The 56050-nt window shown below is 71.1% G+C and carries 59 protein-coding genes and 1 pseudogene (2 of these 60 cut by a window edge); 34 read left to right on the top strand and 26 right to left on the bottom strand.

The features are described from left to right. Positions 1-375: the end of a sirohydrochlorin chelatase gene (locus D0T12_RS37030; RefSeq protein WP_117400480.1), read on the top strand. 468 nt of this gene lie to the left of the window's left edge; 375 of the gene's 843 nt are visible here — the last part of the coding sequence; its start codon lies off the left edge, out of view; its stop codon occupies positions 373-375. Between the two features lie 48 nt (positions 376-423). Here the strand turns inward: D0T12_RS37030 and D0T12_RS16165 are convergent, their stop codons facing one another. After that, the gene (locus tag D0T12_RS16165) at positions 424-1326 is read right to left on the bottom strand and encodes an SDR family oxidoreductase (protein WP_117400359.1); all 903 of its coding nucleotides are present in this window, start codon (positions 1324-1326) and stop codon (positions 424-426) included. Positions 1327-1564: 238 nt separating this feature from the next. Between D0T12_RS16165 and D0T12_RS16160 the strand changes: the two genes are divergently transcribed. The 7 genes from D0T12_RS16160 (at position 1565) to D0T12_RS16130 (ending at position 10292) form a co-directional block, all read left to right on the top strand. After that, a complete protein-coding gene (locus tag D0T12_RS16160) occupies positions 1565-2632 on the top strand; it encodes an NAD(P)H-dependent amine dehydrogenase family protein (RefSeq protein WP_117400358.1) in 1068 nt (355 codons plus the stop codon). Positions 2633-2655: 23 nt separating this feature from the next. Then, a complete protein-coding gene (locus D0T12_RS16155; protein WP_117400357.1) occupies positions 2656-3564 on the top strand; it encodes a glutathione S-transferase family protein in 909 nt (302 codons plus the stop codon). A gap of 62 nt (positions 3565-3626) precedes the next feature. After that, the gene (locus D0T12_RS16150; RefSeq protein WP_117400356.1) at positions 3627-4298 is read left to right on the top strand and encodes an AIM24 family protein; all 672 of its coding nucleotides are present in this window, start codon (positions 3627-3629) and stop codon (positions 4296-4298) included. 415 nt (positions 4299-4713) lie between these two features. After that, the gene (locus D0T12_RS16145; RefSeq protein ID WP_407642085.1) at positions 4714-8370 is read left to right on the top strand and encodes a multifunctional oxoglutarate decarboxylase/oxoglutarate dehydrogenase thiamine pyrophosphate-binding subunit/dihydrolipoyllysine-residue succinyltransferase subunit; all 3657 of its coding nucleotides are present in this window, start codon (positions 4714-4716) and stop codon (positions 8368-8370) included. A gap of 97 nt (positions 8371-8467) precedes the next feature. Continuing rightward, positions 8468-8647, top strand: a complete 180-nt coding sequence (locus D0T12_RS16140; protein WP_117400354.1) for a DUF6104 family protein — start codon at positions 8468-8470, stop codon at positions 8645-8647. 84 nt (positions 8648-8731) lie between these two features. Beyond that, a complete protein-coding gene (locus tag D0T12_RS16135; RefSeq protein ID WP_117400479.1) occupies positions 8732-9556 on the top strand; it encodes a DUF4097 family beta strand repeat-containing protein in 825 nt (274 codons plus the stop codon). A gap of 7 nt (positions 9557-9563) precedes the next feature. Then, positions 9564-10292 carry a PadR family transcriptional regulator gene (locus D0T12_RS16130; protein ID WP_117400353.1) on the top strand — a complete coding sequence of 243 codons (729 nt, stop codon included), beginning with the start codon at positions 9564-9566 and terminating at the stop codon, positions 10290-10292. A gap of 9 nt (positions 10293-10301) precedes the next feature. Here the strand turns inward: D0T12_RS16130 and D0T12_RS16125 are convergent, their stop codons facing one another. Genes D0T12_RS16125 through D0T12_RS16110 form a run of 4 tightly spaced genes read right to left on the bottom strand, consistent with a single transcriptional unit; the run spans position 10302 to position 13955 of the window. After that, the gene (locus D0T12_RS16125) at positions 10302-11270 is read right to left on the bottom strand and encodes a zinc-binding dehydrogenase (protein ID WP_117400352.1); all 969 of its coding nucleotides are present in this window, start codon (positions 11268-11270) and stop codon (positions 10302-10304) included. 49 nt (positions 11271-11319) lie between these two features. Next, positions 11320-12102 (bottom strand): amino acid ABC transporter ATP-binding protein, encoded by a 783-nt coding sequence (locus D0T12_RS16120; protein WP_117400351.1) that lies wholly within the window; start codon positions 12100-12102, stop codon positions 11320-11322. Beyond that, positions 12099-13088, bottom strand: a complete 990-nt coding sequence (locus tag D0T12_RS16115) for an amino acid ABC transporter permease (RefSeq protein ID WP_117400350.1) — start codon at positions 13086-13088, stop codon at positions 12099-12101. The genes D0T12_RS16120 and D0T12_RS16115 overlap by 4 nt, the downstream gene beginning before the upstream one ends. A gap of 3 nt (positions 13089-13091) precedes the next feature. Further along, on the bottom strand, positions 13092-13955 hold the full coding sequence (locus D0T12_RS16110; RefSeq protein WP_233526093.1) for an ABC transporter substrate-binding protein: 864 nt from the start codon (positions 13953-13955) through the stop codon (positions 13092-13094). Between the two features lie 388 nt (positions 13956-14343). Here D0T12_RS16110 and D0T12_RS16105 point away from each other — a divergent pair, with 388 nt between their 5' ends. After that, positions 14344-15549 (top strand): NAD(P)-dependent malic enzyme, encoded by a 1206-nt coding sequence (locus D0T12_RS16105; protein WP_117400348.1) that lies wholly within the window; start codon positions 14344-14346, stop codon positions 15547-15549. Here the strand turns inward: D0T12_RS16105 and D0T12_RS16100 are convergent. Continuing rightward, on the bottom strand, positions 15497-15898 hold the full coding sequence (locus tag D0T12_RS16100) for a S24 family peptidase (protein ID WP_267900405.1): 402 nt from the start codon (positions 15896-15898) through the stop codon (positions 15497-15499). The two genes, D0T12_RS16105 and D0T12_RS16100, sit on opposite strands and share 53 nt — an antisense overlap. Before the next feature lie 172 nt (positions 15899-16070). Between D0T12_RS16100 and sodN the strand changes: the two genes are divergently transcribed. Next, positions 16071-16472: a superoxide dismutase, Ni gene (sodN, locus tag D0T12_RS16095; RefSeq protein WP_199487475.1), complete on the top strand. Its 402-nt coding sequence runs from the start codon at positions 16071-16073 to the stop codon at positions 16470-16472. A 155-nt stretch (positions 16473-16627) separates the two neighbouring features. Beyond that, entirely contained in the window at positions 16628-16906 is a 279-nt protein-coding gene (locus tag D0T12_RS34880; protein ID WP_147339525.1) for a hypothetical protein, read from the top strand. Here D0T12_RS34880 and D0T12_RS16090 read toward each other — a convergent pair. After that, positions 16861-17373: a GNAT family N-acetyltransferase gene (locus D0T12_RS16090; protein ID WP_117400346.1), complete on the bottom strand. Its 513-nt coding sequence runs from the start codon at positions 17371-17373 to the stop codon at positions 16861-16863. The genes D0T12_RS34880 and D0T12_RS16090 overlap by 46 nt on opposite strands. Before the next feature lie 430 nt (positions 17374-17803). On the opposite strand from D0T12_RS16090, the gene D0T12_RS16085 reads away from it, so the two are divergent. Next, the gene (locus tag D0T12_RS16085) at positions 17804-18232 is read left to right on the top strand and encodes an ATP-binding protein (protein WP_117400345.1); all 429 of its coding nucleotides are present in this window, start codon (positions 17804-17806) and stop codon (positions 18230-18232) included. A gap of 50 nt (positions 18233-18282) precedes the next feature. Then, entirely contained in the window at positions 18283-19041 is a 759-nt protein-coding gene (locus D0T12_RS16080; RefSeq protein ID WP_117400477.1) for an RNA polymerase sigma factor SigF, read from the top strand. Between the two features lie 14 nt (positions 19042-19055). Here D0T12_RS16080 and D0T12_RS16075 read toward each other — a convergent pair whose 3' ends face one another. Then, entirely contained in the window at positions 19056-19595 is a 540-nt protein-coding gene (locus D0T12_RS16075; RefSeq protein WP_199487474.1) for a hypothetical protein, read from the bottom strand. Between the two features lie 97 nt (positions 19596-19692). Here D0T12_RS16075 and D0T12_RS16070 point away from each other — a divergent pair, with 97 nt between their 5' ends. Both D0T12_RS16070 and D0T12_RS16065 read left to right on the top strand, forming a co-directional pair. Further along, positions 19693-20625 carry a diacylglycerol/lipid kinase family protein gene (locus D0T12_RS16070; protein ID WP_325050813.1) on the top strand — a complete coding sequence of 311 codons (933 nt, stop codon included), beginning with the start codon at positions 19693-19695 and terminating at the stop codon, positions 20623-20625. Positions 20626-20916: 291 nt separating this feature from the next. Further along, entirely contained in the window at positions 20917-21165 is a 249-nt protein-coding gene (locus D0T12_RS16065) for a WhiB family transcriptional regulator (protein ID WP_117400343.1), read from the top strand. Positions 21166-21189: 24 nt separating this feature from the next. Here D0T12_RS16065 and D0T12_RS16060 read toward each other — a convergent pair whose 3' ends face one another. Then, on the bottom strand, positions 21190-22863 hold the full coding sequence (locus tag D0T12_RS16060) for a sensor histidine kinase (protein ID WP_117400342.1): 1674 nt from the start codon (positions 22861-22863) through the stop codon (positions 21190-21192). Between the two features lie 74 nt (positions 22864-22937). Here D0T12_RS16060 and D0T12_RS16055 point away from each other — a divergent pair, with 74 nt between their 5' ends. The 4 genes from D0T12_RS16055 (at position 22938) to D0T12_RS16040 (ending at position 26025) form a co-directional block, all read left to right on the top strand. Then, entirely contained in the window at positions 22938-24110 is a 1173-nt protein-coding gene (locus D0T12_RS16055) for an 8-amino-7-oxononanoate synthase (RefSeq protein ID WP_117400341.1), read from the top strand. A 97-nt stretch (positions 24111-24207) separates the two neighbouring features. Continuing rightward, positions 24208-24951 carry a GntR family transcriptional regulator gene (locus D0T12_RS16050; protein ID WP_117400476.1) on the top strand — a complete coding sequence of 248 codons (744 nt, stop codon included), beginning with the start codon at positions 24208-24210 and terminating at the stop codon, positions 24949-24951. Positions 24952-25048: 97 nt separating this feature from the next. Further along, a complete protein-coding gene (locus tag D0T12_RS16045) occupies positions 25049-25738 on the top strand; it encodes a Uma2 family endonuclease (protein WP_147339524.1) in 690 nt (229 codons plus the stop codon). Between the two features lie 29 nt (positions 25739-25767). Further along, entirely contained in the window at positions 25768-26025 is a 258-nt protein-coding gene (locus tag D0T12_RS16040) for a hypothetical protein (protein ID WP_117400339.1), read from the top strand. 36 nt (positions 26026-26061) lie between these two features. Here D0T12_RS16040 and bioB read toward each other — a convergent pair whose 3' ends face one another. Both bioB and bioD read right to left on the bottom strand, forming a co-directional pair. Further along, positions 26062-27057 carry a biotin synthase BioB gene (gene bioB, locus D0T12_RS16035; protein ID WP_117400338.1) on the bottom strand — a complete coding sequence of 332 codons (996 nt, stop codon included), beginning with the start codon at positions 27055-27057 and terminating at the stop codon, positions 26062-26064. A gap of 3 nt (positions 27058-27060) precedes the next feature. Beyond that, entirely contained in the window at positions 27061-27786 is a 726-nt protein-coding gene (gene bioD / locus D0T12_RS16030; protein ID WP_199487473.1) for a dethiobiotin synthase, read from the bottom strand. A gap of 103 nt (positions 27787-27889) precedes the next feature. Here bioD and D0T12_RS16025 point away from each other — a divergent pair, with 103 nt between their 5' ends. Both D0T12_RS16025 and D0T12_RS16020 read left to right on the top strand, forming a co-directional pair. Then, positions 27890-28702 carry a hypothetical protein gene (locus D0T12_RS16025; protein WP_117400336.1) on the top strand — a complete coding sequence of 271 codons (813 nt, stop codon included), beginning with the start codon at positions 27890-27892 and terminating at the stop codon, positions 28700-28702. A 90-nt stretch (positions 28703-28792) separates the two neighbouring features. Beyond that, the gene (locus D0T12_RS16020) at positions 28793-29296 is read left to right on the top strand and encodes a GNAT family N-acetyltransferase (RefSeq protein WP_117400335.1); all 504 of its coding nucleotides are present in this window, start codon (positions 28793-28795) and stop codon (positions 29294-29296) included. Positions 29297-29406: 110 nt separating this feature from the next. Here the strand turns inward: D0T12_RS16020 and bsaP are convergent, their stop codons facing one another. The 6 genes from bsaP to D0T12_RS15990 all read right to left on the bottom strand — a co-directional run bounded on the left by bsaP (position 29407) and on the right by D0T12_RS15990 (position 35871). Continuing rightward, the gene (gene bsaP / locus D0T12_RS16015; protein ID WP_117400334.1) at positions 29407-29646 is read right to left on the bottom strand and encodes a biotin synthase auxiliary protein BsaP; all 240 of its coding nucleotides are present in this window, start codon (positions 29644-29646) and stop codon (positions 29407-29409) included. Continuing rightward, a complete protein-coding gene (locus tag D0T12_RS16010; RefSeq protein ID WP_117400333.1) occupies positions 29643-30977 on the bottom strand; it encodes an acetyl-CoA carboxylase biotin carboxylase subunit in 1335 nt (444 codons plus the stop codon). The genes bsaP and D0T12_RS16010 overlap by 4 nt, the downstream gene beginning before the upstream one ends. 142 nt (positions 30978-31119) lie before the next feature. Then, positions 31120-33147, bottom strand: a complete 2028-nt coding sequence (gene fusA / locus D0T12_RS16005; RefSeq protein ID WP_117400332.1) for an elongation factor G — start codon at positions 33145-33147, stop codon at positions 31120-31122. A gap of 131 nt (positions 33148-33278) precedes the next feature. Next, entirely contained in the window at positions 33279-33848 is a 570-nt protein-coding gene (locus tag D0T12_RS16000) for a hypothetical protein (protein WP_199487472.1), read from the bottom strand. A gap of 19 nt (positions 33849-33867) precedes the next feature. Continuing rightward, positions 33868-34848 (bottom strand): DUF5954 family protein, encoded by a 981-nt coding sequence (locus D0T12_RS15995; RefSeq protein WP_117400331.1) that lies wholly within the window; start codon positions 34846-34848, stop codon positions 33868-33870. A gap of 54 nt (positions 34849-34902) precedes the next feature. Next, on the bottom strand, positions 34903-35871 hold the full coding sequence (locus D0T12_RS15990) for a TIGR03557 family F420-dependent LLM class oxidoreductase (protein ID WP_117400330.1): 969 nt from the start codon (positions 35869-35871) through the stop codon (positions 34903-34905). Positions 35872-36056: 185 nt separating this feature from the next. On the opposite strand from D0T12_RS15990, the gene D0T12_RS15985 reads away from it, so the two are divergent. From D0T12_RS15985 to D0T12_RS15975, 3 genes are all read left to right on the top strand, one after another. After that, the gene (locus D0T12_RS15985; protein WP_117400329.1) at positions 36057-36299 is read left to right on the top strand and encodes a hypothetical protein; all 243 of its coding nucleotides are present in this window, start codon (positions 36057-36059) and stop codon (positions 36297-36299) included. A 97-nt stretch (positions 36300-36396) separates the two neighbouring features. Beyond that, a complete protein-coding gene (locus D0T12_RS15980; RefSeq protein ID WP_117400328.1) occupies positions 36397-36642 on the top strand; it encodes a hypothetical protein in 246 nt (81 codons plus the stop codon). Further along, complete coding sequence (locus tag D0T12_RS15975) at positions 36642-37988, top strand: hypothetical protein (protein ID WP_117400327.1); 1347 nt, start codon at positions 36642-36644, stop codon at positions 37986-37988. Before D0T12_RS15980 ends, D0T12_RS15975 begins: the two co-directional genes overlap by 1 nt. A 58-nt stretch (positions 37989-38046) precedes the next feature. Here D0T12_RS15975 and D0T12_RS15970 read toward each other — a convergent pair whose 3' ends face one another. The 6 genes from D0T12_RS15970 to D0T12_RS15945 form a co-directional block, all read right to left on the bottom strand. Further along, positions 38047-39267, bottom strand: coding sequence for a PP2C family protein-serine/threonine phosphatase (locus D0T12_RS15970; protein WP_117400326.1), 1221 nt, complete (start codon positions 39265-39267; stop codon positions 38047-38049). Between the two features lie 135 nt (positions 39268-39402). Continuing rightward, positions 39403-39978, bottom strand: a complete 576-nt coding sequence (locus D0T12_RS15965) for an antibiotic biosynthesis monooxygenase (protein WP_117400325.1) — start codon at positions 39976-39978, stop codon at positions 39403-39405. Between the two features lie 37 nt (positions 39979-40015). After that, positions 40016-41221, bottom strand: a complete 1206-nt coding sequence (locus tag D0T12_RS15960; RefSeq protein ID WP_233526092.1) for an ABC transporter permease — start codon at positions 41219-41221, stop codon at positions 40016-40018. Then, complete coding sequence (locus D0T12_RS15955; protein ID WP_117400324.1) at positions 41218-41916, bottom strand: ABC transporter ATP-binding protein; 699 nt, start codon at positions 41914-41916, stop codon at positions 41218-41220. The genes D0T12_RS15960 and D0T12_RS15955 overlap by 4 nt, the downstream gene beginning before the upstream one ends. After that, positions 41913-43001 (bottom strand): peptidoglycan-binding protein, encoded by a 1089-nt coding sequence (locus D0T12_RS15950; RefSeq protein WP_233526091.1) that lies wholly within the window; start codon positions 42999-43001, stop codon positions 41913-41915. Before D0T12_RS15950 ends, D0T12_RS15955 begins: the two co-directional genes overlap by 4 nt. Continuing rightward, positions 42998-43528 (bottom strand): hypothetical protein, encoded by a 531-nt coding sequence (locus D0T12_RS15945; RefSeq protein WP_117400322.1) that lies wholly within the window; start codon positions 43526-43528, stop codon positions 42998-43000. The genes D0T12_RS15950 and D0T12_RS15945 overlap by 4 nt, the downstream gene beginning before the upstream one ends. A gap of 169 nt (positions 43529-43697) precedes the next feature. Here D0T12_RS15945 and D0T12_RS15940 point away from each other — a divergent pair, with 169 nt between their 5' ends. The 4 genes from D0T12_RS15940 to D0T12_RS15925 all read left to right on the top strand — a co-directional run bounded on the left by D0T12_RS15940 (position 43698) and on the right by D0T12_RS15925 (position 47182). Continuing rightward, entirely contained in the window at positions 43698-44354 is a 657-nt protein-coding gene (locus tag D0T12_RS15940) for a response regulator transcription factor (RefSeq protein WP_117400321.1), read from the top strand. Continuing rightward, complete coding sequence (locus D0T12_RS15935) at positions 44351-45556, top strand: sensor histidine kinase (RefSeq protein WP_117400320.1); 1206 nt, start codon at positions 44351-44353, stop codon at positions 45554-45556. The genes D0T12_RS15940 and D0T12_RS15935 overlap by 4 nt, the downstream gene beginning before the upstream one ends. Before the next feature lie 260 nt (positions 45557-45816). Further along, on the top strand, positions 45817-46383 hold the full coding sequence (locus D0T12_RS15930; protein ID WP_117400319.1) for a papain-like cysteine protease family protein: 567 nt from the start codon (positions 45817-45819) through the stop codon (positions 46381-46383). A 1-nt stretch (position 46384) separates the two neighbouring features. Next, positions 46385-47182, top strand: a complete 798-nt coding sequence (locus D0T12_RS15925) for a hypothetical protein (RefSeq protein ID WP_117400318.1) — start codon at positions 46385-46387, stop codon at positions 47180-47182. Positions 47183-47249: 67 nt separating this feature from the next. On the opposite strand, the gene D0T12_RS15920 is transcribed toward D0T12_RS15925, so the two are convergent. Both D0T12_RS15920 and D0T12_RS15915 read right to left on the bottom strand, forming a co-directional pair. Continuing rightward, complete coding sequence (locus D0T12_RS15920) at positions 47250-48239, bottom strand: LysR family transcriptional regulator (RefSeq protein ID WP_117400317.1); 990 nt, start codon at positions 48237-48239, stop codon at positions 47250-47252. Between the two features lie 105 nt (positions 48240-48344). Beyond that, positions 48345-49286: a helix-turn-helix domain-containing protein gene (locus tag D0T12_RS15915; RefSeq protein ID WP_233526090.1), complete on the bottom strand. Its 942-nt coding sequence runs from the start codon at positions 49284-49286 to the stop codon at positions 48345-48347. A gap of 287 nt (positions 49287-49573) precedes the next feature. Here D0T12_RS15915 and D0T12_RS15910 point away from each other — a divergent pair, with 287 nt between their 5' ends. The 6 genes and pseudogenes from D0T12_RS15910 to D0T12_RS15885 form a co-directional block, all read left to right on the top strand. Beyond that, positions 49574-50923 carry an ATP-binding protein gene (locus D0T12_RS15910; protein ID WP_199487471.1) on the top strand — a complete coding sequence of 450 codons (1350 nt, stop codon included), beginning with the start codon at positions 49574-49576 and terminating at the stop codon, positions 50921-50923. Further along, a complete protein-coding gene (locus D0T12_RS15905; protein ID WP_233526089.1) occupies positions 50920-51408 on the top strand; it encodes a roadblock/LC7 domain-containing protein in 489 nt (162 codons plus the stop codon). Before D0T12_RS15910 ends, D0T12_RS15905 begins: the two co-directional genes overlap by 4 nt. Next, positions 51405-51764, top strand: a complete 360-nt coding sequence (locus tag D0T12_RS15900) for a DUF742 domain-containing protein (protein WP_117400315.1) — start codon at positions 51405-51407, stop codon at positions 51762-51764. Before D0T12_RS15905 ends, D0T12_RS15900 begins: the two co-directional genes overlap by 4 nt. Next, a complete protein-coding gene (locus tag D0T12_RS15895; protein WP_117400314.1) occupies positions 51742-52338 on the top strand; it encodes a GTP-binding protein in 597 nt (198 codons plus the stop codon). The genes D0T12_RS15900 and D0T12_RS15895 overlap by 23 nt, the downstream gene beginning before the upstream one ends. Beyond that, the gene (locus tag D0T12_RS15890; protein ID WP_117400313.1) at positions 52335-53525 is read left to right on the top strand and encodes a cytochrome P450; all 1191 of its coding nucleotides are present in this window, start codon (positions 52335-52337) and stop codon (positions 53523-53525) included. The genes D0T12_RS15895 and D0T12_RS15890 overlap by 4 nt, the downstream gene beginning before the upstream one ends. Positions 53526-53647: 122 nt before the next feature. Further along, positions 53648-55369, top strand: a pseudogene (locus D0T12_RS15885) (cytochrome c oxidase assembly protein); the annotation flags it as partial. A gap of 23 nt (positions 55370-55392) precedes the next feature. Here the strand turns inward: D0T12_RS15885 and D0T12_RS36555 are convergent. Next, positions 55393-56050: the final stretch of an HD-GYP domain-containing protein gene (locus tag D0T12_RS36555; RefSeq protein ID WP_117400472.1), read on the bottom strand. 686 nt of this gene lie beyond the right edge of the window; only the last 658 of its 1344 coding nucleotides appear in the window; the start codon falls outside the window, past its right edge; its stop codon occupies positions 55393-55395.

Genomic DNA, 56050 nt, shown 5'->3' with positions numbered 1-56050 from the left:
CGCATCCGGATGATGACGATGGTGACCGCCGCGTCCGGTGTCATCGTCGCCACCCCCGGCGACGTCACCGCCGTCCGGCAGGCCGAGGTCACCGGCGTGCTGCTGGCCTCCCGGCTCGCCGCCCCGGTGTTCACCGCCTCCCTGAACGACGAGTCGTCCGTCAAGGCCGCGGCGGAGCAGCTCCGCGCGGCGGGCGCCACGTCCATCGCGCTGGCCCCGCACCTGATCGGCCCGGAGCCGGACACGGCGCTCGTCGCGTCCGCCGCGGCCGCCGTGGGCTGCCCGTACTCCGCCCCGCTGGGCGCCCACCCGGCCCTGGCCCGCCTCGCCGCCCTCCGCTACGTCGAGGCGCTCTCCCTGGCGCTGGCCGAGTAGGGGCGGACCGGGCCGGACGTCCTCGCGGACGCCACGGCGTGTCCGCCCTCAGGTGGTGTGCCGCCGGATCAGCGGGCCCATCTGCTCCATCATGTTCCGGTACACCGTCATCGGCTCGGCCGCGTTGATGGCCTCCCAGTGGTCGCGGACGTCCTCCGCCGACAGCGTCTCCCGCCGCGCGTAGCCGGGGCCCTCCGCCACGAAGATCTTCGCGACGCGGCCGCCGCCGACGGTGTAGACCTCGCCGGACTCCCGGTTGGACTCGTGGACGAGGTAGGTCACGAGCGGCGTGACCTGCTCGACGCCGAGCCGGTCGGCGAGGTCGGCGGGCAGCAGGTCCTCGGTCATGCGGGTCCAGGCGATCGGCGCGATGGCGTTGGCCCCGATGCCGTACTTGGCGCCCTCGTGCGCCAGGGTCCGGGTGAGCCCGACCAGGCCCATCTTGGCGGCGGCGTAGTTGGCCTGGCCGAAGTTGCCGAACAGGCCCGCCGGGGACGAGGTGTTGACGACCCGCCCCTGGCCGCTCTCGCGCAGGTGCGGCCAGGCGGCGGCGGAGACGAGGAACGAGCCGCGCAGGTGCACCGCGACGACCGCGTCGAACTCGTCCACGGTCATGTTCTTCACCGACCGGTCGCGCAGGATGCCCGCGTTGTTGATCACGATGTCGAGCCCGCCGAACGCCTCCAGCGCGGACCGGACGATCGACTCCGCGCCGTCCGGGGTCGCGACGTCGCCGGAGTTCGCGACGGCCTCGCCGCCGTTCGCGGTGATCTCGTCCACGACCCGCTGGGCCGGACCGGCCGAGGCGCCGGCACCCGACCGGTCGCCGCCGACGTCGTTGACGACGACCCGGGCGCCACGCGCGGCGAGTTCCAGCGCGTGCCGCCGGCCGAGACCGTGGCCCGCGCCGGTCACGACCGCGACCCGGTCGTCGAATAGCAGTTCCGACATTCCCGTCTCCTCCCGTCCCGCCGGACGTCCCTCCGGCCGCACCCGGGTCACCATCCGGGTCACCCAGTGGTACCACCGGACCGAATCTCGCTCGGCTGCGGCCCCCGGTTCGCCCTCCGCACTGGACGAGAAATCTTGCCCGCGTACGATGGGAGTTGTCAGAAAGTTGCATGGAAAGCCCCATTTCGCCCTCTGACCGGCGCAGTCTCCTCGCGAGGAGCAACGGAGGTCCCGTCCCATGAGCACTTTCGACGCGGTCAACCCGGGCCCCCGCCCGTACCGGGTGGTGCAGTGGGCGACGGGGGCGATGGGACGCTGCGTGATCAGGGGCGTCCTGGACCGGCCCGACATGGAGCTGGTCGGCGCCTGGGCGCACACCCCCGCCAAGGCGGGCGTCGACGCCGGCGTCCTCGCCGGACGAGACCCCGTCGGCGTCGCCGCGACCGGCGACCTCCAGGACATCCTCGACCTCGACGCCGACTGCGTCGTCTACGCCGCGACCCCGGCCCTCGACCGGTACGCCGAACTGGATCTCATCTGCTCGCTGCTGGCGTCCGGCAAGAACCTGATCGCCACGAACGGCTACGTCTACCCGCAGGCGCACGGCCCGCTGTTCGCCGGCGAGCTGGAACAGGCGTGCAAGCGGGGCGGCGTCTCGGTGCACGGCAGCGGGGTCAGCAGCGGGTTCATGGCCGACGTCATGCCGCTGGTGCTGTCGCGGCTCTCCCGCGGCATCACCCATGTCTACGTTCGGGAATGCACCGACTTCTCCCGGCATCCGTCCTGGCAGATGGTCCACCACATGATCGGGTTCGGCAGGGACGAGGACGCCTACCTGCGGGCGCTGCGGCCCGTCCGCACCGCGATGTGGGCGCTGTTCACCGAGAGCCTCCACCTGATCGCGACCGGACTCGGCGTCGACCTCGACGAGATCGACATGGACGTGGAGCACCGGCTCGCCCGCGTCGACCTCGCCATCGCCGCCGGACCGATCCCGCGCGGCACCGTCGCCGCCGCCCGCTGGACCTTCAGCGGCCTGGCCGCCGGACGGCCCGTGATCACCGTCGAGATCGTGCACCGGGCAGACGCGTCCCGGACGTCCGACGAGTGGGGCCGTCCCGGCTACTCCCTGCGCGTGGACGGCCGCCCGTCCGTCACGCTGGCGGCCGGCGAGGACTGGGTGTCCGACCCGATCGCCGCGGCGGCCGCCCACGTCCTGAACTCCGTCCCCGTCGTCTGCGCCGCCCCGCCCGGCATCCGCACCCACCTCGACCTGCCGGTGGTCTGCGGCCGCATGCGAGTCTGAAGGGAGAGCGAAGGGAGCGCGCCATGACCACACGAGAGGTCGAAGAAGGACACTTCGTCCGGCAGCCGAACCGCTTCACCGAGCGGATCACCGCGGACGGAACCGGCGGCCTGCCCGCCGAACCCGGCCGCTACCGGCTCTTCGTCTCCTACGCGTGCCCGTGGGCGCAGCGCAGCATGATCGTCCGGCGGCTGCTGGGCCTGGAGGACGTGATCGGCCTCGCCGTCGTCGACCCGATCCGCGACGAGCGCGGCTGGCGGATCCCCGGCCGCGACCCCGTCACCGGCGTGGAGTTCCTCTCCGAGCTCTACCTGCGCACCGACCCGTCCTTCGTGGGACGCTTCACCGTCCCGTGCGTCTGGGACACCGTGACGGAACGCCTGGTGACCAACGACTTCCCCGCCATCACCACGATGATGGAGACCGAGTTCACCGCCCACCACCGTCCCGGCGCGCCCGACCTGTACCCGGAGGCCCTCCGCCCCGAGATCGACGAGCTGGACCGCCGCGTCTACACGACCGTCAACAACGGCGTCTACAAGGCCGGGTTCGCCACCGCCCAGGACGCCTACGAGGAGGCCTTCGACGCCCTCTTCACCACCCTCGACGACCTCGAGGAACGCCTCGCGCACCGGCGGTACCTGCTCGGCGACGAGATCACCGAGGCCGACGTCCGCCTCTACACCACGCTCGCCCGCTTCGACGCCGTCTACTACTCGCACTTCAAGTGCAACCTGCGCCGCCTCGTCGACTACCCGAACCTCTGGGCCTACGCCCGCGACCTGTACGCGATCCCCGCGTTCGGCGAGACCACCGACTTCGACCACATCAAGCGGCACTACTACGTGACGCACCCCCACATCAACCCGTCGGGCATCGTCCCGAAGGGACCGTTCCTCGACTGGACGGCCCCCCACAACCGGGAACGTTGACTCCATCTCCTCGTTATGCTGACGGATCTCTAGCAACCCGATGAGAAGGAACGAACCCGACCATGCGCAGCCAGTTCTTCGGAAACCTTGATCAGGGACAGCAGCTCCCCGGCCACTTCGCGCTCCAGAACTCCAAGATGCTCAGAGTCCACCTCAACGGGGAGGTCCTGGCGCGGCAGGGCTCCATGGTCGCGTTCCAGGGCCAGATGGAGTTCGACTACGAGGGTTCCGGCGGCATCGGCAAGTTCATGAAGAAGGCCCTGACCGGCGAGGGCGTCCCGCTGATGCGCGTCAAGGGCCAGGGCCTGCTGTTCTGCGCCAACGACGCCGACGACATCCACCTGTTCTACCTGGAGAACGAGGGCATCACCGTCAACGGCAAGAACATCCTCGGTTACGACGCGCACCTCCAGTCGGACATCCAGCGCGTCCAGGGCGCCGGGATCGCGGCGGGCGGCCTCTTCAACACCACCCTGACGGGCACCGGCTGGGTCGCGCTCACCACCCACGGCACGCCCGTGATGCTCGACTGCGGCCGCGCCCCGACCTTCGCCGACGGCCAGTCCGCCGTCGCGTGGAGCACCAGCCTCCAGGTCGGCGTCAACCGCACCTTCAAGGCCGGCGCCCTCATCGGACGCGGCAGCGGCGAGGCCATGCAGCTCGCCTACCAGGGCCAGGGCTTCGTCCTCGTCCAGGCAAGCGAAGGCCCCACCGTCCCCCACCACACCCACTGACGCGTAGGCAGCTCGTCACCCGACGACCCCGACCACCAGGCCTCAGCCACGCACCGACCCCAACGGGCGCGATCGCGTGCGAAGCCAGGTTCGAGCTTGCGAGAACCTGATCGCGCAGCGAGCCGCAAGGCGAGTCGGAGCGATGCTAGCGATCGCACGCAGTGCACGACGATGGAGGCCCGCCAGGGCCGAAGGAGGAGTGGACTGCAATGAACACTGTCGAAGCTGAGGCCCCGGCTTCGGCGGGTTCGGCCGGGGTCGGACACCGCGCGGCGGGGGGTTAACGGCCCTACTGGCCTGGGAGGGGGTCGGAGGCGAGTAGCCTTGATTGGTCTTAGAAATTACCTGCGAGCTGCGGAAGAGGGCGATCTCCGCCGTGTCGACAGAGTCGTCGCAAACAAGTGCCGACCCCAAGATGACAGATTTCGGTGCCAACGAGTGGCTGGTCGACGAGCTGTACCAGAAGTACCTCGAAGACCCGAACTCGGTTGACGAGGCCTGGTGGAACTTCTTCGCGGACTACCAGCCGGACAGCCGGCCCACGTCCGTGACCCCCGCCTCCCCCCAGGCGCCGACCGAGATCGCGGCCGGGAAGGCCGCGAACGGCACCGCGGCCGCTCCGCCGACACCGCAGCAGCCCGTGAAGCCCCCGGCCAGGCCCGAGCCGAAGGGCGAGCGGAAGCCCGCCCCGCCGCCGGTGCCCGCGGGCGCCGAGGAGGTCCGGTTGCGCGGGGTCGCCGCCCGGACGGCGTCCAACATGGAGGCCAGCCTGGGCGTGCCGACGGCGACGAGCGTGCGCGCCGTCCCGGCGAAGTTGCTGATCGACAACCGCATCGTCATCAACAACCATCTGAAGCGCGGGCGCGGCGGCAAGGTCTCGTTCACCCATCTGATCGGTTACGCGATCGTCAAGGCGCTCGCGGTGATGCCGGAGATGAACGCGGCGTTCACCGAGGTGGACGGCAAGCCCGTGCTGATCAGGCCGGAGCACGTGAACTTCGGGTTGGCGATCGACCTCCAGAAGAGCGACGGGTCCCGGCAGCTCGTGGTGCCGAGCATCAAGGCCGCCGAGACGCTCGACTTCCGCCAGTTCTGGGCCGCCTATGAGGAGATCGTCCGCAAGGCCCGCGGCGGCAAGCTCACGTTGGACGACTTCCAGGGCACGACGATCAGCCTGACGAACCCGGGCACGATCGGCACCGTCCACTCGGTGCCGCGGCTGATGCCGGGCCAGGGGACGATCATCGGTGTGGGCGCCATGGAGTACCCGGCGGAGTTCGCCGGCGCTTCCAGCGACACGCTGTCGCGCATGGGGATCAGCAAGGTCATGACGCTGACCTCCACCTACGACCACCGGATCATCCAGGGCGCGCAGTCCGGCGACTTCCTGCGCCGCATCCACGAGCTGCTGCTCGGCGCGGACGGCTTCTACGACGAGATCTTCGAGGCGCTGCGCATCCCGTACGAGCCGGTGCGCTGGGTGAAGGACATCTCCGCCACCCACGAGGACGACGTCGCGAAGGTCGCCCGCGTCCACGAGCTGATCCACGCCTACCGGGTCCGCGGCCATCTGATGGCCGACACCGACCCGCTGGAGTACAAGCAGCGCCGCCACCCCGACCTCGACATCCTCAAGCACGGCCTCACCCTGTGGGACCTGGAGCGCGAGTTCGCGACCGGCGGGTTCGGCGGGAAGCCGACCATGCAGCTGCGCGAGATCCTCGGCGTGCTGCGGATGGCGTACTGCCGGACGGTCGGCATCGAGTACATGCACATGCAGGACCCGGAGGAGCGCGCCTGGATCCAGGAGCGCGTGGAGGTCCCGCACGACAAGCCGTCCCGCGAGGAGCAGCTGCACGTGCTGCGGCGGCTGAACAGCGCGGAGGCGTTCGAGACGTTCCTGCAGACGAAGTTCGTCGGGCAGAAGCGGTTCTCGCTGGAGGGCGGCGAGTCCGTCATCCCGCTGCTGGACGCGGTGATCTCCGCGGCGGCGAAGGAGAGCCTGGACGAGGTCGTCATCGGGATGGCGCACCGGGGACGGCTGAACGTCCTCGCCAACATCGTCGGCAAGTCCTACGGGCAGATCTTCGGCGAGTTCGAGGGCAACCTCGACCCGCGCAGCGCGCAGGGCTCCGGCGACGTGAAGTACCACCTCGGCGCGTCCGGCGACTTCGTCGCCGACGACGGCTCCAAGATCCACTGCGAGCTGGTGGCGAACCCGTCGCACCTGGAGACGGTCGACCCGGTGCTGGAGGGCGTCGTCCGCGCCAAGCAGGACCTCCTCGACGTCGGTGAGGCCGGGTTCAGCGTGCTGCCGATCCTCGTCCACGGCGACGCGGCGTTCGCCGGGCAGGGCGTCGTGGCGGAGACGCTGAACCTGTCGCAGCTGCGCGGCTACCGCACCGGCGGCACCGTGCACGTGATCATCAACAATCAGGTGGGCTTCACGACCGCGCCGGAGTACTCGCGGTCCAGCGTCTACTCCACGGACGTGGCCCGGATGATCCAGGCGCCGATCTTCCATGTGAACGGCGACGACCCGGAGGCGTGCGCGCGGGTCGCGCTGCTGGCGTTCGAGTACCGGCAGACGTTCAAGAAGGACGTCGTCATCGACATGGTGTGCTACCGGCGGCGCGGGCACAACGAGGGCGAGAACCCCTCGTTCACACAGCCGCTGATGTACGACCTGATCGACGCGAAGCGGTCGGTGCGCAAGCTGTACACCGAGGCGCTGATCGGTCGCGGCGACATCACCGTCGAGGAGGCCGAGCAGGCGCTCCGCGACTACCAGGAGCAGCTGGAGCGAGCGTTCACCGAGACGCGCGAGGCGGTGAAGAAGCCGCTGGAGCCGGGTTCGGTGGTGAAGCCGGACGTCGAGGAGAGCATCCCGATCGACCATGGCGGCGCGGGTTCGGCGATCCCGGCGGAGACCGTCAAGCGGATCATCGAGTCGCAGGTCAGCCTGCCGGAGGGCTTCACGCCGCATCCGCGGCTCCAGCCGATCCTGCAGCGCCGCGCGCAGATGATCGAGGACGACGCGATCGACTGGGCGACCGGGGAGCTGCTGGCGTTCGGATCGCTGCTGATCGACGGTCATCCGGTGCGGCTCGTCGGGCAGGACACCCGGCGCGGGACGTTCGGCCAGCGGCACGCGGTGCTCGTCGACCGCAAGACGGGTGAGGAGCACACGCCGCTCAAGCAGTTCGGGCACGGCGTGTCGAAGTTCTACGTCCACGACTCGCTGCTCAGCGAGTACGCGGCGATGGGCTTCGAGTACGGCTACTCCATGACCCGCCCGGACGCGCTGGTCTGTTGGGAGGCGCAGTTCGGCGACTTCGCGAACGGCGCCCAGTCGATCGTGGACGAGTACATCTCGTCCGGCGAGCAGAAGTGGGGCCAGCACTCCAGTGTCGTGCTGCTGCTGCCGCACGGTTACGAGGGGCAGGGTCCCGACCACTCGTCCGCGCGGATCGAGCGTTACCTCCAGCTCTGCGCGCAGGACAACATGACGGTCGTGTACCCGACGACCCCGGCGAACTACTTCCACCTCCTGCGCTGGCAGGTGCTGTCGGGCCGGAAGAAGCCGCTGATCGTGTTCACGCCGAAGTCGCTGCTGCGGTTGAAGGCGGCCACGTCGCCGGTGGCGCAGATCACCGGCGGCGCGTTCCAGCCGGTCATCTCGGAGGCCGACCCGGCGATCGACCCGGCGGGGGTGCGGCGCGTGCTGCTCACCACCGGCAAGATCTACTACGAGGTGGTGAAGGCGCGGCAGGAGGCGGGCGCGACCGACACGGCGGTCGTCCGGATCGAGCGGCTGTACCCGCCGCCGGTGGACGAGATCAGGGCGGAGCTGGCGAAGTACCCGTCGGACGTCGAGGTCGTGTGGGTGCAGGACGAGCCGGCGAACATGGGCGCCTGGCCGTTCATGGCGTTGAAGCTGCCGCACCACATCGAGGGGCTGCGGATGTCGCGGGTGTCGCGCCCGGCGTCCTCGTCCCCGGCCGTGGGGTCGGCGAAGCTGCACCAGGCCGAGCAGGAGGCGCTGATCGCCCGCCTGTTCGGGCAGAAGTAGGTCCCTGGACGGTTCGAGCCGAGGGCTCCGGTGCGCGACACCGGGGCCCTCGGCCGTCTCCGGCAGGGAGTTGTTCGGCAGGAAAGAGAACGAGGCGATGTACTTCACCGACCGGGGCATCGAGGAGCTGGCGGACCGGCGCGGCGCCGAGGAGGTCAGCCTGACGTGGCTGGCCGAGCGGCTGCGCGAGTTCGTCGACCTGAACCCCGAGTTCGAGACGCCCGTCGAGCGGCTCGCCACCTGGCTGGCCAGGCTGGACGACGTCGAGGACGACTGACCCCCTGACGCGATACATCTTGACTTTCCTTGAACGCGACATATCGTGTTCGGGGAGGCCGCTCGGACGGAAGGGCAGATCGCGATGTCGCGCTGGACGATCGACGAACCGACCACCCTGGACTTCGACGGCGTGGTCGCGCTGCGGACCACGTTGATCGCGGGGCACGTCTCGGTGCTCGCCTCCGACGAGCGGCCGGCCGTCATCGTCGGCGACGTGGAGGGCCCTCCCCTGCTGGTCACCCATGACGCGGGCATGTTGACGATCACCCACGAGAGGGTGTGGGAGGGCGTGCTGAGCTGGCTGCGCACCGAGCCGTGCCGCGCGGACGTCACGGTGACCGTCCCGCACGACTGCCCGGTCGGCCTCAACCTCGTGTCGGCGGACGCGGTCGTGACCGGCATGACGTCCCGGACGTCCGTCAAGAGCGTCTCCGGCGACGTGACGCTCGACGGGGTGGCGGGCGCGATCGACGCGGGCACCGTCACCGGCAGGATCGAGGCGCAGGGTCTGGACGGCGCGGTCTCGTTCGTCTCGGTCTCCGGTGACCTGTCCCTGGCGGGCGGGACCGTCGACCGGCTGACGGCGCGGACGGTCAGCGGGCGGATCGCCGCCGACGCGGCCCTGTCCGGCGACGGCGTGGTCGAGGTCACCACCGTGTCCGGCGGGGTGGCGCTGCGGATCCCCGACTCCGCCGACGCGCGGGTCGGCCTGAGCTCGGCGGCCGGCAGGATCGAGACGACGTTCCCGGAACTCGACGAGCAGGAGAGCCTCGTCGCCCGTGGCCGGGCCGGGACGCTCGGGAACGGCTCGGCGCGCCTCACCGTCAACACGGTGTCCGGCTCGATCACCCTCATCGGGCGGAACGACGACGCCCCCGACACCACCACCCCGCGAAGGGACAAGTGAGGATCACGTGAGCCCCGTATTCGGCCACGGTCGCCTGCGGCTGTACCTGCTGAAGCTGCTGGAGGAGAGCCCGCGCCACGGCTACGAGGTGATCCGGCTCCTCCAGGACCGGTTTCTCGGGGTGTACTCGCCGTCCCCCGGCACGATCTACCCGCGGCTCGCGCGGCTGGAGTCGGACGGCCTGGTCACCCATGAGGTGATCAAGGGCAAGAAGGTGTACTCGCTGACCGACAAGGGCCGCGAGGAGCTGGAACGCCGGATGGACGAGCTGGCCGAGTTGGAGGAGGAGATCTCCGCGTCGGCGCAGGAGTTCGCCCGCGGCGTGCAGGAGGACGTCCGGCAGACCGTCCGGTCGCTGCGCGAGGAGCTGACCCAGGCCGCCCGGACGATGCGCACCCAGGGCAAGGCCACGTCCAAGGACGCGTGGAAGGAGACCGGCGAGCGCCAGAAGGAGGAGTGGAAACGCCACAAGGAGTACTGGCGCGAGCAGCGGCAGGCGTGGAAGGAGGAGTGGCGGCGGAACTGGGAGGACGCCTGGAAGACGGCGACCGGCACCCGCGAGGACGTCGCCCGGCTCAAGCTGGAGCGTCTGCTCCGCACGTTCGTCGAGGACGTCCGCGAGGCCGCGGCGGCGTCGGGTCTGGACGACGACGGCCTCGCCGCCGCCCAGACCCTTCTGGACGAGACCCGCGAGCGGCTGAAGGCCGAGGTCCTCCGCCGCGCCGACCGGGCCTGACCCCGGCCCTCAGGGCGTGAAGACGATCTTGCCGAAGAGGTCGCCGTCGGCCATCGCGGCGAACCCCTCCCGCGCCCGGCTCAGCGGCAGCGTCCGGTCGATCAGCGGCCTGGTCCCCGTTTTGACGAGGAACCGCGCCAGCCGCTCCAGCTGGTCACGCGTCCCCATCGTGGATCCGACCACCGAAAGCTGGAGGAAGAACACCCGGTTCAGCTCCGCGGGGGGCACCTGCCCGCTGGTCGCGCCGGACACCACGATCCGGCCGCCGGGCCGCAGCGACTTCAGCGAATGCGACCAGGTCGCCTGCCCGACCGTCTCGATGACGGCGTCCACGCGCTCGGGCAGCCGCGCGCCCGGCTCGAACGCCGCGTCCGCGCCCAGCTCCAGCGCCCGCTCGCGCTTGGCCTCGCTGCGGCTGGTCGCGTAGACGCGGAATCCGGCCGCCGACGCCAGCGCGATCGCCGCGCTCGCGACCCCGCCGCCCGCGCCCTGCACCAGCACCGACGCCCCCGGCTCCAGTTCCGCCCTGGCGAACAGCATCCGGTACGCGGTGAGCCAGGCCGTCGGCAGGCAGGCCGCCTCCTCGAACGACAGCCCGGCGGGCTTCGGGACGAGGTTGCGGCGCGGCACCGCGACCTTCTCCGCCAGCGTCCCGGGGTGGACCTCCGACAGCAGCGAACGCTTCGGGTCGAGGGTCTCGTCGCCGCCGCCCCGGTCCGGGTCGCCGATCACGGCGTGCACGATGACCTCGTTGCCGTCCTCGTCGACCCCGGCCGCGTCGCAGCCGAGGATCATCGGGAGCCGGTCGGCGGACAGCCCGACCCCCTTGAGCGACCACAGGTCGTGATGGTTGAGCGCGGCGGCCCGCACCGTGACGGTCGTCCAGCCGTCCGGCACCTCGGGGTCGGGCCGCTCCCCGGTCGTCAGCCCGTCCAGCGGATTGTCTGCGTCGATCTGCGTAGCCGTGACAGCGAACATGGACGCACGATAGTCCTCCGCCCCATGTCCGAAATGGTCCGGCCCCCGGTCAGAGCACCTTGGACAGGAAATCCCGGGTGCGGGGGTGGCGCGGTTCGGTCAGGACGTCGCCGGGCGTGCCCTGCTCGACGACGACACCGCCGTCCATGAACACCAGCGAGTCGCCGACCTCACGCGCGAAGCCCATCTCGTGCGTCACCACGACCATGGTCATGCCGTCGAGCGCGAGCTGCTTCATGACCTCCAGGACCTCGCCGACCAGCTCGGGGTCCAGCGCCGAGGTCGGCTCGTCGAACAGCATCAGCGCGGGCTCCATCGCGAGCGCCCGCGCGATCGCGACCCGCTGCTGCTGCCCGCCCGACAGCTGCGCCGGGTAGCTGCCCGCCTTGTCGCTCAGCCCCACGCGCTCCAGCAGCGCGAGGGAACGCGACCTGACCTCCGCCTTCGGCTGCCGCTTCACCCGGTACGGCGCCTCCATGATGTTCTCCAGCGCCGTCATGTGCGGGAACAGGTTGAACCGCTGGAAGACCATGCCGATGTCACGGCGCTGCGCGGCCACCTCCCGGTCGCGCAGCTCGTAGAGCCTGCCGCCCGACTCCCGGTAGCCGACCAGGTGACCGTTCACCCACAGCCGTCCCGCGTCGATCTTCTCCAGGTGGTTGATGCAGCGCAGGAACGTGGACTTGCCCGACCCGGACGGCCCGACGACGCACATCACCTCGCCGGACTTGACCTCCAGATCGATTCCGCGGAGCACTTCGAGCCGTCCGAAGCTCTTGTGCACCGCCTCGGCCCTGACCATCAGACCGCCGGTCTCGTCCGCCGTGCTCATGCTCCGCCACCTCCCCCTGCGGCTCCGCCTCCGCTACCGAAACCGAGGGCGCGCAGGGCCGTCCGCTTGTCCCTGGGCTGCTCTCCCGCGCCGCGGGCGAAGTGCCGCTCGATGAAGAACTGGCCCGCGAGCAGGAAACTGGTCAGGATCAGGTACCACATGCAGGCCGCGACGAGCATCGGGAAGACGTTGAACGTCCGGGAGCCCACCGCCTGGAGTTGGAAGAACAGCTCGTTGGTGACCGGCACGAAGGCCACCAGCGAGGTGTCCTTCAGCATCGCGATGGTCTCGTTGCCGGTCGGCGGGATGATGACCCGCATGGCCTGCGGCAGGATGATCCGGCGCAGGGTCAGCGCCCGCGACATCCCGAGGGCGCCCGCGGCCTCCTCCTGGCCCGGGTCGACCGACAGGATCCCGGCCCGCACGATCTCCGCCATGTAGGCGGCCTCCGAGAGCGCGAGCGCCAGCAGACCGGCCATGAAGCCGCTCAGCAGCGTGCGCGCGTCGACGGTGAACAGCGTCCCGTCGATGTCGACGCCCATCAGGTCGCCGAGCGGGCCCGCGAACGGCACGCCGCCGATGTGGTACTTCGCGTACAGGATCCCCATGTTGCCGAAGAGGATGGCGAGCACCAGCCGGGGGACGGCCCGGAAGAACCACGTGTAGAGCCAGGCGACACCGCTGAGGATGGGGTTGTCCGACAGCCGCATCACGGCGAGCACGATCCCGAAGAGCACGCCGATCACCATCGCCAGCACGGTCAGCGCGATGGTGGTCCAGACCCCCTCGACGATGTTGGGCCGGAACGCGTTGTCGACGATGAACGACCATTTGAAGTTCTCGTTCGTCACCAGCATGTTGACGAACATCGCGGCCAGGACGGCGATGACGACCACCGCCACCCAGCGGCCGGGGTGCCGGACCGGCACGGCCTTGATGGCCTCGGGCCGCGCCGGGTCCGGCGTGTCCTTGGAGAGATCGGTCATGGTCTAGGGGTTCACGACCGAATCGTTGAGGGCACCGGCCTGGACGTTCCACTTCTCCAGGATCTTCTTGTAGGTGCCGTCACCCTGGAGCGACTTGGTGGCCCCGGCGATGGCCTTGGCGAACCGTGACTGCTCCTTGGCCACGACGAAGCCGTACGGGGCGGCCTCGTAGATGTCGCCGAGCAGTTCGAGCTGGCCGTTGGTCTTCTGCACCGCGTAGGCGATGATCGGCGAGTCGGCGAGCCCGGCGTCGTCCTTGCCGGACACGATGGCCGCGGTCGCCTGGTCCTGCCCCTGGTACTGGTCGATCGTGATCGCGGGCTTCCCGGCGTCCGTGCAGGCCTTCGACCGCTTCTGGACGTCCTCGACCTGGACGGTGGCCTTCTGCACGGCGACCTTCTTGCCGCACGCGTTGTCGGGCTGGATGCCCGCGGGGTTGCCCTTCTTGGTCGCCCACTGGGTGCCCGCGTTGAAGTAGCTCACCATGGTGACGGCCTTCTTGCGCTCGTCGTTGATGGTGAACGAGGAGACGCCCGCCTCGTACTTGCCGGACTGGACGCCCGGAATGATGTCGTCGAACTTGCTGGTGACCCATTCGGTCTTGAGTCCGAGCTTGGCGGCCACCGCGTCGAACAGCTCCCGGTCCCAGCCGACGACGGTCTTCCCGTCGGCCTCCAGGAACTCGTTCGGAGCGTAGGACGAGTCCACGCCGATCACGATCTTGCCGTCCGACTTGATCGAGTCCGGGACCATGGCGACCAGTCCCTGGTCGACGCCGCCCGAAGCGGTGATCGACGGGCCCGCACCCGTGTCGTCCTTCTTCTCGCCGCAGGCCGACAGCGCGAGCGCGCCCGTCAGCACAAGCACGCCCGTCACGATTCCGTGACGGCGCAGAGAACCGGTGATCACTGGTCCCCCTCCAGATGGTTGCGTCGGATCCGCGTAGATCCAAAGGTCAGGTGCACATCTTTCACCACAACTTCCATGATCCGGATAAAGGGTGCGAAACAATAGCGCAACGAGCGGGCCCCGGACCGGTACAGCAACCCTCCTCTACCCCACGGACGGCAACCGGACGGCTACAGGTCGGCAACGCCCACGTGACTGTCGCCACCACCCCGGCCGACGGGCCCGCGACAGCGGGTATGGCACAATCGGACAACGGGTGACCCCCGTTCGTCGCACGAGATGACCACCGGGTGACCGGCCACCACACCACTCCACCTCGGCGGCATCCAAGAGAGCCAGTTTTCCGATGACAGGGGTCGCCGTGTCCGCTCAGCCCGTTTCCACCGATCCGTCCTCACTGGACGACGATCCGGCCTTTCCACTGCATCGTGGCGGAAAGCTGGAGATGCGCTCGACCATCCCCGTCCGTAACAAGGACGACCTTTCCCTGGCCTACACACCCGGCGTCGCCCGCGTCTGCACGGCGATCGCCGACCGCCCGGAGCTGGCGTACGACTACACGTGGTCGTCCCGGGTCGTCGCCGTCGTCACCGACGGCACCGCCGTGCTCGGCCTCGGTGACATCGGCCCCGCCGCGTCCATGCCGGTGATGGAGGGCAAGTCCCTGCTGTTCAAGGAGTTCGCCGGGGTCGACTCCGTGCCGATCGCGCTGAGCTGCACGGACGTCGACGAGATCGTCGACACGGTGGTCCGGATGGCGCCGAGCTTCGGCGGCATCAACCTGGAGGACATCAGCGCGCCCCGGTGCTTCGAGATCGAGGACCGGCTCCGCGACGCGCTCGACATCCCCGTCTTCCACGACGACCAGCACGGCACCGCGATCGTGGTGCTCGCCGCCCTCACCAACGCGGCCCGCCTGGTCGGACGCCCCCTGTCGGACCTGCGCGCGGTCGTCGCCGGAGCGGGCGCCTCGGGCATCGCGGTCTCCCGGATCCTCATCGAGGCGGGCATCGGCGATATCGCCCTCTCCGACAGCAAGGGCATCATCTACGAGGGACGGGACGGCCTGAACCCGTCGAAGGAGCAGATCGCCGCCATCACCAACCGGTCGAAGTTGAAGGGCTCCACCGAGGAGGCGCTGCGCGGCGCGGACGTGTTCCTCGGCCTGTCCGGCAGCACCGTCCGGGAGTCGTGCATCGCCACGATGTCGGACGACGCGATCGTCTTCGCCCTCTCCAACCCCACCCCGGAGGTCCACCCGGAGGTGGCGCGCCGGCACGCCAGGGTGGTCGCCACGGGCCGCAGCGACTATCCCAACCAGATCAACAACGTCCTGGCGTTCCCCGGCATCTTCCGCGGCGCCCTGGACGTCCGCGCCCACTCGATCACCGAGGGCATGAAGCTCGCGGCGGCGACCGCCCTCGCCGACATCGTCGGCGAGGACCTCTCCCCCGACTACGTGATCCCCGGCCCCTTCGACGAGCGGGTGGCCCCCGCCGTCACCGAGGCCGTGGCCGAGCAGGCCCGCCGCGACGGCGTCGCCCGCGTGTGAACAGCGGCCAGTAGCGTCCGACGACCCGTCCGACGATGAGCGCGTCGGGGACGGCGCCGAAGTCCCAACTGTCACGCCGTCCCGGCGCACTCTGGTTGTCGCTCTCCAGCCACCACCCGTCCCCCGACCGACGGGTCGCCCGCTTGACGATGAGAACGTCCCCCCGCTCAGGGTGCCGCGCCACGACGAGATCACCGACACCGGGCCGAACACCGACACGCACGAGCAACCAGTCCCCCGGCCACAATCCAGGCGCCATCGACTCGCCGGCCACCTCGACGGTCATCAACCGCCGCCGCGCCCGAACCAGCAAGGCCACGCCGATCAACCAGACCGCCGGACGCCACATGCTCCTCCTCAACCGCCCGCATACATCGACGGACGGCGGTCATGAAGTATTTCCGGGGCCAGACCCCGGGTCTTAGGCCGAATTACCGAGCGCCCTGGCCGGACGGCCCCGGTGCCACAAGGGTAATGTCGGTGACCTGAGCATGATCCGCAACGAGGGAAGGGATTCGCAGGTGTTGCTCAAGCTTCTGCGCCCGAAGACCACGGTGTCCGCGCACTGCGACCTGCCGTGCGGCGTCTACGACCCGGCGCAGGCCCGGATCGAGGCCGAGTCGGTCAAGGCGATCGCCGAGAAGTACGCGGCCAACGACGACCCGGAGTTCCGCGCCCGCGCGATCCTGATCAAGGAGCAGCGCTCGCAGCTCGTCAAGGAACACCTGTGGGTCCTGTGGACCGACTACTTCAAGCCGCCGCACTTCGAGAAGTACCCGCAGCTCCACCAGCTGTTCAACGAGGCCACCAAGCTGGCGGGGGCCTCCGGCACCAAGGGCAGCATGGACGTCAAGGTCGCGGACGAGCTGCTCGCCAAGATCGCGGAGATCGACAAGATCTTCTGGGAGACCAAGCAGGCCTGACCCGCGCGACCGTAGAGGCCCGACCCCACCGGGGCCGGGCCTCAGCCGTGCCCGACCACCCCGGTTCCGAAAAGAGCGTTGCCCACCGGGGCATGCGCCGGTCATTCTTCTAGGTGGGTGTCCGGGCAAGGTCGTGCCCGGCGCGGACTGCGAACGTGGCGGTGCGTGTGAGCGACGAGATCGAGTGCCCGGAGTGCGGCGGAACGGGAGAGGAGCGCCTAGGCTCCCTCCGCCTGTTGTGCGCGCTCTGCCAGGGCCGCAAACAGGTCGGCGGCAACACCGAACCGCCCGACGACGAACCACGGGCCGTATGGGAACATCCGGCGGTCCGGAGTTCGGGCCTGTGCCCGCACTGTCTGGGCGCGGGCGTGGTCGTAGCGGGCGGCAACTACGCCGAAGCGCCCTGCCCGGTGTGCTCGGTCCGCGACCGTTGATCACCCGCAGCCGCGGCGATGGCGTCCCCGGTAAGCCGGTACACCGTCCACTCGTCCTGCGGCCGAGCCCCCATCGCCTCGTAGAACGCGATAGCCGGCTCGTTCCACGTGAGAACAGACCACTCAACGCGCCCATACCTACGCTCATCAGCGATCCGCGCCAACTCGCTCAGCAACGCCTTCCCATACCCGAACCCCCGCACCCCCGGCTCCACATAGAGATCCTCCAGATAGATCCCATGCGTCCCGTTCCAGGTCGAGTACGTGAGAAACCACACAGCGAACCCGACAACGCGCCCCTCATGCTCCGCCACATGAGCGAAGACCGCGGGATCGTCCCCAAAGAGACTCTCCCGCACCTGCTCCTCGGTCGCCTTCACCGAGTCCAGGCTCCGCTCGTACTCCGCAAGCTCCCGGATCAACCGCAAGATCTCAGGAATGTCCTCAACCACAGCACCCCGAATCACCAGAGCAGGCTACAAGACTCAACCCCCCCAAACCCCAGCGCAACCACCCCCACGATCACACCCCCGCGTCCCCCCAAACCCCCGCACCCACGGACGTATCCCCCACACCCACAGACGCACCCCCCGCACCCACGGACACACCCACCCGCACCCACAGACGCGCCAACCCCAGCCACCACAGCAACCCCCGACAACCTCAAGGTTTGCGATCGCGTCCGAAGGCAGGTTCGAGCCTGCGAGAACCTGATCGCGCAGCGAGCCGCAAGGCGAGCCGAAGCGATGCAGCGATCGCACGTAGTACGTGACGGCTGAGGCCCTCCAGGGCCTCAGCCGTCACGTACTACAAATAAACACAGCGCGGCGAAGTCTCGCAGTGGTGCTCTCAGGCGGTAGTTTCGGTAGCAGCGGGACCATCCTGCGAGGGAGTGACGTGACCGAGGAAACCGCTGCAATGCCGACCAGTACGAAGTTGTCCGTCCGCGACGTGGTGACGGTGAAGTTGCCTGCCGCGAGCGCCTACCTGTCCGTCCTGCGGACCGCGACCGCGGGTCTCGCGGCGAGGTTGGACTTCACGCTGGATGAGATAGAGGACCTGCGTATCGCCGTCGATGAGGCGTGCGCGATGCTGCTGGCCCAGGCGCTGCCGGGGACGGACCTGGTGTGCGAGTTCGAGTTGACGGGGGACGCGATGCGCATCTCCGTCTCGGTGCTCACGGTGGACGGTGAGGTGCCGAGCCGCGACACGTTCGCGTGGACGGTGCTGTCGTCGCTGGCGGGCGAGGTGGACGCTCAGGCGGGCGCCGACGACCGGGTCACCGTGACGCTGCAGAAGCGCCGCGGTTCGGCGGGGGTCTCGTGACGGAGAAGACGACGATCGCCGGTGCGGGCAACGAGCGGTCCGACAGCGCGGTGCCGGACCGTGCTCGGGCGCGTGCCTTGTTCGAGCGCCTCGCGGTCCTGCCGGAGGGCGATCCGGAGCGTCAGCGCATCCGTGATGAGCTGGTGGAGTTGCATCTTCCGCTGGTGGAGTATCTCGCCCGCCGGTTCCGTAACCGCGGTGAGTGGCTGGACGATCTCATCCAGGTCGCCACGATCGGTTTGATCAAGTCGATCGACCGGTTCGATCTGGAGCGGGGTGTGGAGTTCTCGACGTACGCCACGCCCACGATCGTCGGTGAGATCAAGCGGCATTTCCGCGACAAGGGCTGGGCGGTGCGGGTGCCGCGGCGGCTGCAGGAGTTGAAGCTGTCGCTGACGAAGGCGATCAGTGATCTCGCGCAGCGGGAGGGCCGCGCTCCGACGGTGAGCGAGCTGGCGGCGCATCTCCAGATGAGCGAGGAGGAGGTGTTGGAGGGCCTGGAGTCCGCCAACGCCTATTCCACGGTGTCGTTGGACGCGCCGGATTCGGGGGACGAGGACGCTCCGGCGGTGGCCGATTCGCTCGGGATGGTGGACGAGTCGCTGGAGGGCGTCGAGTACCGCGAGTCGTTGAAGCCGCTGTTGGAGAAGCTTCCGGCGCGGGAGAAGAAGATTCTTCTGTTGCGGTTCTTCGGGAACATGACGCAGTCGCAGATCGCGGCGGAGCTCGGCATCTCGCAGATGCACGTTTCCCGGTTGCTGGCGCGGACGTTGGCGCAGCTCCGGGAGGGTCTCACCGCCGACGAGTAGGGCCGGGGCCCGGGTCAGTCCTTGGTGGGCTGTTCTTTGAGGCGGTCTTTGAGGCGCTGCCCGAGGCTGCGGGGTTCGCTGGGGCGTGGCGCGGGCTCGACGGCCTTCGGTGTGGGTTTCGGGGCCGCTTCGACGGCTTGTCCGTCTTCACGGTCGTCGCCGGGTTCGGTGTCGTCGTCGTCTTCGAGGAGCCAGGCGGTGCTGGGCGGGCTGAGGACGGCGATGAGGGCGAGGACGGCGACGACGCCCATGGGGATGGCGATGGCGGGTCGTTCGGACTGCCACAGGGACCAGGCGATGGGCAGGGCGAACAGTTGGGTGAGGACCGTGGGGGCGCGGCTCCACTGGTCGGCGCGCAGGAGTCCGCGGGCGCAGGCGAGCATGCCGAGTCCGCCGGCGAGGGCGAGGACGGTGACGCCGATGGCGCTGGCCTCGTCGACGGCGGCGCCGGTGGCCGTCTCGACGCCGGTGTAGACGCCGAATCCGATGGCGCCGGCGCCTTCGAGGGCTTCGAGGGCGGCGGCGGCCCGCACGGTGATGGGACGTTTCGACACAACCCGAAACCCTACTCGCCCGGGGTGGGGCGTGGCGCGGAGGCGGAGGCGGGGCGAACGCATCCGGAACGGTCGATACCCTGGCGCCGTGCGCGCGATGCTCATCGCCAACCCCATGGCGACCTCCACCTCCCGGCGGGCCCGTGACATTCTCATCCGGGCGTTCTCCGGTGATCTCGATCTGGTTCTCGCGGAGACGGGCCATCGCGGTCATGCGATGGAGTTGTCCCGGCAGGCGGCGGTGGACGGCTACGACGTCGTGATCACGCTGGGTGGGGACGGGACGGTGAACGAGGCGGTGAACGGGCTTCTGGCGGAGGGACCGTCGCCGGATGTGCCTGCGCTCGCGGTGTTGCCGACGGGGAGCACGAACGTGTTCGCGCGGACGCTCGGCCTGCCGGGGGATCCGATCGGCGCGACGAAGGCGGTGCTGGAGGCGCTGCGGGCGGGGCGGTACCGGACGATCGGGCTGGGCACGGCGTCCCATCCGGACGGTGGGGAACGCTTCTTCACGTTCTGCGCGGGTGTCGGGTTGGACGCGGAGGTCGTCCGGGAGGTGGAGCGGCGCCGCGCGGCGGGGGCGACGGCGTACAACTCGTTGTACGTCCAGACGGCGCTCCGGCATTTCTTCTCCGGGACCGATCGGCGGCGTCCGGCCCTCACTTTGGAACAACCGGGACGTCCGCCAAAAACTGGACTGTTCCTTGCTTTCATCTCGAATACGTCGCCGTGGACTTTCATGGGTCGCCTTCCGGTGAATCCGAGTCCCAAGGCGAACTTCTCCCGGGGGCTGGACGTGTTCGGAATGCGTTCACTGGACGTCGGTCCGACGCTCGGCGCGGTGGCGCAGATGCTGACCGCGCGGCACCGTCCCGTCCTGGGACGACACGTGGTGAACGTGCACGACGCCGCGGAGGTCACATTGCGCGCGGAGCGTCCGATGGCCTTTCAGTTGGACGGCGACTACCTTGGCGAGCAGCGCGATGTGACGTTCCGGTCGGTCCCGAAGGCGATACGCATCGTCATTTGACTCCGTATGGCCTGCCAGGTGAGAGCCAAGTAACAGGTCTGACCTCCGGGTGTGACACATGCGACACCCATACTTTGAGAATCCTTTCTCAAAGGTCTTGCGTCGCCCGGCGCCCCCCTGACACGCTCAAAGTGCGCCCGCCGATGAGAGGCCCCAACGCCGTCGGTCTCCGTCTCGCAGCGCCGCCGAACATTCACCCTGGACCTGGCTACCGCCACCCGGGTGTTCGCGACATGTGAAATCGTTCACAAGAGTGGAGTTCCTCCACTACCCGACGAAGGAGTGGACCGCATGGACTGGCGCCACCGCGCAGCCTGCCGTGACGTGGACCCCGAGTTGTTCTTCCCGATCGGCAACACCGGACCCGCGATTCTCCAGATCGAAGAGGCCAAGCAGGTGTGTCGCCGCTGCGACGTGACCGACGCCTGTCTGCGCTGGGCGCTGGAGTCCGGCCAGGAGTCGGGCGTGTGGGGCGGCATGGGCGAGGACGAGCGCCGTGCCCTGCGCCGCCGTGTCTCCCGGGCCCGCGCACGCGTCTGACCGCCCCCAATCCGAGGCCGCGTCTCAGGCCGTCCCGGGCGGTGGCTGGCGCCGCTGGAACTGCGGGTTGGTGAGGGGCACGTCCACCACCACCTCGGTGCCGCCGCCGGGCCGGGGCCGGAAGTCGAGGCGACCGCCCAACTCCCCGACGATCAGCGTTCGGACGATCTGAAGGCCGAGGCTGGTGGCGCCCTCCACGTCGAAGTCCTCGGGAAGGCCGACGCCGTCATCGGCGACGACCGTGACGAGCCGGCCGCCCTCGTCGTCCGTCCCCCCACTCCCCGACCCCTCACCGCCGGGAATGTTCCGGCCCGGAGCCTCACGCTCGGCTGGGTGGTCGCCGTCGCCGGAGCGGCGCGCGACCACTTCGAGGGTTCCGAAGCGGTTCGCCAGACCGTGTTCCAGTGCGTTCTGGAGCAGCTCGGTGAGCGCCATCGCCAACGGTGTGGCGATCTCGGCGGGCAGCACCCCGAAGCTGCCGGTCCGCTTCGGCGTGACCTTGGTCTCCGGGGTGGAGACCTCCGCCGCCATCGTGATGACCCGGTCCGCGATGTCGTCGAAGTCGATCAGCTCGTCGGGGGTGTGCGACAGCGTCTCGTGCACGATCGCGATGGACCCGACGCGGCGGACCGCCTCGTCCAGCGCCGCCCGCCCCTCCGGGATCTGCAACCGCCGCGCCTGGAGCCGCAGCAGCGCCGCGACCGTCTGCAGGTTGTTCTTCACCCGGTGATGGATCTCCCGGATGGTGGCGTCCTTGGACAGCAGCTCCCGGTCACGCCACCGCAGCTCGGTGACGTCCCGGCACAGCACGATCGCGCCGATCCGCTCCTCGCTGACGACCAGCGGGATCGTCCGGAGCTGCATGATCGACCCGTGCGCCTCCACCTCGACCTCGCGGGGCGCCCGGCCCGACAGCACGACGCTCAGCGCCTCCTCCCGCGGCTCCCCCGTGTCGCACAGGTCGGCGGTGACCTGCCCGAGCGCCTCGCCCACCAGGTCGGCCGGGTAGCCGAGCCGCCGGTACGCCGACTGCGCATTCGGGCTGGCGTAGACGACGCGGCCGGAGCGGTCCAATCGCATCAGGCCGTCGCCGACGCGCGGCGAACGGACCATGTTGGGCCCGTCGTCCGACGCGGGGAACGTCCCCTCGCAGATCATGGTCGCGAGATCGCTGGCGCTCTGTAGGTACGTCAGTTCCAGCCGGCTCGGGGTGCGGGCGGAGCTGAGGTTCGTGCTCCGCTGGATCACGCCGAGGACCTTGTCGGCGCGCCGCACCGGGATCGACTCCTCCCGGACGGGAATGCCGCTGCCCCACTCGGGGTCGCCCTCCCGGACGATCCGTCCCTCGCGCCAGGCCACGTCGATCAGCCCGCGCCGTCCCGTCCGGACGATCTTCCCGACGAGGTCCTCCGGGTAGGCGGTCGGCCCGGTCGTCGGCCGCATCTGCGCGATCGCCACCCAGCCCGGAACGCTCGCCCCCGGGTCCGGCGCGGCACGCCGGGCGCCGCGGGAGTGCCGGTCGGTGTCCGGCGCGGCGGCGTCCAGCGCGTCCGCCGACCGCAACGGCACCCAGAGCAGCAGGTCCGCGAACGACAGGTCGGCGAGGAGCTGCCAGTCGGACACCAGCGCGTGCAGCCACTCCAGGTCGGCGGCCGCGAGATCGCTGTGATCGCGGACAAGATCGGTCAAGGTAGGCACGCCACCATCATCGCCGATGGGTTTTGGTGCCCCGGCCCGCACCCCGAATCCGGGCGACCTGGAAGAATTCCCGCATGTTCGCAGCAGGGGATCCGCTGGCCAGGCTCCGTGACGCGGCGGCGCGGCGCGCCGAGGCCGGGCTGCGCCGGACGCTGCGTCCCCGGCACGGCGGCCCCGGCGGGCTCGTGGACCTGGCGTCCAACGACTATCTCGGGCTCGCCTCCGACCCCCGCGTCGTCGAGGGCGCCGTCGCCGCCGCCCGGGCGTGGGGCACCGGCTCGACCGGTTCCCGCCTCGTCACCGGAACGACGGAACTGCACGCCGAACTGGACCGGCGGCTCGCCGCGTTCACCGGCAGCGCCGCCGGGCTCGTGTTCTCCTCCGGCTTCCTCGCCAACCTCGGCGCCGTCACCGCCCTCGCCGGGCCGGGCACGCTCGTGGTGTCCGACCGGGTCAACCACGCCTCGATCGTGGACGCGTGCCGGCTGTCCCGATCACGGGTCGCGATCGTCCCGCACCGCGACGTCGTCGCCGTCGAAAGGGCCCTCGCGGACAGGGACGAGGAGCACGCGGTCGTCGTCACCGACGCCGTGTTCTCCGTGGACGGCGACCTCGCGCCGCTGCGGGACCTCCACACCGCCGTCCGGGCGCACGGCGCGCTGCTGATCGTCGACGAGGCGCACGCGCTCGGCGTCGTCGGCGACCACGGCCGCGGCGCCGCGCACGCCGCGGGCCTCGCGGGCGAACCCGACGTGATCCTCACCGTCACGCTGTCGAAGTCGCTGGCGGCGCAGGGCGGCGCCGTCCTCGGCGCCCCCGAGGTGATCGACACCCTGGTCGACACCGGCCGGTCGTTCATCTTCGACACCGGCCTCAACCCGCCCGCCGCCGGGGCCGCGCTCGCCGCCCTCGACATCCTCGAAACAGATCCCGGCCTTCCCGTCCGCGCCCGCGACCGGGCCCGCCGGATCGCGGACCTCGCGGCCGGTTCCGGCCTGGAGACCGCCGACCCGGCCGCGGCCGTCGTCCCGGTGTTCCTCGGCGAACCGCACGTCGCCGTCCACGCCGCCGGGATCTGCGCCGAACACGGCCTTCACGTCGGCTGCTTCCGGCCGCCGTCCGTCCCCGTGGGCCGTGCGTGCCTGCGTCTCACCGCACGCGCCACACTGGACGAATCGGACCTCGTCCACCTCCGAGAGGCCCTGGCGAAGATCGCCTGTTCTACCGGCCGTAGTCTTCACACGTAACATCGGGGAAAACCGGTGATGAACGTGAGGAGATGCCGTGACGGAGGTCAGGGGCGGGCCCCGGCACGGGGGCGGATTCGAGCACGGGTACGACCGGGTGCCGCTGGGTGACGTCGGGAAACGCCACCCGAACCAGGCACCCCGCATTCCCAAGTACTACAAACTCAAAGAGCTTCTGGTCGAGCTGATCCAGTCGCTTCCCCCGGGCAGTCCGCTGCCTCCCGAACGGGCTCTCGCCGAGAAGTACGAGACGTCCCGTACGACCGTCCGCCAGGCCCTCACCGAACTCGTCGTCGAGGGGCGCCTGCAACGCATCCAGGGCAAGGGCACCTTCGTCGCCAAGCCGAAGGTGTCGCAGGAACTCCAGCTCGTCAGTTACACCGAGGACATGCGGCACCACGGGCTCCGCCCCGAGACCCGCATCCTGGACGCCGGCTACGTCAGCGCCGACGAACGCCTCGCCACCCTCCTCGCCATCCGCCCCGGCGGCCGTGTCCTGCGCGTCCACCGGCTCCGCCTCGCCGACGGCGAGGCCATGTCCATCGACACCTCGCACCTGCCGGCCCGCCGCTTCCCCGGCCTGCGCCGCGAACTCCCCCGCCACCGCTCCCTGTACGAGACGCTCGCCACCGCCTACGACGTCCACCTCACCGAGGCCGAGGAGACGATCGAGACCGTCCTCGCCACCCCCCACGACGCGCAACTCCTCGGCGTGGACGTCGGCCTCCCCATGCTGCTGCTCTCCCGGCACGCCTTCGACACCACGGGCCAGCCCGTCGAGTGGGCCCAGTCCCTCTACCGAGGCGACCGCTACAAGTTCGTCACCCGCCTCCGCCGCTGACCCCGGCCAGCCCACCGCGTCCAGATTTTCGACCACAAGTTCGAAGGATCTGGCTACGCTGAGTACAAACCTTCTCTACGATGACCGGGAGCAGATCGTGAGGGAAAGGTCGCAGAACGTGGCGGAGACCTTGGTTTTCAACCTTGACGACCTGTCCGACAACACCCTGTGGGACATGTGGGTGCGCGGCGAAGTGGAGGACCTTCTCGATCTTCCGTACGAAGGTATACGGGTCGAGATCATCGGGGGTCAGATCGTCGTGTCACCGGCACCGACCGTGGCGCATGCAGGGATTCTCACCGACATCAGCACGGCGTTGACGACCGCCCCGTCGAGGGACCGCGACGTCCCATGGGTGCCCACGCAGGTCGTCAACCTGTGGCGAGAGACGGCGGGCAAGTCCGCGATCCCCGATCTCGTCGTTCTGGCGGCGGACGTGCTGAAAGCGGCCGCCAACGCCGACGCTTTCGGGCTGTCGCCTGACGAGATCGAGATGGTGGTCGAAGTCACCTCGCCCGGCAACTCCGAACAGGACCGCCCACCGACAAGCGGGCGCCGACTGGCGGAACCCAACAAATGGTCCCGCTACGCCCAAGTCGAGATCCCCTACTACCTTCTCGTCGATCGATCACCGAAGGAGGCCAAGACGACCCTCTACTGCATCCCAGACCGCTCCACGGGCGCTTACCTACATCGGGAGTCGTGGGAGTTCGGCGAGACGATCCAGTTGCCGGAGCCGTTCAACGTCGAGATCGAGACTAGGCGTTGGCAGCCGTGGAAGAAGTAGAGCAGGAAGCAGCGGCCAGGATTCCCCCCATGGCCACGACGGTCGACCAACGGACCAAGATTGTCGTTCATGGTGTGGTCTACCCCAAGGACCCCCGCGACATGACCGCCGAAGAGGTCCGGGAACACCTCTTCCTGCCAGAGGAAGCCAGCATCGAGGTCCTCGATCATCAGGACGAGGGGAAACTCACCGAGGTCGGCATCTCCTGGGCCGAAGGCGTCGACGGCAAGACCGTGCTCTACCACCTTCGTCGCATCATCCGGGAGCGGATGATCCATATCGTGTGAACGCGCGGCTGACGGGCCACGTGCTCACCATGAGGGTCACAGGGTCTGGCTGAGGGCCTTGATGGGCATTTTCAGCGTGCTGAGGAGTTCCAGGTCCTTGGCGGCGGGGCGGCCGAGGGTGGTGAGGTAGTTGCCGACGATGAGGGCGTTGATGCCGCCGAGCATTCCGTCGCGGGTGCCGAGGTCGCCGAGGGTGAGTTCACGGCCGCCCGCGTAGCGGAGGATGGTGCGGGGCAGGGCGAGGCGGAACGCGGCGATCGTCTTCAGCGCCTCGGTGCCCTCGACCAGCGGGAAGTCGGCGAACGGGGTGCCGGGACGCGGGGCGAGGAAGTTCAGCGGAACCTCGTCGGGGTCCAGTTCGGCGAGCTGACCGGCGAACTCGGCGCGCTGCTCGACCGATTCGCCCATGCCGACGATGCCGCCGCAGCACACCTCCATTCCGGCGTCCTTCACCATGCGGAGCGTGTCCCAGCGTTCCTCCCACGTGTGGGTGGTGACGACGTTCGGGAAGTGGGAGCGGGCCGTCTCCAGGTTGTGGTTGTAGCGGTGGACGCCCATCGCGGCCAGCTCGTCCACCTGCTCCTGGGTGAGCATTCCGAGCGAACACGCGATGTTGATCTCCACGGCGTCGTTGATGGCGGTGATGCCGTCGCGGACCTGGGCCATCAGCCGTTCGTCGGGGCCGCGGACGGCCGCGACGATGCAGAACTCGGTCGCGCCGGTCCGCGCGGTCTCCTTCGCCGCCTCGACCAGGTCCGGGATGTTCAGCCACACCGATCGGACCGGTGATTCGAACCTGCCGGACTGCGAGCAGAAATGGCAGTCCTCGGGGCAGCCGCCGGTCTTCAACGACACGATGCCCTCGACCTCGACCTCCGGCCCGCACCACCGCATCCGCACCTCGTGGGCGACGGCGAGCAGGGCCTCCAGCCGGTCGTCGGGGAGGGTGAGGCACTCCAGGACCTGCTCGGCGGACAGTCCCGTTCCCTCGTCCAAAACCTGGCGGCGGGCGACTTCGAGGATGTCGGTCACGTGTTACTCCTTGTCGGGGCCGTGACGGTCGCGGAACTCGGCGGGGTCGAACGCGCCGCCGAACGAGGGGGCCAGGCCGCGGTGCGCGGTCAGGAGGAACTCCGCCGGGTCGAGCGCGCCCGCCCCCGCCGGTAGAACGCCCGACAGCGGCCGGGCCGCGATGGTCTCCAGGTCGCGGATGTTGCTGCGCATCGCGAGGTCCGGGTCGTCCGGCCACGCGCCGACGACGACGCCCGCGAGTTCGACGCCGCGGTGCGCCATCGCCTCCAGCGTCAGCGCCGTGTGGTTGAGGGTGCCGAGGTCGGGACGGGTCACGACGACGGCGGCGGCGCCGACCTCGTGCGCCAGGTCCGCGATCGTGGCGCCCTCCTCGTCGTAGCGGACGAGGAGACCTCCCGCGCCCTCGACCAGCACCAGGCGACGGTCGCCGGACAGGTCCCGGACGCGGTTCGCCGCGTCGGCCAGCCGGACGGGCGGGAGACCGGCGCGCCGGGCCGCCGCGGCGGGCGACAGCGGGTCGGGGAATCGGGCCAGCTCGTGCACGTCGTCGACGGCGGCGAGGCGCCGGACCTCGTCCACGTCACCGGGCTCCCCGACGCCGACACCGGTCTGGCCGGGTTTGACGACCGCGACGGACGCGCCCCGCGCGGCGGCGACCGCTGCCAATGCCGCGGTGACGACGGTCTTGCCGACACCCGTACACGTCCCGGTCACCACGAGCACACTCACAAGGCGGCACACTAGCGCGGCCCCGGCACGGCCACGACGCCCGCATCCCCTCCCCCGGCGGAACCACGCGGAACCGGGCGGCGCGGTGGAGCGTCCAAGAGTCATGGCCGGTTCACACACACGCTCCCACCGGGTGCCGGCGTTCGCCGCCGTGGCCGTCGCGGCCTGCGCGGCGTTGACCTCCTGCGGCGACGGCTCCGAGACGGCCGGGCCGTCGTCCTCCGCACCCGCCACGTCCGCCACGGTTCCCACGACCGGGTCCCCCGCCAAGGACTCCCCCGCCGAAGAGAAGCTCGTCCTGCGTTGGCGCGAGACCGGCGGTATCGCCGGGCTCGGCGGCCCCGGCAGCGTCCCGGAGTTCTCCCTGTTCTCCACCGGACGCGCGGTCGTGTCGTCCGGCCCGCCGCAGTACGAGCTGACGGAGTACCGGCTCAAGCCGGAGGCGCTCCGGCGGCTCCTCGACGAGGCCCGCGACGCCGGTCTGGGCCGCTCCCACACCGTCGGCTCCGACCGGATCATGGACGCGATCATCGCCGAGATCACGATGGGCGACGCCACGACCCGTGTCATCCAGCCCGGGTCCGAGTCCGCGAGCGCCCCGGAGGCGAGGTTCCTCAAGCGGCTCGACCCGCGTTCCTGGCCCGCGTCCGACCAGGCCGCACCGCCCAAGCCGTACCGGCCGGAGAAGACGGCCGTCCTGGCGGGCGAGACCAGCGGCGGCGCCAAGGTCAAGAACTGGCCCCTCGCCCCGCTCGCCAGGGGCGAGGAGGCGGCGGGCGCCCTCTGCACGGTCGTCCCGGCGTCGAAGCTCCCCGCCACTGCGCCCGACACCGTCTGGCGCAGCGAGGGCAAGACGTACTCCGTGCGGCTCCGCCCTCTCCTGCCCGCCGAGTCCACCTGTCAGGACGTCATCTAGATCTCGCGCTCCCGCCGGGTGCGATCAAGGCAAGACGGTTGTTCATGCATACACTTTCCTGTGCACAAGGGAAGTGGTGACATAGGAACGATGTCGTATTCGGACGGTGAGGTGGTCGTCCGGGCGGCGCGGGCGGACGAGTACGACCTCATCGGTGAGCTGACCGTGGAGGTCTATGTCGGCGGCGGGCTGATGTCGCCCACGTCGCCCTACATAAGCAAGCTCCGGGACACCGCAAGCCGCGCCGCCGAGTCGGAGCTGCTCGTCGCCGAGATCGGCGGCGAGATCGGCGGGGCCGTGACGTACTGCCCGCCCGGCAGCCCCTACGCGGCGCTGGCCGGGCCGGACGAGGCGGAGTTCCGGATGCTCGCCGTCCTGGACAAGGCGCGCGGCCACGGCCTCGGACGGGCCCTGGTGCGGGCCTGCGTGGACCGGGCCCGCGCGGCCGGGCTCACCGGACTCCGGCTGTCGACCCAGCCGAACATGACGCAGGCGCACCGCATGTACGAGCGCATGGGATTCGTCCGCACCCCCGACCGCGACTGGGAGGTAGAGCCAGGGGTCAACCTCCTGACATACACGCTCAAGCTCTAGGGGCCTGTCAGAAACGTCGGCCACCGCGCGAGCGCGTTAACTGGTCGAGGAGGCGACGCCGAAGGTGAGCCTCCTTGACCAGATCGCGAAGCGATGCAGCGCTCGCACAATCACGAGCAGGGTTGCGAGCCGCCAGGCGAGCAGCCCTGATCGAGATTGAATGAACAGGTGCAGTGGGCCGTCCAGGCCAGTGGGCTGACTTGGACGATCATGCGGCGGCGGCAGTGGGGGCAGTAGCGGGGCGGTTCCAGTTCGCGGGCGGCGCGGCAGGTGGTGTGGTCTGAGGTCGCGGTGGGTTCTCCGCAGCGGTCGCAGTAGGGGGCGACGGGGTGGTCCTGCGGGTCGGTCATCGGTGGCCGTTCATGCGTTCCACGATGGCGGTGTCGTAGGTTCCGGCCGCGAATTCGGGATGGTCCAGGAGTGCGCTCAGGAACGGCAGGTTGGTGCGCGGCCCCTCGATGCGGAACGCGTCGAGGGCGGCGCGGGCCCGGCGCAGGGCGTGGGCGCGGTCGTCGCCGTGGACGGACAGCTTCGCGAGCAGCGAGTCGTAGTGCGCGGTGACGGTGTTGCCCTCGGCGTACCCGGCGTCGATGCGGATGCCGTCGCCGACGGGCTCCTCCCACACCTTGATCTCCTCAGGTGAGGGAGCGGACCCGTGTTCGGCGTGGACGCGGAACTCGATGGCGTGTCCGTGCGGGGCCGCGTCCGTGAAGGACACGGGTTCGCCGGCGGCGACGCGGAACTGCTGCTCGACGAGGTCGATTCCGGTGACGAGTTCGGTGATCGGGTGCTCGGTGGTGAGCCGGGTGTTCATCTCCAGGAAGTAGTACTCCTGCGCGGCGGGGTCGACGAGGAACTCGACGGTGCCGGCGCCGCGGTGGCCGACCGTCTCGGCCGCGTGGACGGCGGCGGCGAGCATCCGCTCGCGCAGCGGCGCGGCGACACCCGGCGACGGGGTCTCCCCGGCGATCTTCTGGCGGCCGAGCTGGACGGAGCAGTCCCGTTCGCCGAGCGCGACGACGGCGCCGTCGGCGAGGCCGAGGATCTGCACCTCGACGTGCCGGGCGCCCGCCACGTACCGTTCGAGCAGGATGTCGCCCTGCCCGAAGACGTGTTCGGCGTCGGCGCGGGCCATGGCGTACGCGGCGCGCAGCGTCGTCTCGTCGTGGGCGGCGGCGAGGCCGACGCCGCCCGCGCCGGCGGCGGGTTTCACCATCACCGGGTAGCCGATGCGCTCGGCCTCCTCGACGGCGGTCTCGACGTCCGGGACGGGCTCCCACACGCCGGGGGCGACGGGAAGGCCCGCCTCCTTCATCAGGTTCCGGGCGTTGATCTTGTCGCTCATCCGGGCGACGGTGAGCGGCGGCGGACCGATCCAGTGGAGGCCGCGGTCGACGACGGCCCGGGCGAGGTCGGCGTTCTCGGCGAGGTATCCGCAGCCGGGGTGGACGGCCTGCGCGTTCGTGCGGTGCGCGGCCTCCAGGATCGCCGGGACGTTCAGGTAGCTGCGGGCGGGGTCGGCGGGGCCGATGAGGATGGCCTCGTCCGCCTCGGCGACGAACGGCAGGTCGGCGTCGGCGTCCGCGTACACGGCGATGGCCTTGACGCCCATCGCGCGGGCGGTGTGGACGATCCGGCCGGCGATCTCGCCGCGGTTCGCCACGAGCACGGACTCGAACACCAGCGCAACCCCCTCGCGGTCTCCGGGGCCGGGTGCCCCGACCCGGCCGAGACTAGCGGTTTCTCGGGCGCCGTGGTGCCGCGCTTCGGCCGCCCGCCCGGCGGGACGGCGGGGACCGTGTCCCCGCCGTCCGTGCCACCGGTCAGGCGCCGAGCGTCCGCGCGACCGAGGGCGGGACCTCGGCGTAGGAGTCGAACTCCATGACGAACACGCCTCGGCCCGACGTCATGCCGCGCAGGTCACCGACATAGCCGAACATCTCCGACAGCGGCACCAGGGCGCGGACGATCCGGGCCCCGGCCCGCTCCCCGGTCCCCTCGACCCGGCCGCGGCGCCGGTTGAGGTCGCCGATCACCGAGCCCAGATGGTCGTCCGGGACGGTGACCTCGACGGCCATGACCGGTTCGAGCAGCACCGGCGACGCGCGGCGGACGGCCTCCTTGAACGCCATCGAACCGGCGACCCTGAAGGCGAGTTCGGACGAGTCGATCGGGTGGAAGTCGCCGTCGAGCAGGGTGACCCGCACGCCGGTCATCTCGTGTCCGGTGAGGACGCCCGTGTGCATCGCCTCCTGGCACCCCGCGTCCACGGACGGGATGAACTCCCGCGGGATCCGCCCGCCGGTGACCTTGTTGACGAACTCGTACCCGTCCTCGATCGGCTCGACGGCGATCCGCACCTTCGCGTACTGGCCCTTGCCGCCGTCCTGCTTGCGGTGCAGGTGGTCGACATCGCGCACCGGACGCCGGATCGTCTCGCGGTAGGCGACGCGGGGACGGCCGACTCCGGCGTCGACCTGGAACTCCTCCTTCATCCGGTCGATGAGGATCTCCAGGTGGAGTTCGCCCATGCCGCCGATGACGGTCTGCCCGCCGTCCTCGCGGACCTGGAAGGACGGGTCCTCCTCCGCCAGCCGCCGGAGGGCGACGCCCAGCCTGTCCAGGTCGCCCTTCGACGTCGGTTCGACCGCGACCTCGATGACCGGGGCCGGGAAGTCCATCGACTCCAGGATCACCGGATGGTCGGCGTCGCACAGCGTCTCGCCGGTCGTGGTCCGTTTCAGGCCCATGACGGCGACGATGTCGCCCGCGCCCGCCGACCCGATCTCCTCCCGGTCGCCCGCGTGCACCCGGTAGATCTTGCCGATGCGCTCCTTGCGCGCCTTGACGCTGTTCAGCGCCGAGGCGCCGGACACCAGCCGCCCGGAGTAGATCCGGACGAAGGTGAGCCGCCCGAGGAAACGATCGGTCATGATCTTGAAGGCGAGCGCGGACAGCGGCGCGTCGTCGTCCGGCACGCCGTGCGCGGTGTCGACGTCCAGCGGCGACGGCAGGTACCGGACGACGGCGTCCAGCAGCGGCTGGACGCCCTTGTTCCGGTACGCGCTGCCGCAGAACACGGGTGTCACGACGGACGCGACCGTCAGCCGCCTGATCGCCGCGTGCACCTGCTCCGGCGACGGTTCCGTGCCGCCGAGGTACAGGTCCATGAGCTCCTCGTCGTGCTCGGCGACCGTCTCGACCAGCGCGGCCCGCCACCGCCGGGCGTCCTCGGCCAGGTCGGCAGGGACGTCGACGACCGTGTGCCGGTCGTCCGGCCAGACGTGCGCCCGCCCGGACACCAGGTCGACGACGCCCTCGAACCCGGCCTCGGCCCCGATCGGAAGCTGCATGACCAGCGGGACGGCGCCGAGCCGCTCCCGGATCATGCCGACGCAGCGGTGGAGGTCGGCGCCGGCGCGGTCCATCTTGTTGACGAAGCAGATCCGTGGCACCCCGTACCGGTCGGCCTGCCGCCACACCGTCTCCGACTGCGGTTCGACGCCCGCGACGCCGTCGAACACCGTCACGGCGCCGTCGAGGACGCGCAGACACCGTTCGACCTCGATGGTGAAGTCGACATGTCCGGGCGTGTCGATCAGGTTGAGGGTGTGCTCGGTGCCGTCGACCGTCCAATGGCAGGTCGTCGCGGCGGACGTGATCGTGATGCCGCGGTCGCGTTCCTGTTTCAGGAAGTCCAGCGCGGCGGCGCCGTCGTGCACCTCGCCGATGCGGCGCGACACGCCGGTGAAGAACAGGATGCGCTCGGCGGTCGTCGTCTTTCCGGCGTCGATGTGCGCCATGATCCCGATGTTGCGGACGGTGGTGAGGCTGCGAACCGTGGTTGTCATCGGGGATCCTCCTCTTCTCTCTGATGACGACCGCCGCAATACAAGATCGTTTATGCGGCTTCCGCACCGTAACCGCGCGGGGCGTGCGGGCGCGAAGGGTTTTCCGGAGGAGGAGGCCGCGGCGCGGCCCGTTAGACGGACTCGACCGTCTGGACCAGGCCCCACACGAAATGCGCCACGTAGGTGGACTCGGAGGCGCCGTCGGAGGCGCGGAACGTGGTGTGCCAGCGGCTCGGGGCCTCGCCGTCCTGGTGGGCGACCGATCCGAAGCGCGTGTCGACGTCGCCGACGACGCAGGACCAGGGCGTGATGTCGGCGACCGTGTCCAGGCGCGGGACGGGGACGCCGTCGTCGCGGACGAGCCACTCGTGCGCGACCGAGCCGTCCAGCCCCACCATGATCTCGAAGCGCAGGCCCGGCCACAGCGGAAACGGCGGCCACCACGCGACCTCGCACGTCACCGACGGGCCGACCGGGCGCCGCTCGACGGCGGCGGGCGGGCCGAGGACGGTCTCGTAGCGGCGCCGCCCGGGTGGGAACGTCCGGGACCGGACGACGCGCTGCCACCGGGCGTTGACCTCCCGCATCTCCGTACGGGACGCGCCCAGCTCGCGCATCGCGCTCTCCACGAGACCCGGCTGGTAGTCGGCCATCCGGCGGAGCAGGACGAGCTGGAACTCGCGCCGCGCGAAACCTCTCACCCGCCCCTCACCCGCCGACTCACCAGTCGTCGTCGATGAGGTCGTGCGCGCCCTCGGGCTCGCCGGTGAGGGGCTCCTCGGGGTCGTAGTCGGACGGGCGGGGACGCTCCGGCCCGTCCGGCCCGACACGGACGACGTACTCGACGCGGATGATGCGGAAACGACGTCCGAGGACGGTCAGCTCGGTGCGTCGCGTCCCGTCGCGGAGCAGGTCGGCGGCGCCCCGGTACTCGGCGAGCACGTCCGGGGACGACGGCAGCATCATCGGCACGATCGTGTCGAAATAGGTGGCCAGATGGTCGCGGACGGACGCGGGGCTGTGCAGGAACGGGCCGTGCGGCGGCCACGTCCCGTTCTCCCGCTCGGCGGCGGCGAACCGGACGGCGAGCCGGGCGATGCCCGGGTGGGTGCTGAGCGCCCGGCGGGCGTCGCGGGTCACCTCGGGCGGCACGAGCGGCCCGTCGGGGACCGTCTCCCACCGCTCGCCGAGCAGCTCCGGCGACCCGGGCGCGTACGCGGGCGGCAGCAGCCCGTGGTCGAACCGGCGGGCGTCGCGGCGGGTGCGCGGCTCGGGCAGGTCGTCGGGGTCGGTGGGCCGCGGCGTTTCGGGTCCGTCCACGCCGAAGCGGCAGAACCGGTCGGCGCGGACGACGCGGAACACGCGCCCGGCGACGGTGAGCTCGTCGGGGCGGCCGCGTTCGAGGAACGCCGCGCCCTCCCGGTACCGCGGGCGGTGCGCCTCGGGCGTCCCGGGGTTCCGGGCCATGTTCCGGAACCACCAGGCGAGGGAGTCACGGGCGTCCTGCGGCGTCATCCGCTCCATCCCGGACATCATCCAGCCGTCGGCGACGCGTTCCATCACCCCGTACGTCGGGCCGTACCAGAGCACGAGCGGATGGGTTCGCCGCGCCCGTGCCTCCGCGCGCCGCGCCGACGTCGCCGCGCCCGACAGGCAGTGCGGCAGATCGCCGGCGAGTGCCGCGCCATCGCTTCCGGTCATACGTCCATCGTCACAGGCGCGGGACTCCGGCGCTCGCAAATCTCCGAACCGGATTCAGCCGAAGCGTTCGCGGAGGGCGGGAAGGAGGTCGGCCTCCGCCCAGGTTCGGAAGTCTTTCTGGTGGTCGGGGCCGGATTGGCAGAACGCGATGTGGGTGAATCCCGCGTCCGCCCACTGCTGGACGGCCCGCAGATAGTCGTCCACGTCGTTCCCGCACGGCACGGACGCGGCGACGTCCTCCGGACGGACGGTCTCCGTCGCGGCCTCGAAGTTCCCCGGGCCGGGCAGCTCGGCCATCACCTTCCAGCCGGGCGCCGAGAACTTCCAGTAGCGGTGCGCGCGGCGCACGCACTCCTCGTGGTCGTCGCCGTACGCGACGGGGATCTGCCCGTAGACGGGCCTGCCCGCGCCGCCCTCGCCGTGGAAGAGGTCCACGACGTCCCTGACGGGCTGGTCGGAGATCAGCAGGTCGGCGTGCCGGGCCGCGAGCCGTCCGGCGCGTGGGCCGTAGGCGGCCATCCCGATCCGGACGGGCTGGTCCGGCAGGTCGTACAGCTTCGCGGAGTCGACGGTGAAGTGGCGGCCCCGGTAGTTGACGTACTCGCCGCCGAACAGGGCCCTGATGATCTCGACGGCCTCCTCGAACATCTCGTGGCGGACGTCCACCGAGGGCCAGCCGCGGCCGACGACGTGCTCGTTGAGGTTCTCGCCCGAGCCGAGGCCGAGGGTGAACCGTCCGTCCGACAGGACGCCCATCGTGGCGGCCTTCTGCGCCACCACGGCGGGGTGGTACCGCATGATGGGGCAGGTCACGAACGTCATCAGCGGGATGCGGTGGGTGGCCTGCGCCAGCGCGCCGAGCACCGACCAGGCGTAGGCGGAGTGGCCCTGGTCCTCCAGCCACGGGAAGTAGTGGTCGGAGATGACCGAGTACTCGAACCCGGCCTCCTCCGCCTCGACGAGGTCGGCGACGAGTTGCTTGGGCGGTGTCTGCTCGCACAGCAGCGTGTATCCGAATTCCATGCCGGCTCGCCTACCCCGTCCGCACGGCGATTCACGGCTCGGCTCCGCCGCAGGCCACCCCCTTCTTGGCCACTGTCTGTCACATCTGATATACGTAGAGCTACCCCGCTCCGATCTGGTGCGGGGGCAGAGACATCCGGTACCCACCGAGGGATTCCGGGCGTGACAAGGGAGACGAGAACCACATGAAGTCTTTCAGCTACAGCGAACTGGACAAGCTGGCCGGCGAGGTTCTGCCGGAGCGCGCGGTGCTGTCCACCCTCCTCGCGGGTGGCGGCCACGGGGGCGGCGGCGGCGACACCGTCGTCTCCAGCTCCTGCTCCAGCAACAACAACCAGCCGCAGATGGGCCTCCTCAGCCTGTTCACCACGGCTCCTGCGGGCAACTCGCAGATCTGCACCACGACCAACACCGCGATCAACGGCTGACCTCAGGTCTGACGTAGCGGGCCACGGCCCGCACGGGAAGGGCTGGCGTATTCCCGCCAGCCCTTCCTCCCTGTTCCCGCACAGAGAAAGTGGTCACATGAGCCCCAAGAACCCTCAGAACATCACCTACGCCGATCTCGACCGGCTCGACGCCGAGGTGCTGCCACCGCGCCTGGCGATGTCCGCCCTCCGCGGCGACGGCCACGGCACCACCGTGGTCGCCTACGCCTGTTCGGCCAGCTACTCGGCCGGCACCACGGGCCTGCTCGGCACCGGCCTGTTCGCCCAGCCCGCCTACTCCTCGATGACCTGCATGCCGGCCACCGTGGTGACGAAGGACTGATGGGCACGCCCGCGACACCGGCCGTGGGTGGCGCGGAGCCTCCCACGGCTCTCACGCTGCCCACGCTCGTCGACGGCGCGGAGTTCGTCGGCGAGTTCAAGAACTCGGGCTACCGGGAGCCGCCGCAACTCGTCCGGCTGCCCTCCGGCCGGCTCGTCCGGCTGCCACCGCTGCTGTTCCTCGTCGCCAAGGCCCTGCACGAGCACCGCGACCTCGCGGACGCCGACATCGGGCGGGCCCTGGACCAGGTGGCCGACACGGTCAGCGCGCAGGCCGGGGCGCGGCTGACCGCCGAACAGATCGTCTACCTCACCGACCAGAAACTCGCCCCGCTCGGCGTCACCACCTACAGCGACGGGACACCGCCGCCGGTCACCAAGAACGACCCGTTCCTGGCGTTGCGGTGGAAGGTCGCGGTCTTCCCCGCGTCGTTCAGCTCGTTCGTCGGCGGGATGTTCTCCTGGCTGTTCCGGCCCGTGGTGCTGGCGCTGATGCTCGCCTCGTTCGTGACCGCCGAGGTGTGGGTGCTCACCAGCCGGTCGGTGGTGAGCGCTCTCTCGGCCCTGATCCTCAACCCGGTGAGCATCCTGCTCGTGCTGGGCCTCGGGATCGCGTCGGTGGCGTTCCACGAGGTCGGGCACGCCGCGGCCTGCCGGTACGGCGGGGTCCGGCCCGGCGTCATGGGCTGCGGCATCTATCTCGTGTGGCCCGCGTTCTACACCGACATCAGCGAGTCGTACCGGCTCGGCCGCGGCGGGCGGCTGCGCGCCGACCTCGCGGGCGTCTACTTCAACGCGATCTTCGTCGTGGGGTTGACGGTGGCGTACCTGCAGACCGGCTTCGAGCCGCTGCTCGTCGCCGTCCTGTACGTCAACCTGGAGATGGTCCAGCAGCTTCTGCCGACGCTGCGGTTCGACGGGTACTACATCATGTCGGACCTGATCGGCATCCCCGACCTGTTCAAGTACATCGGGCCCATCCTGCGCCGGACGCTGCTGCGGCGTCCCGCCGACGCGCGCCTCGACGACCTCAAGCGCTGGCCGCAGATCTTCGTCACGGTGTGGGTGTTGACCGTGATCCCGGTCCTGCTGTTCCAGCTCGGACTCATCATCAGCCAGATCCCGCACCTCGTCGCCAAGGACTGGTGGATGATGCGGCGGCTCGCGACCGAGGCCACGCAAGGAGCCGGGGTGCTCGATCTGGTCACCTCGGGACTGCAGATCGTCCTGCTGGTGCTGCCGCTGGCCGGTGTGGCGCTGATCCTCTACGGGGTGTGCAGCGGGCTGGTGCGGTGGGCCGTCCGGTACGTGCGGGGCTCCGCGCCGGAGCCGATGCCGCACGCCTGACACCGCCGTTGGGAGCCGCCGCGCGCCGGGATCCCGCCGGGGTGCCCGGCGCGCGGCGTCAGGTCTGCCGCACCGAGGCCAGGACGTCCTTGGGCACTGACGGCGGCCCGTGCCATTCGAGGAGCAGGACGGTCGCGTCGTCGTCGAGGCGCCCGTCGTGGTGTTCGAGGATGCTGCGGATGAGGCGCCGCAGCGTCTCCGGCACGGCCATCCCCGCGGCGTTGCTGCGGATGATGAAGTCGACGAACCGTTGGAGGCCGAACTCCTGTTTGCGCGGGTCACGGGCCTCGACGATGCCGTCGCTGTAGAGCAGGATGCGGTCGCCCGGTTCGAGCTGCTCGGTGCACAGCTGCGGGACGACGCCGAGGCCCGTGCCGAGCGGCGTGCCGGGACGGCACTCCAGCGTGCTCACCCATCGGCCCTTCCGGATGATCACCGGCGCGGGGTGGCCGTGCGTGATCCACGACAGCAGGCCCGACTGGAGGTCGAGTTCCATCAGGACGGCCGTGACGAAACGTCCGTCCCGGTCCTGCTCGACGAGAGTCTCCTCGATCGCCTGGCCCGTCCCGACGAGGCCCGCGTCCTGGAGCCGGTTGTTGCGGCAGGCCGCGACGGCGAGATTGGACGTCAGCCCGGCGGTGGTGTCGTGCCCCATCGCGTCGAAGATCGCGAGGTGGACGGTGTCGTCGGCCAGCGCGTAGTCGAAGGTGTCGCCGCCGAGCATGTACGCCGGCTCCAGCGCGGCGCCGATCACCACCTGGTCGTTGGCGAAGGTCATGGGCGGCAGCAGCCGCCACTGCATCTCCGCCGACACCGTCATGTCCCTGGTCCGCACCAGCCGGGAGAACGAGTCGCTGTACGGCCCCTTGCTGACGATCAGCAGCGCGACCATCCCGGCCAGGTACTCGGCGTCGTCCTTGGCCTTCGCGTCGTCCCGGCGGATGGTGACCCTGAGCACCCCGATCCGTTCGGTTCCGTCGAGGATCGGGAGCCAGTAGTGGCAGGTCCCGTCGTCGAACACCTGCCCGACCACCGGTTCCATGGTCTGGAACGCCCGCCCGGCGATGGTCCTGTCGATCACGAGCTCGGGAATCTCCGGGCCGGGGTCCCGCGCGGCGTCCCGCCCCTTCCCGGTCAGCAGCCGCAGCACCGTCTGCTGTAGGTCCGCCACGTAGATGACCGCGTTGTGGAGGCCCGCGTGCGCGGCGTGCCGGGCCATCGTGCCCGGCAACTGTTCCATGGACATCAGGTGGCTGGCCGCCACGAGTTCTCTCAGCATCGGTCGCCGTCCCGCATCGTCCGCTCCCCGCCGAGGTGCAGTTCCGAGGGACCTACCCGCCTTGGCCGCGCCTAATTTTTCGGCGCCACGTCCGGTTTCGCTCCCGCGTGCGGCGGGGTCCGCGGACGGTGCCGGTCAGCGGCCGGGCTTCGCCGGACGGTGCGTCCGTTTCATCGGGTAGAGCCAGCGCCTGAACAGCCTGCTCAGCGCGGGCATGACAAGCAGGGTGAGCAGGGGGATCACGATGACGGGGAAGACCAGGGCCTTCAGCGGCAACGGCCACGACGTCGTCGACGGGGTGACGAACGCCTGGAGGAGAAGGCTCAGCGGGTAGACGGCGCAGAAGGTGACGGCGATCATCTTGAGGTCGGACGGCGGCGGAACCGACTCGCCGGGCAGGCTGAACCAGGTCTCCAGGCCGGTCGTGTCGCGGTGATGTTCTCTCGCGATCCCGCGTACCCGGTCGATCCACGCGGCGCGTTCCGCGGACCCCAGCCACGCGTCGAGCCGCTCCCGGTCGGCGAAGTTGACCACGGTGTAGTACCGGTGGCGGGAGCCCTCGGCGCGCAGCCAGGTCGCGCCCTGGTGCCCCGGGTAGCTGGTCGCGGCCCGGTGCAGGCCCACGGCCCACTCCTCGAAGTCGCGTTCCCGACCGGGTTTGACATCCCAGGTGAGCACCGTTGTTACGGTTTCTCCGTCTTCATCCTGCATGTTCCGACTCTGACCGGTTCCGCCGTGTCCATGCGCACTAGGGTGCCGCGAGCGCCTCCGTGGGGCTCAGGCGCGACGCGCGGATCGCGGGATAGAGCCCGGCCATCGCGCCGATGACCAGGGTCGCCGCGACACCGCCCAGCACCGCCCACGCCGGGACGACGATCGGCCACCCCTGGTAGAGGCCGTAGCCGGACGTCACCACCGCGCCGAGGAGCGCGCCGCCGACGCCGCCGAGCGCCGACAGCAACAGCGACTCGGCCAGGAACTGCGTGCGGACCTGCCCCCGGGTCGCGCCGAGCGAACGGCGCAGCCCGATCTCCGAGCGCCGCTCCAATACCGAGATCACCATGGTGTTGGCCACCCCGACACCGCCGACGAGCAACGCGACCGCGCCGAGCCCGAGCAGCAGCCCGGTGAACGCCTCGCCCGCCGCCTTCCGCGCGGCCAGCGCGTCGGACGGCCGGGACACCTCCACCTCGTTCGGCGCCTCCGGGTTCGCGGTCGCGCCGAGGACGCTCCGCACGTCCTCGACGCTCGCGTCCCGCGACCGGGTGTAGATCGTCGTCGGATGTCCGTCGAAGCCGAGCCGCGCCTGCGCCGCCGTCCAGCCGACCAGGGCGGCGGAGTCCAGCTCGGGGGCGAGCGGCGCCCGGTCGAGGATGCCGATGACCGTGAACCGGTGGCCGCCGACGAGGACCTGGACGTCCGGCCCCGCACGGCCGATCCCGAGACGCTCCGCGGCGGTCGCGCCGAGCACCGTCGCCGGGTAGGAGCCGGTCGCGGCGTTCAGCCAGGCGCCGCCGCGCAGCCGCGCCCCCGTCGCCTCGCGCAGGTCGGTGCGGGCGGCGTACGTCGCGATGCCCTTGGTCTCCGTCTCGGGCATCTTGCTGTTCCGGTAGACCTTCGCGTCGTCCAGCAGGGCGATGGCCGACACCTCCCGCACCGGCGCGATCCGCGCGACCATCGCCTCCGACTCGACGGGGAGCTGCGCCTCCTCGCCGGTCAGGGTGTTGCCGGGCGACACGGTCAGCACGTTCGTGCCGAGGGCGGCGAGGGCCCGGTCGAGGTCGGCGCGCGACGACGACGAGACACCGACGACGGCGACCATCGCCGCGATCCCGATGGCGATGCCGAGCGCCGACAGGAACGCGCGCATCGGACGGGTCCGCAGCCCCACCGCGCCGACCCGGACGACGTCGCCGGGCCACATCCGCGCCGGTCGCAGCGCCCCGGCGGTCACGGCGTCGCCCCGGTGAGCGCCGTGTCCGCGCTGTCCGCGGTGTCCTCGACAACGCGGCCATCGCGCATCCTGACCTGCCGGGCCAGTCCCGCCGCGATCTCCCGGTCATGCGTGATGATCACCACGGTGGTGCCGGCGGCGTGCAGGTCGCGCAGCAGCTCCATCACCCCGTCCCCGGACGCCGAGTCGAGCGCGCCGGTCGGCTCGTCCGCGAGCAGCAGCGGCGGTTCGCCCGCGACCGCCCGCGCGATCGCGACGCGCTGCCGCTCGCCGCCGGACAGCTCGTGCGGCTCGTGACGCAGCCGGTGGCCGAGACCGACCCGTTCCAGCGCCTCGACGGCCCTGCGTCGCCGCACCGCCGGGCGGAGCCCCGAGTAGAGGAGCCCGTCCGCGACGTTGTCGAGCGCCGGTGTGCCGGCCGCCAGATGGAAATGCTGGAACACGAAGCCGATGCGGCTCGCCCGCAGTGCCGACAGCTCGGCGTCCGCCAGCCGTCCCACGTCGTGCCCGTCGATGTGGACGGTGCCCGAGGTCGGCCGGTCCAGCGTGCCGAGGATGTTCAACATCGTCGACTTGCCCGAGCCGGACGGCCCGACGATCGCCACCTGTTCGCCCGCGCCGATGTGCAGGGACACCCCGGCGAGCGCGTGGACGCCACCGGAGTACTCCTTCGTCACCTCCCGCAGTGTGATCATTTCGGGACCCCCACGACGGTGCCCGCCGCGACGCCCTGCCCGGAGATCTCGACCTTCCCGTCCGCGAACAGGCCCGTGTCGACCGGAACGTAGGACGACGTGGCGCCGCGCACGACCTCGACGCCGAAGCCGCCCTCCCGCAGCGCCACGAGCGCGGACACCGGCACGGTCAGCACGTTCTCGCGTGTTCCGGCGGTGAACGTCACGTCGACGGAGGCGAGCGCGTACTTGGCGGCGGCCTTCTTCGCCTTACCCGAGTCGAGCCAGATGGTGACCTCGACCTTCGTCGCCGGGTCCTCGCCCTGCTGGCCCGGCTCGATCACCGTGGTGACCTCGTCGATCTCGGCGGTCACGGTCTCGTTCTCGGGGAGCGTCACCTCGACCGCGGCGCCCTTCTTCGCCAGCCGCTGGTCGGCGGTGTCCAGTTCGACGGTGACGGCCTTCGCGGTGCCGGTGTGGTCGAGGACCTTCCTGCCGGGCGCCGTCGGCTCGCCCGGACTGGCCTGGACGGTCTCCACCCGGACCGGCCCGGACGCGAACGCGACCCGTCCGGGCTCCACGACCCCGGTCTCCTCGACGCCGATGTCGTCCTGCCATCGCTGGACGGCCTCGGCGGTGCTCCCGGTGTACTCGTCGTCCACGGTGAAGCCGTCGTAGCCGAGCGCCGCGAGGTTCGCCTCGAACCGCTTCACGTCGGAGCCCTCCGTGCCGACCCGCAGCGGCCGGTACGCCGGCTTGGACCCGTACATCAGCACCACCGGATCCCCGTCCACCTCGTACAGCTCGCGCCCCCGGGTGATCTCGTCTCCGCTGTCGGGGAGCTTGGTCAGGGTGCCCTTCGTCTGGCTCGTCACGGTGTGCGCCGGGCCGTAGCCGAGCCGCCCGTCCTCGGTCCGGGTGTCCCTGAGGGTCTGGGCCGTGACCTTCGTGGTGCCGGGCGGCAGGCCGGTGGCCGTCCCGCCGCCGGAGTCGCCACCGCCCGCGAAGGCCGCCACGGACGTGACTCCCCCGGCCGCGACCAGCACGGCGACGCAGAGCGCGACCCTGGAACGGGTGACGCGCCGCCGGGTGGGGCGGCCCGTCACTTCCGCCCGCCCTGGAGGACGTCCTGGCACGCGCGCTGCGCCGACTCCAGGTCAGGGTCGTCCCCGACCGTGTTCTTGTCGATCATGATGCCGCGCTGGCCGGGCTTCGGGTCGGGGAACTTCTCGACGCCGTTGCGGCGCATGCACTCGGCGAACTTGCGGCCCCGCTCCTGCTGCGCCGGGTCGGGCGCGCCGGTGGCGTTGGCCTGCGGGTTGTACTGGCGGCACGCCTCCATGGCCTTGTCCACGGTCGCCTTCGGCACGTCCTTGATCATGAACCGGAGGGGTTCGCCGGGCTTCGGGTCGTCCATGTGCACGCCGTTCTCGCGCATGCACTGCGCGAACTTCACCCCCATCTCGTCCCGGCTCAGCTTCGCGCCGCCACCGGCCGCGCCGCCGCCCTTCGTGCCGGTGCTCTTCGTGCCTTCCACCGACGCCACGCCCTCACCGCCGTCGTCACCGCCGCACCCGGCCGTCAACGCCAAGGTCAGCGCGATGGGCAGCACCGCGAGAATTCGAAGTCGCATGTGTCCTACTCCTCGCCTTCGCGGCCGGAACGGCTCCGGCCGGACGAGAAGCGATGCAACAGGCCCGTGTGTTTCCCCTCCGTTTCCCGCCGGGGCGACCGCGGGCTAACGGAAACGAAACAGCCGATCCGACACCATCACGACGGGGCGCACCTGGGGAGGGAGCACGATGCGGATTCTGGTGGTGGAGGACGAGCGGCTTCTCGCCGACGCGATCGCCGAATGGCTGCGCGACGACGCGCACGCCGTCGACCTCGCCTACGACGGGGCCGCCGCCCTGGAACGCGTCGGCGTCAACGACTACGACGTGGTGGTCCTCGACCGTGACCTTCCGCTGGTGCACGGCGACGACGTCTGCCGCGAGATCGTGGCCGGCGAGACCGCGGCGCGGGTGCTGATGCTCACCGCCGCCGCGGAGATCACCGACCGGGTCGACGGTCTCGGGCTCGGCGCGGACGACTATCTCACCAAGCCGTTCGCGTTCCCCGAGCTGGCGGCCCGCGTCCACGCGCTCGGCCGCCGGTGCCGTCCCGCCGCGCCGCCGACGCTGCGCCGCGCGGGCATCACCCTCGACCCGGCGCGCCGCGAGGTGTTCAGGGACGGGCGCTACGTCCCGCTCGCGAGGAAGGAGTTCGCCGTGCTCGCCGAGCTCCTGCGCGCGGACGGCGCCGTCGTCTCCGCCGAGCGGCTGCTGGAGAAGGCGTGGGACGAGCACGCCGACCCGTTCACCGGGGCCGTCCGCCTCACCGTCCTGAAACTGCGGCGCAAGCTCGCCGACCCGCCCGTCGTCGAGACCGTCAAGGGAGCGGGGTACCGGATTCCATGAGGCTCTCGCTGCGCGCCCGGCTGACCCTCACCTTCGGCGGTCTGTTCTTCGTCGCCGGGGTGGTGCTCCTCGCCGCCACCTACGCCCTGTTCGACCAGCAACTGTCGCGGTCGGGCACGAACGTCATCGCGAAGGTGAACAATCCCCCCGCCACGTCACCCACCTCGCCCTCGACGCCGCAGCAACGGCGGATCCTGGGCGACGACCCCGCGTTCATGGGCGAGGCGGAGCGGATGATGCGCAGGCAGCGCGAAGAGCTGAACGACGCGGCCGTCACCTCGCTGATCACGCAGGGGTCCATCGCGCTCGGCGTGGTCGGCGGCGCCGCGGTGGGCTTCGGCTGGCTCATCGCCGGACGCGTCCTGACCCCGCTGCACCGCGTCACCGAGACCGCCCGCCGTATCGCCGGCTCGGCCGCCGCCGACCGCGGCCTGCACGAGCGGATCGCCCTGCGGGGGCCGCGCGACGAGGTCAGGGAGCTCGCCGACGCCTTCGACACGATGGTCGAACGGCTCGACCGGTCCTTCGACGGCCAGCGCCGCTTCGTCGCCAACGCCTCCCACGAGCTGCGCACGCCCCTCACGCTCGGCCGCGCGCTGGTCGAGGTCGCGATGCACCGCGCGTCGGCGTCCCCGGACGTGGTGCGGCTCGGCGAGACCCTGTTGCAGATCAACGCGCGGCACGAGCGTCTCATCGGCGGGCTGCTGCTGCTCGCGCGTTCCGAGAACGAGATCACCGACCGGGCGCCGGTGGACCTCGCCGACATCGTCGGGCACGTCACGTCCCAGGCCGCGCGGGAGGCCGGGGAACGCGACATCACCGTCGAGGCGGACGCCGCCGAGGCCATAACGACAGGTGACGCCCTCCTTCTCGAAAAGGTCGTGCAGAACCTTCTGGAGAACGGATTGCGCCACAACGTTCCGTCCGGCTGGGTCAAGGTGTCATGCAGGGCGTGCCACGACTCCGCCGTCCTGGAGGTGTCGAACTCCGGCCCCGCGATTCCGCCCTATGAGATTCCCGCGCTTTTCGAACCGTTCCGGCGCCTGGACGCCGACCGTGTCGTCACAGCGAAGGGCGCGGGTCTCGGGTTGTCCATCGTCCGGTCGATCGTCCGCGCCCATGACGGCACCGTCACCGCCGTGCCCCGCCGGACCGGTGGCCTGGACGTCACCGTGACCCTGCCGCGAGCCGCCGCGCCCTAGAAGTTCCTGCGTCGCCGGGCCATAGGTTCTCGTTATGACCTGTTGGCATTACCCGGATTCGGCGGCGGATGAGACTTTAATCGCGTTCCCTCTGCCTCTCGCGCGGGGATCCCACCCCGGAACTCCCCGGCACCGGGAGGGAACGCCCGGTGGGCGGCTCCCCGTCTCCGGCGGCCAGGTACCGCCTCAGCCCCCGGACACGCACGCGCACCACCCGCGCGAGAGGCCGAACGACACGCCGGGAGAAAAGGCGGAAGCCAATGACAACGCGTACCCGACCCGCCCGGGCACGCCGGCGGCTCGCGGTCGGACTCGCGGGGGTGGCCATCACCACCTTCGCGTCGACCGGGGTCGCCTCGGCAGGTGTACTCCAGATCCAACAGCTCGTCCAGGAACAGAACCAATGGTGCTGGGCCGCCAGCGGGCTGACGATCGCCAAGTTCCACGGTAAGGGCAACGTCAGCCAGAACGAGTTCTGCAACATGGCGAGGAACCGGTCAAGCGGCCAGTGTCCGAACCAGCCCGGGTACCTCGAATGGGACCAGGTGGCGTTCCGCAAGCTCGGCCTGTCCGCCGGCACGGTCAGCGGACCGCTGTCGTACCAGCAGGTCGTCACCGAGATCGACGGCAGGCGCCCGATCGAGACCGGCATCTACTGGACGGCCGGCGGCGGCCACGCCCAGGTGATCTACGGGTACAACGGCCAGACGCTCTCCTACGGCGACCCGTGGCCCTCCAGCCCCAGGTACGCGGAGATGAGCCACAGCAGCTACCGCAGCAACGGCCAGTTCCGCTGGGGACAGGCCCTGTACCAGGTAGGAGCCTGACATGCGCACTACCACCAAGGTCACTGCTGCCGCTCTGATCGGCGGAACCGTCCTGCTGGGCGGCAACGCGGCGATGGCCGCCGGACCGCCGTCGGCCGACGAGGCCGCCGCCGCGAAGGTCGCCTCGTCCGCGGCCGTCAAGCAGCGGCTCGGGACGTTCTTCGTCCACCTCGACCAGCACCAGAAGGGTCAGACGACGAACCAGGCCGTCACGCAGGCCGCCGTCGCCGCCAAGGCGCCGCAGGTGGAGGGTGACGTCCAGCGCGTCCACTCCCTCAACCCGGCGTTCGTGAAGGGCACCCCGAACGCGCCCGTCGCCAACTTCGTCTACCTCGCCGTCGGCGCGGAGTCCGCGTCCGGGCAGGAGGCGACGATGTGGCTGACCAAGTCCGGCAAGAACTGGGAGGTCATGAACATCATCTCCGGTGACGACGAGTCCGCGTACCCGGCGATGGCGGACGGCGGCCAGGTGTTCACCGAGCCGCAGATCCGCGCCTGGTACCGGGTGAAGGACGGCCGCGTGACCGGCCTGAACGACGCCGCCAAGACGTCGGTCGGGAAGGGCATGACGGTCGGGTCGTACCAGAAGCTCGTCCAGACCAGGTACGCCGACAAGCTTCCGGGGTCGGCCTACCAGCGGTCCGGTCAGCTCGGCGGCTACTCGCCGACCACCGGTGTCGGCGACCGGGCTCCGGACAGGGGCGCGGCGCCCGTGCTGCTGGCACTCGGCGCGGGCGGCGCGCTCTCCGCGGCCGTCGGCGTCGCCGTGGCGCGGCGCCGCCGCCTGGGCAGCTACTAGCCGCCCTGTGCGGGTTCCGGGAACCGCCCCCCTTCCCGGAACCCGCGTCCCGGCCCGCGGCGACCGGTCACGCTCCGACCGGTCCCGCGGTGACCGGGACCGCGGGATGCGCCTCGGGATGCTCGTCCCACCATTCGCTGTAGACGGGCTGGGCCCGGACGAGCTCCAGGTAGATGTCGCTGAAGACGGCGCGGAGCCGCCGCGCCGCCTGCTCGGCCTCCGGTCGCCAGACCAGGACGATGCGCTGGCTGATCGGGTCGCCGGTGATGCGACGGAACGCGATGCCCTCGCGGGCCCGGGCCGTCGGCTGGTACAGGGCGATGGCGCGGCCCGAACGGATCAGTGAGGAGGAGATCTGCCAGTCACTCGACCAGTACCGCACCCGCGGCTGGAACCCGGCCCCGGCGCACACGCCGCGGACGTAGGCGGGCCACGGCCCGTCGTCGAGCGGGTCGTCGAGCCAGTCCTCGTCGGCGAGGTCGGCGAGGTCGACGGTGAGGCGCGCGGCCAGCGGGCTGGACGAGGACATGCCGACGAGGAGCGGTTCGCGTTCGATGACGACGAGCCGTTCCAACGCGTCGCGGGGACGCGGGACGTGGTCGACCGGCTCCTGGAACAGGCCGACGTCGAGCGCGCCGGAGGCCAGGAGCGCGGGGATCCGCCCGCCGCCCTGGTCCACCCGCAGGTGCAACCGCGACGCCGGTGACAGCGCGCCGAGGTGGTCACCGAGCCCGGTCAGCGCCGGACACGCCTGCACCCCGACGCGCAGCAACGGCATGGCGGAGGGGTCGCGGATCCGGTGCGCCAGGGCGGCGTTGAGGTCGTCGATGCTGGCCAGGGCCGCGCGTGCGCGGGTGGCGACCTCGGCGCCGACCGGGGTCGGCGTGACGCCCTCCGGCGAGCGGACGAACAGTTGCACGCCGAGATGGGTCTCGACGCGCCGCAGCATCGTGCTGACGGCCGGTTGGGTGAGGCCGAGCCGGGCCGCGGCCTTGCTGATGCTGCCCGTCGCGGCGATCGCCTCGATCATTCTGAGATGGTGGGGTCCGAGGTCCACGAGCGCGCTCCTGTACCGTCTTCGCCCCGTATAACTCAACTCACTCGAATGTTAACCCCGGATAGATCCCCGCAATATGGAAATCCGTGCCAACCGAATCCGGTGTCACCGCGCGGCGCGCCGCCGGTCCCGTTGGCGCAGTTCACGGGGGCTGACACCGAAGCGGCGCCGGAAGGCGTGACTGAGCGCGCTCGCCGAGGAGAACCCGGTGGCGTGCGCCAGGTCGGTGATCGTGACGTCCCCGTCGAGGGGGTTGCGCAGCCGGTCCCGGACGAGCCGGAGCCGCTCTTCGCGGATCAGTTCCCGCGGCGTGGTCCCGGCGCGCTGCAACGCGAGCTGGATCTGGCGCAGCGACCAGCCGAGGTCCTGCGCCATCGCGGCGCCGGTGAGCCCCGGGTCGGTGGCGTGCTCGCGGACATGGCGGCGCACGACCGCCTCGACCTCGGCGAGGTGACCGGGCCCGGAGGGGCGGGCGCCGTTCGGGTCGTCGAAGTCGGCGACGACGATGCACAGCAGCTCGGTGATCCGGTCGCAGGCGGCGTCGAACTGGCGCGCGGTGAGGGTCTCGCGTTCCTCGCCGACGGCCCGGACCATGTCGGCGACGACCCGGCCGAGCCCGGTGGACAGGTCGAGGTCGGCGGCGAGCGGCGCGGCGCGCGAGACGACGCCGTGCAGCCGGCCGTCCACCTCGTGCGCGGGGATCGTCAGGACGAACGCACGGGAGGGCCGGTGCGGAACGACCCGGACGGGCGCGGCCGGCGAGACGAGCCCGCCGGTGCCGGGCCGCAGGCGCGCCTCCGCGCCGTCCCGGAACATGAGCATCTCGCCGTGGACCGGCATCAGGAACCGGTAGGCGCCGCCGTCGGGGTCGCGCTCGGGGGCTCGGCCCGGGTCATGGTCAAGATCGTGGTCGGGGACGTGATCGTGGCCGGATACGCCGTCCGCGGCGTCGGGCGTCCGGATGTGGTCGCCGCCGTCCGACCGGTACAGGACGAGCCGGTAGGCGGTGTCCCCGCGCCGGCCCAGCCCGCCGAGGAAGTCGTCCACCGCAGGCTCCTCCACCCATCCGACCTGCCCAGAAAGCGTATATGACCAGAACTATCTATCAGGCCGCTTCCCCGGGAACGGACCCGGCTCAGGCACGGCATGATCACGCGATGCGTCCGGCCGCAAAATCTTTGCGCGCACGCGCAAGCGCGCACACGCGTTTCCGTCTTACGGTGCCGAAACCGCGGCGCATCCGCACGCCCGCGACCCACCCCCACCCCGACCCGGTCATGAGGCCGCCGAACGCCGGTCCGCCTCCGCCGAACTTCGTGTGCACCGAGGATGTGATGGAGCCCTTCCTCCTGGCGACGGCGTTCGTCGTCGTGGCCGGCGCCTGCATCGCCGCCACGGTCCAACTGGTCCGCGAGCAGCGGGCCTCCGCCGTGCTGCGTGCGCGGAACGCGGCCCTGACCCGCGGTATCGAGCTGCGCGAACAGGAGCTGCGGCACCTGGCCGACGTCCGGTTGCCCGAGCTCATGGAGTCGCTGACGAACCCCGGCGCGGACGTCACCGGGCCTCTGCACGACCTCGCCCGCGAGGCGCCCGCCTACGACAAGGCCCTGCGGACGGTGCTGGAGCTGTTCGCCGGATCGGCCGAAGGCGTCCGGCAGCGCTCCGACCAGGCCGCGAAGGCGACGCTGCGGGCGATGATGCGCGCCGTGCAGAGCCTCGCGAACGAGCAGCAGCTCGCCATCACCACCATGCAGGAACGCCACGACGACCCGGACGTCCTGGAGGGCCTGCTCCGCATCGACCACATGAACGCGCAGCTCGGCCGCCGCGCCCAGGCCACCGCGGTGCTGTGCGGGTCGTGGCCGGGACAGCAGCGCTCGGCGTCCGCGCTGAGCGACGTGGTCCGCGGCGCGACCTCCCGCATCCGCGACTACCTGCGCGTCAACCTGGAGGGGACGGCCGGCAACGCGGTGACGAGCCGGGCCGTGGAACCGATCGTGCTGACGCTGGCCGAGCTGCTCGACAACGCCGCGCGGCACTCCCGGCCCGACACCACCGTCGAGGTCAACTTCCGGCCCGCGCACAACGGTGTCGCCATCATCATCGACGACGCGGGCGTCGCGATGGAGGCCGAGGAGCTGCAACGCGCGTCGGAGCTGCTGTCCGGGGAGGTGTCGGTGGACGTCCACCGGCTCGGCGACCCGCCGCGGATCGGGTTCGCGGTGGCGGGCGTCCTCGCCGCCCGCTACGGCTTCCGCGTGTCGGTCGACAGCCGCTCACCGTACGGCGGTGTGCGGGCCGTGGTGTTCGTCCCGAACGCGCTGCTCACCACCGCCCCCGAGGCCCGGCGTCCCGAACCTGTGCCCGCGTCCCTCCCGGCCGTGGCGGCGGGCCCCGAGCCGGGCGGCGCCCCGGTCGCGCCGGACACGCCGGCCACCGCGGGGGGCCTGCCCAAGCGGACCCGGGCCGCGGTGCCCAGGCCACCGGCCGGAACCGACGCGCCGGACGCCGGGGAGAGGCCCCCGCCCAGGCCGGCGCGGGAGACCGCCGCGGGTCTCGGCGCCTGGCAGCGCGGGACGCGGTCCGGTCGCGCGTCCACGCCGCCCGACCTCGGCGGCGCCGCTGACGACGCACCTTTTGACGCTCCCTCTGACGCTCCTTCCACGGAAGGTGAACGGCCATGAACGAGGGGTGGAACGGCGCGATGGACGACGGCACGAACCGGCTCGGCTGGATGCTCGACGACGCACTGCGGATGCCGGAGACGAGGTACGCGATCCTGCTGTCGGCCGACGGCCTGCTCATGGCGCACTCCGAGCGGATCGGCCGCGACGACGCGGAGCGGCAGGCGGCGGGCATGGCGGGACTCCAGTCGCTCGCCCGCAGCACCGCCGAGTTCTGCGGCGATGCCGGCACGACGTGGCGGCAGACCGTGAACGAGTTCGACGACGGGTACGTGTTCCTCGTCGCCGCGGGTCCCGGCGCCTACCTCGCGGTGTCGGCGACCCAGCACGTGGACATGGAGACGGTGTCGTTCCGGCTCCAGGAACTGGTGCAGCGGCTGGGCAAGGAGTTGACCAGCCCGCCGCGGCCCGTCACGGACCGGACCGGCACAGACAGCACAGATCGAAGCAGCAGGGGCCGTTCGGGCGCGGACCGTCCGGCATGACGCCGCGCCGGAACGAGCGGGCGCTGGTGCGGCCGCACGTCGTCACCGGCGGGCGCGCCCACCCCTCCCGCAACGTCTTCGACGTGGTCACCCTCGTGTTCGCGACCGGCGACCTGCCGCGCACGGGGCTGTCCCCGGAGAAGGTCCGGATCGTGGAGTTGTGCCTCGGCGGCGCGCTGTCGGTGGCGGAGGTGGCCGGGCATCTCGGCCTGCCGGTCGGCGTCACCAAGGTCCTGCTCTCCGACCTGGTCGACAGCGGGCATCTCACCACCCGCGCGGGCGCGTCCGCGACCGCCCGGTCGTCGAAGGTCCGGCTTCTTCAGGAGGTGCTCGATGGACTCCGCGCTCGCCTCTGAGACGTTCCATCTGCGCGACACCGTCCGCACCGCCGTCAAGATCCTCATCGTGGGTCATTTCGCCGTCGGCAAGACCACCTTCGTCGGGACGCTGTCGGAGATCCGGCCGCTGCGCACCGAGGAGCGGATGACGCGGGCGGGCGCGTCCGTCGACGACCTCGCCGGCATCCGGGACAAGACGACCACCACGGTCGCGATGGACTTCGGCCGGCTCACCCTGACCGACGAGATCGTCCTGTACCTGTTCGGCACCCCGGGCCAGCAGCGGTTCTCCCGGCTGTGGGAGGACCTGGCGCGCGGGGCGCTCGGCGCGCTGATCCTGGTGGACACGGCCCGGCTGGAACAGTCGTTCGCGATCATGGACGTGGTGGAGCGGCAGGGCCTCACCTACGCGGTGGCCGTCAACCACTTCGACGGCTCGCCCGCCTACCCCGAGGACGAGGTCCGCGAGGCCCTGGACCTCGCGCCCACCACTCCCCTGGTGATCTGCGACGCCCGCGACCGCAGATCGTCCACCGAGGCGCTGATCTCACTCGTCGACCACCTCCTCACCCTCGACACGGAGAGCACGTGACCGTCCCGACCGAGCAGGAGCAGACCCGGACCCCGCTGTACGGACCGGAGTTCACCGACACCCCCGAACGGGTCTACGAGCGGCTGCGCGCCCACGGCGACCTCGCGCCCGTCGAACTGGCGCCGGGCGTCCCGGCGACGCTGGTCCTCGGATACGACGCCGCCCTGGAGATCCTGCGCGACCCGGACCGGTTCCCGCGGTGCAGCGAGGTCTGGGAGGCGGAGGTCGGCCCCGACTGCCCCGTCCTGCCGATGCTGGCGGCCCGGCCGAACGCGCTGTTCACCAACGGGCCCGTCCACGCCAGGTTCCGGTCGGCGATCGTGGACAGCCTGGCCCGCGTCCACCCGGCGGCGCTGCGCCAGTACGTGGAGGAGGCCGCGGACGGGCTCCTCGACGCGTTCGCGGGCGACGGCGAGGCCGACCTCATCGCCCAGTACACCCGGCCGCTGCCGCTCCTGGTGTTCGGTGAGCTGTTCGGCTGCCCCCGGGACATCGCCGACCGGCTCGAACGCGGCATGACCGGCATGATCGAGGGCGTCGATCCCGGGGCGTCGCTCGCCATGCTCATCGAGGCGGCCACGGAGCTGGTGGCGTCGAAGCGCGAGAAGGCGGGCGCGGACGTGCCGTCCTGGATGCTGCGGCATCCCGCCGGGCTCGACGAGGAGGAGGTGATGAACCAGGTCGGGCTGCTGCTCGCCTCCGGCACCGAGCCGGCGAACTCCCTCATCGCCAACGGCGTCCGGCTGCTGCTGTCGGACGACCGGTTCTTCGGCGACCTGTCCGGCGGCAGCCTGCCCGTCGAGGACGCGCTGGACGAGATCCTCTGGACCGACCCGCCGATCTCCAACTACGGGCCGACGTTCCCCCGCCAGGACGTGAACTTCCACGGGTACCGGCTCCCCGCCCACCAGCCCGTCATCATCAGCTACACGGCCGCGAACACCGACCCGTCCCGGTCGACGGAGAACCGGACGGGCAACCGGGCGCATCTCGCGTTCGCGGGCGGGCCGCACACCTGTCCCGCCAAGAACCACGCCCGGTTGATCGCGTCGGTGGCCATCGAGAAGCTCCTCGACCGGCTCCCCGACATGGAACTCGCCGTCCCCGTCGACGAACTGGAATGGCGGCCCGGCGCGTTCCACCGCGCACTGGCGACCCTCCCCGTGCGGTTTCCTCCCGCACCCTGAACAACGGGGGCCGTTGAACCGTCCGGGCGGGTCGGTGCGTACGTTCACGCGTGGCGACAGAGGCGACGAGCGAGGCGACCGGCGAGCGGCGGGCTCCCTCGGCTGACGGGGCCGACGGGCCGATGCTCGCGATCGGCGCCGCGGCGGTCGCGCTGGTCGTCCTCGCGCTGGTCGTGCGGCTCGGCGGGGCGCTCAGCGACACGGCCGCGCCGGGACTGTCCCAGGCGGGGGCGGTGACGAAGGTCGGGCTGTCGGTCGCGAGGCTCGGCGTGAACGTCGCGGCGGTGCTCACCGTCGGATGGCTGCTGGTCGCGGCGGTGTTCGTCCGTCCGCCGTCGCCCACGGCGGGCCGCTGCCTGCGCGCCGTGTCGCTGACCGCGCTGGCCTGGGCCCTGGGCACGCTCGCGTTGATCGTGTTCACGGTCCTCGACCTGTTCGGCACCGGGGTCGGCGGCGTGACCGCCGACATGATGCGGACGTTCCTCCTCGAACTGCCGCAGGGCCGGGCGTTGCTGCTCGTCCTCGCCGTCGCGGTCGCGCTGGCGGTCGCGGCCGCCCTGCCGCGCGCCGTGGACCGCGCCGGGTACCTGCTGGCGGGCGCGCTCGCCGGGCTGCTGCCGCCGCTGTTCACCGGGCACGCGGCGGACGCGTCCCACCACGCGCTCGCCGTCTACAGCCTGGTCGCGCATGTCGTCGGGGCGGCGCTGTGGATCGGTGGGCTCGTCGCCCTCGTCACCGTCGCGCCGGACGTGCCCGGCAGGCTCCCACGGGTCGTCGAGCGGTACAGCGGGCTGGCGCTGGTGTCGTTCACGGTGGTCGGGGTGAGCGGCGCCGTGAACGCGTGGGTGCGGCTCGGCGGTTTCCATCCCGGGTCGCGGTACGGGGCGCTGGTCACGGCGAAGATCGTGGCGCTCGTCGTCCTCGGCGCGCTCGGCCGGTGGCACCGCCGCGTCACGATCCCCGCGCTCGGGCACGGAGCGGGGACGCGGGCCTTCGTCCGGCTCGGCGCGGTGGAGATCCTCATCATGGCGGCGACGGTGGCGCTCGCGGCGGGACTCGCCCGCACGCCGCCGCCCGAGAACCCGCCGGGCACCCTCGACGTCGTCGCGCTGCGCCTCGGCTTCCCGCTGCCCGGCCCGGCGGGCCCCGGCCCGTTCCTGTTCGACCGGTGGATCGACCCGCTGTTCCTCGTGCTGATCGTGACGGGCGCCGTCCTGTACGGGGTCGGCGTGGCGCGGGCGAGGGACTGGCCGTGGCGGCGCGTCGCGTCCTGGGCCGCCGGGCTGCTCGTCCTGCTGCTGGCGACATGCGGGGGGATCTCCCGGTACAGCATGGTCCTGTTCAGCGCGCACGCCGTCCAGCACGTCCTGGTCGGGGTGGTGGCGCCGCCGCTGCTGCTGTACGGGGCGCCGCTGCGGCTGGCGCTGCGCGCCGTCCGGGGTGAGGGCCCGGAGCTGCTGGCGGCGGTCGCGGGCAGCCGCGGGATCCGGGTGCTGACGCGTCCGGTCGCCGCGTCCGCGCTGCTCCTGCTGAGCCTCTACGCGTTCCCCGTGTCGCCGCTGTTCGGGGCGACCCTCGCCAACCACGCCCTGCACTCGTTCGCGCTGGTGTGCTTCGTCGTCATCGGGCTGGCGTACTTCCACGGGACGTCCGGGACGCCGCTACCGGTGATCGTCCTGCCGCTGCACGTGGCCGCCGGGCTGGCGCTGACGCGGGACGGGACCGTCCGCGGCGGCTGGTACGAGGACCTCGGCCGCCGCTGGGGCGCGTCACCCCTCGACGACCAGCATCTCGGCGCGCTGCTCCTCTGGACGGTCACCGCGACCGTCACCGTCGCCGTGGCGCTCGCCGCCACACTCACGCGGCGTCACTGGCGGGGCAGGCGGTCCACGACGCGGCTGAGCGCCTCCACGACGGTCGGGTCGTACTCGGCGGCGGAGTCCAGCCTCAGCCGCTCCAGCACGGCGGCGCCGCGGTCGCGGTCGGCGGAGTCGCCGACCAGGTCGTCGTAGGCGTTCGCGACCTTGATGATGCGCCCGGCGAGAGGCGGCGGCAGCGGCCTGCTCTCGGCCTCACCGGACGAGTCATCGGTGACGGGCTCGCGGCCCGTCCGGTACGGATGGGACGAGAGCTGGACGATGTGCGCGACCCGGTCCAGCACCCCGGTCTGTTTGATCACCTCGGCGCCGAGTTCGGCGATGCGGCGCTGCTCGGCCGGGGACGCCAGCACGGTCGCGCCGCCGGGGATCGGGTCGCCGAGGGACAGCTGCCCGATGTCGTGCATGAGCGCCGCGTACTCCAGTTCGAGCAGTTCCTCCTCGGTCATTCCGAGTTCGCGGCCCATCGCGACCGCGAGCCGCGACACGCGCCGCGAGTGGCCCGCCTCGACGTAGCCGCCGACCTCGGTGACGCGGGACAGGGCCCGGACGGTCTGGAGATAGGTGGCGCGGGTCCCCGCGTACCGGCGGAAGGCGAACTGCGTCACCAGAATCGGCAGCGTGAAGATCAGCAGGGCGGCCTCGCCC

The sequence above is a fragment of the Actinomadura spongiicola genome, assembly GCF_003432485.1.
GTDB lineage: Bacteria > Actinomycetota > Actinomycetes > Streptosporangiales > Streptosporangiaceae > Spirillospora > Spirillospora spongiicola.
Note: the sequence above shows the minus strand (reverse complement) of the source record. Positions and strands in the feature narration are given on the sequence as shown.

Coding starts and splice junctions, on each gene's coding strand:
- D0T12_RS16165 (WP_117400359.1), bottom strand. CDS start 1,326: ATGTCGGAACTGCTATTCGACGACCGGGTCGCGGTCGTGACCGGCGCG.
- D0T12_RS16160 (WP_117400358.1), top strand. CDS start 1,565: ATGAGCACTTTCGACGCGGTCAACCCGGGCCCCCGCCCGTACCGGGTG.
- D0T12_RS16155 (WP_117400357.1), top strand. CDS start 2,656: ATGACCACACGAGAGGTCGAAGAAGGACACTTCGTCCGGCAGCCGAAC.
- D0T12_RS16150 (WP_117400356.1), top strand. CDS start 3,627: ATGCGCAGCCAGTTCTTCGGAAACCTTGATCAGGGACAGCAGCTCCCC.
- D0T12_RS16145 (WP_407642085.1), top strand. CDS start 4,714: ATGACAGATTTCGGTGCCAACGAGTGGCTGGTCGACGAGCTGTACCAG.
- D0T12_RS16140 (WP_117400354.1), top strand. CDS start 8,468: ATGTACTTCACCGACCGGGGCATCGAGGAGCTGGCGGACCGGCGCGGC.
- D0T12_RS16135 (WP_117400479.1), top strand. CDS start 8,732: ATGTCGCGCTGGACGATCGACGAACCGACCACCCTGGACTTCGACGGC.
- D0T12_RS16125 (WP_117400352.1), bottom strand. CDS start 11,270: ATGTTCGCTGTCACGGCTACGCAGATCGACGCAGACAATCCGCTGGAC.
- D0T12_RS16120 (WP_117400351.1), bottom strand. CDS start 12,102: ATGAGCACGGCGGACGAGACCGGCGGTCTGATGGTCAGGGCCGAGGCG.
- D0T12_RS16115 (WP_117400350.1), bottom strand. CDS start 13,088: ATGACCGATCTCTCCAAGGACACGCCGGACCCGGCGCGGCCCGAGGCC.
- D0T12_RS16105 (WP_117400348.1), top strand. CDS start 14,344: ATGACAGGGGTCGCCGTGTCCGCTCAGCCCGTTTCCACCGATCCGTCC.
- D0T12_RS16100 (WP_267900405.1), bottom strand. CDS start 15,898: ATGTGGCGTCCGGCGGTCTGGTTGATCGGCGTGGCCTTGCTGGTTCGG.
- D0T12_RS16070 (WP_325050813.1), top strand. CDS start 19,693: ATGCTCATCGCCAACCCCATGGCGACCTCCACCTCCCGGCGGGCCCGT.
- D0T12_RS16065 (WP_117400343.1), top strand. CDS start 20,917: ATGGACTGGCGCCACCGCGCAGCCTGCCGTGACGTGGACCCCGAGTTG.
- D0T12_RS16055 (WP_117400341.1), top strand. CDS start 22,938: ATGTTCGCAGCAGGGGATCCGCTGGCCAGGCTCCGTGACGCGGCGGCG.
- D0T12_RS16040 (WP_117400339.1), top strand. CDS start 25,768: ATGGCCACGACGGTCGACCAACGGACCAAGATTGTCGTTCATGGTGTG.
- D0T12_RS16025 (WP_117400336.1), top strand. CDS start 27,890: ATGGCCGGTTCACACACACGCTCCCACCGGGTGCCGGCGTTCGCCGCC.
- D0T12_RS16020 (WP_117400335.1), top strand. CDS start 28,793: ATGTCGTATTCGGACGGTGAGGTGGTCGTCCGGGCGGCGCGGGCGGAC.
- bsaP (WP_117400334.1), bottom strand. CDS start 29,646: ATGACCGACCCGCAGGACCACCCCGTCGCCCCCTACTGCGACCGCTGC.
- fusA (WP_117400332.1), bottom strand. CDS start 33,147: ATGACAACCACGGTTCGCAGCCTCACCACCGTCCGCAACATCGGGATC.
- D0T12_RS15995 (WP_117400331.1), bottom strand. CDS start 34,848: ATGACCGGAAGCGATGGCGCGGCACTCGCCGGCGATCTGCCGCACTGC.
- D0T12_RS15990 (WP_117400330.1), bottom strand. CDS start 35,871: ATGGAATTCGGATACACGCTGCTGTGCGAGCAGACACCGCCCAAGCAA.
- D0T12_RS15985 (WP_117400329.1), top strand. CDS start 36,057: ATGAAGTCTTTCAGCTACAGCGAACTGGACAAGCTGGCCGGCGAGGTT.
- D0T12_RS15980 (WP_117400328.1), top strand. CDS start 36,397: ATGAGCCCCAAGAACCCTCAGAACATCACCTACGCCGATCTCGACCGG.
- D0T12_RS15975 (WP_117400327.1), top strand. CDS start 36,642: ATGGGCACGCCCGCGACACCGGCCGTGGGTGGCGCGGAGCCTCCCACG.
- D0T12_RS15970 (WP_117400326.1), bottom strand. CDS start 39,267: ATGCTGAGAGAACTCGTGGCGGCCAGCCACCTGATGTCCATGGAACAG.
- D0T12_RS15965 (WP_117400325.1), bottom strand. CDS start 39,978: ATGCAGGATGAAGACGGAGAAACCGTAACAACGGTGCTCACCTGGGAT.
- D0T12_RS15955 (WP_117400324.1), bottom strand. CDS start 41,916: ATGATCACACTGCGGGAGGTGACGAAGGAGTACTCCGGTGGCGTCCAC.
- D0T12_RS15945 (WP_117400322.1), bottom strand. CDS start 43,528: ATGCGACTTCGAATTCTCGCGGTGCTGCCCATCGCGCTGACCTTGGCG.
- D0T12_RS15940 (WP_117400321.1), top strand. CDS start 43,698: ATGCGGATTCTGGTGGTGGAGGACGAGCGGCTTCTCGCCGACGCGATC.
- D0T12_RS15935 (WP_117400320.1), top strand. CDS start 44,351: ATGAGGCTCTCGCTGCGCGCCCGGCTGACCCTCACCTTCGGCGGTCTG.
- D0T12_RS15930 (WP_117400319.1), top strand. CDS start 45,817: ATGACAACGCGTACCCGACCCGCCCGGGCACGCCGGCGGCTCGCGGTC.
- D0T12_RS15925 (WP_117400318.1), top strand. CDS start 46,385: ATGCGCACTACCACCAAGGTCACTGCTGCCGCTCTGATCGGCGGAACC.
- D0T12_RS15910 (WP_199487471.1), top strand. CDS start 49,574: ATGGAGCCCTTCCTCCTGGCGACGGCGTTCGTCGTCGTGGCCGGCGCC.
- D0T12_RS15905 (WP_233526089.1), top strand. CDS start 50,920: ATGAACGAGGGGTGGAACGGCGCGATGGACGACGGCACGAACCGGCTC.
- D0T12_RS15900 (WP_117400315.1), top strand. CDS start 51,405: ATGACGCCGCGCCGGAACGAGCGGGCGCTGGTGCGGCCGCACGTCGTC.
- D0T12_RS15895 (WP_117400314.1), top strand. CDS start 51,742: ATGGACTCCGCGCTCGCCTCTGAGACGTTCCATCTGCGCGACACCGTC.